This is a genomic window from Nitrospirota bacterium, assembly GCA_013388455.1.
Taxonomy (GTDB): domain Bacteria; phylum Nitrospirota; class Thermodesulfovibrionia; order Thermodesulfovibrionales; family SM23-35; genus JACAFF01.
Map to the genome: position 1 here is coordinate 115,343 of JACAFF010000040.1, position 57,671 is coordinate 173,013.

54 protein-coding genes and 3 tRNA genes (2 of these 57 running past the window's edge) are annotated in these 57,671 nt (G+C 36.5%); 21 read left to right on the forward strand and 36 right to left on the reverse strand.

Annotation, left to right across the window (positions count from 1 at the left end):
* The 10 genes in view from HXY53_09615 to ndhC are tightly spaced (at most 49 nt apart) and all read right to left on the reverse strand, a layout consistent with a single transcriptional unit that may run on beyond the window.
* Positions 1-1,482 carry the 5' portion of an NADH-quinone oxidoreductase subunit M gene (locus HXY53_09615; GenBank protein NWF76803.1) on the reverse strand. It extends 60 nt beyond the left edge of the window, so 1,482 of the gene's 1,542 nt are visible here — the first part of the coding sequence; the start codon lies at positions 1,480-1,482; its stop codon lies beyond the left edge, outside the window.
* A 34-nt stretch (positions 1,483-1,516) separates the two neighbouring features.
* Entirely contained in the window at positions 1,517-3,436 is a 1,920-nt protein-coding gene (gene nuoL / locus HXY53_09620) for an NADH-quinone oxidoreductase subunit L (GenBank protein NWF76804.1), read from the reverse strand.
* Positions 3,437-3,485: 49 nt separating this feature from the next.
* Entirely contained in the window at positions 3,486-3,788 is a 303-nt protein-coding gene (nuoK, locus tag HXY53_09625) for an NADH-quinone oxidoreductase subunit NuoK (GenBank protein NWF76805.1), read from the reverse strand.
* 3 nt (positions 3,789-3,791) lie between these two features.
* Positions 3,792-4,304 (reverse strand): NADH-quinone oxidoreductase subunit J, encoded by a 513-nt coding sequence (locus HXY53_09630; protein ID NWF76806.1) that lies wholly within the window; start codon positions 4,302-4,304, stop codon positions 3,792-3,794.
* Entirely contained in the window at positions 4,301-4,816 is a 516-nt protein-coding gene (gene nuoI, locus HXY53_09635) for an NADH-quinone oxidoreductase subunit NuoI (GenBank protein ID NWF76807.1), read from the reverse strand. Before nuoI ends, HXY53_09630 begins: the two co-directional genes overlap by 4 nt.
* A gap of 30 nt (positions 4,817-4,846) precedes the next feature.
* Positions 4,847-5,869: an NADH-quinone oxidoreductase subunit NuoH gene (gene nuoH / locus HXY53_09640; GenBank protein NWF76808.1), complete on the reverse strand. Its 1,023-nt coding sequence runs from the start codon at positions 5,867-5,869 to the stop codon at positions 4,847-4,849.
* Positions 5,869-7,329, reverse strand: a complete 1,461-nt coding sequence (locus tag HXY53_09645) for an NADH-quinone oxidoreductase subunit D (GenBank protein NWF76809.1) — start codon at positions 7,327-7,329, stop codon at positions 5,869-5,871. Before HXY53_09645 ends, nuoH begins: the two co-directional genes overlap by 1 nt.
* Before the next feature lies 1 nt (position 7,330).
* On the reverse strand, positions 7,331-7,912 hold the full coding sequence (locus tag HXY53_09650; GenBank protein ID NWF76810.1) for an NADH-quinone oxidoreductase subunit C: 582 nt from the start codon (positions 7,910-7,912) through the stop codon (positions 7,331-7,333).
* Positions 7,903-8,424, reverse strand: a complete 522-nt coding sequence (locus tag HXY53_09655; GenBank protein NWF76811.1) for an NADH-quinone oxidoreductase subunit B — start codon at positions 8,422-8,424, stop codon at positions 7,903-7,905. Before HXY53_09655 ends, HXY53_09650 begins: the two co-directional genes overlap by 10 nt.
* Positions 8,425-8,443: 19 nt before the next feature.
* Complete coding sequence (gene ndhC, locus HXY53_09660; GenBank protein ID NWF76812.1) at positions 8,444-8,800, reverse strand: NADH-quinone oxidoreductase subunit A; 357 nt, start codon at positions 8,798-8,800, stop codon at positions 8,444-8,446.
* Between the two features lie 123 nt (positions 8,801-8,923).
* Here ndhC and HXY53_09665 point away from each other — a divergent pair, with 123 nt between their 5' ends.
* A complete protein-coding gene (locus HXY53_09665) occupies positions 8,924-9,772 on the forward strand; it encodes a sulfide/dihydroorotate dehydrogenase-like FAD/NAD-binding protein (protein NWF76813.1) in 849 nt (282 codons plus the stop codon).
* Complete coding sequence (gltA, locus tag HXY53_09670) at positions 9,762-11,198, forward strand: NADPH-dependent glutamate synthase (protein ID NWF76814.1); 1,437 nt, start codon at positions 9,762-9,764, stop codon at positions 11,196-11,198. Before HXY53_09665 ends, gltA begins: the two co-directional genes overlap by 11 nt.
* On the opposite strand, the gene HXY53_09675 is transcribed toward gltA, so the two are convergent.
* Complete coding sequence (locus HXY53_09675) at positions 11,195-11,980, reverse strand: HD domain-containing protein (GenBank protein NWF76815.1); 786 nt, start codon at positions 11,978-11,980, stop codon at positions 11,195-11,197. The two genes, gltA and HXY53_09675, sit on opposite strands and share 4 nt — an antisense overlap.
* Before the next feature lie 161 nt (positions 11,981-12,141).
* On the opposite strand from HXY53_09675, the gene HXY53_09680 reads away from it, so the two are divergent.
* From HXY53_09680 to HXY53_09690, 3 genes are all read left to right on the forward strand, one after another.
* The gene (locus HXY53_09680) at positions 12,142-12,339 is read left to right on the forward strand and encodes a hypothetical protein (protein NWF76816.1); all 198 of its coding nucleotides are present in this window, start codon (positions 12,142-12,144) and stop codon (positions 12,337-12,339) included.
* 60 nt (positions 12,340-12,399) lie between these two features.
* The gene (gene tadA / locus HXY53_09685; GenBank protein NWF76817.1) at positions 12,400-12,855 is read left to right on the forward strand and encodes a tRNA adenosine(34) deaminase TadA; all 456 of its coding nucleotides are present in this window, start codon (positions 12,400-12,402) and stop codon (positions 12,853-12,855) included.
* Positions 12,856-12,937: 82 nt separating this feature from the next.
* Positions 12,938-13,030 (forward strand) — tRNA-Ser (locus tag HXY53_09690).
* Positions 13,031-13,043: 13 nt separating this feature from the next.
* On the opposite strand, the gene HXY53_09695 is transcribed toward HXY53_09690, so the two are convergent.
* On the reverse strand, positions 13,044-13,466 hold the full coding sequence (locus tag HXY53_09695; GenBank protein NWF76818.1) for a DUF488 domain-containing protein: 423 nt from the start codon (positions 13,464-13,466) through the stop codon (positions 13,044-13,046).
* Positions 13,467-13,720: 254 nt separating this feature from the next.
* Between HXY53_09695 and HXY53_09700 the strand changes: the two genes are divergently transcribed.
* The 6 genes from HXY53_09700 (at position 13,721) to HXY53_09725 (ending at position 17,690) form a co-directional block, all read left to right on the forward strand.
* Positions 13,721-14,647, forward strand: coding sequence for a diguanylate cyclase (locus tag HXY53_09700; GenBank protein ID NWF76819.1), 927 nt, complete (start codon positions 13,721-13,723; stop codon positions 14,645-14,647).
* Between the two features lie 73 nt (positions 14,648-14,720).
* A tRNA-Val gene (locus HXY53_09705) sits at positions 14,721-14,795 on the forward strand.
* Positions 14,796-15,021: 226 nt separating this feature from the next.
* Positions 15,022-15,588, forward strand: a complete 567-nt coding sequence (locus HXY53_09710) for a tetratricopeptide repeat protein (protein NWF76820.1) — start codon at positions 15,022-15,024, stop codon at positions 15,586-15,588.
* A 41-nt stretch (positions 15,589-15,629) separates the two neighbouring features.
* Complete coding sequence (locus HXY53_09715; GenBank protein ID NWF76821.1) at positions 15,630-15,959, forward strand: hypothetical protein; 330 nt, start codon at positions 15,630-15,632, stop codon at positions 15,957-15,959.
* Positions 15,960-16,052: 93 nt separating this feature from the next.
* Positions 16,053-16,817: an imidazole glycerol phosphate synthase subunit HisF gene (hisF, locus tag HXY53_09720; protein NWF76822.1), complete on the forward strand. Its 765-nt coding sequence runs from the start codon at positions 16,053-16,055 to the stop codon at positions 16,815-16,817.
* Positions 16,818-16,847: 30 nt separating this feature from the next.
* Positions 16,848-17,690 carry a hypothetical protein gene (locus HXY53_09725; GenBank protein NWF76823.1) on the forward strand — a complete coding sequence of 281 codons (843 nt, stop codon included), beginning with the start codon at positions 16,848-16,850 and terminating at the stop codon, positions 17,688-17,690.
* 128 nt (positions 17,691-17,818) lie between these two features.
* Here HXY53_09725 and HXY53_09730 read toward each other — a convergent pair whose 3' ends face one another.
* From HXY53_09730 to polA, 4 genes are all read right to left on the reverse strand, one after another.
* On the reverse strand, positions 17,819-18,694 hold the full coding sequence (locus HXY53_09730) for a UTP--glucose-1-phosphate uridylyltransferase (protein ID NWF76824.1): 876 nt from the start codon (positions 18,692-18,694) through the stop codon (positions 17,819-17,821).
* A 51-nt stretch (positions 18,695-18,745) separates the two neighbouring features.
* Positions 18,746-18,820: transfer RNA gene (locus HXY53_09735), tRNA-Thr, on the reverse strand.
* 321 nt (positions 18,821-19,141) lie between these two features.
* Positions 19,142-20,098: a DUF4912 domain-containing protein gene (locus tag HXY53_09740; protein ID NWF76825.1), complete on the reverse strand. Its 957-nt coding sequence runs from the start codon at positions 20,096-20,098 to the stop codon at positions 19,142-19,144.
* Between the two features lie 70 nt (positions 20,099-20,168).
* Positions 20,169-22,808: a DNA polymerase I gene (gene polA / locus HXY53_09745; GenBank protein NWF76826.1), complete on the reverse strand. Its 2,640-nt coding sequence runs from the start codon at positions 22,806-22,808 to the stop codon at positions 20,169-20,171.
* 66 nt (positions 22,809-22,874) lie between these two features.
* Between polA and tig the strand changes: the two genes are divergently transcribed.
* From tig to clpX, 3 genes are read left to right on the forward strand one after another with little or no spacing between them, the layout of a single operon-like run.
* Positions 22,875-24,215 (forward strand): trigger factor, encoded by a 1,341-nt coding sequence (gene tig, locus HXY53_09750; GenBank protein ID NWF76827.1) that lies wholly within the window; start codon positions 22,875-22,877, stop codon positions 24,213-24,215.
* The gene (gene clpP, locus HXY53_09755) at positions 24,212-24,808 is read left to right on the forward strand and encodes an ATP-dependent Clp endopeptidase proteolytic subunit ClpP (protein ID NWF76828.1); all 597 of its coding nucleotides are present in this window, start codon (positions 24,212-24,214) and stop codon (positions 24,806-24,808) included. The genes tig and clpP overlap by 4 nt, the downstream gene beginning before the upstream one ends.
* Complete coding sequence (clpX, locus tag HXY53_09760; GenBank protein ID NWF76829.1) at positions 24,808-26,049, forward strand: ATP-dependent Clp protease ATP-binding subunit ClpX; 1,242 nt, start codon at positions 24,808-24,810, stop codon at positions 26,047-26,049. The genes clpP and clpX overlap by 1 nt, the downstream gene beginning before the upstream one ends.
* Positions 26,050-26,177: 128 nt before the next feature.
* On the opposite strand, the gene HXY53_09765 is transcribed toward clpX, so the two are convergent.
* The 5 genes from HXY53_09765 to HXY53_09785 form a co-directional block, all read right to left on the reverse strand.
* A complete protein-coding gene (locus HXY53_09765) occupies positions 26,178-26,414 on the reverse strand; it encodes a hypothetical protein (GenBank protein NWF76830.1) in 237 nt (78 codons plus the stop codon).
* Between the two features lie 53 nt (positions 26,415-26,467).
* Positions 26,468-27,268 carry an HD domain-containing protein gene (locus HXY53_09770; GenBank protein NWF76831.1) on the reverse strand — a complete coding sequence of 267 codons (801 nt, stop codon included), beginning with the start codon at positions 27,266-27,268 and terminating at the stop codon, positions 26,468-26,470.
* Positions 27,265-29,649 (reverse strand): HEAT repeat domain-containing protein, encoded by a 2,385-nt coding sequence (locus HXY53_09775; protein NWF76832.1) that lies wholly within the window; start codon positions 29,647-29,649, stop codon positions 27,265-27,267. Before HXY53_09775 ends, HXY53_09770 begins: the two co-directional genes overlap by 4 nt.
* 661 nt (positions 29,650-30,310) lie before the next feature.
* Positions 30,311-30,766 carry a DUF721 domain-containing protein gene (locus HXY53_09780; protein ID NWF76833.1) on the reverse strand — a complete coding sequence of 152 codons (456 nt, stop codon included), beginning with the start codon at positions 30,764-30,766 and terminating at the stop codon, positions 30,311-30,313.
* A complete protein-coding gene (locus tag HXY53_09785) occupies positions 30,766-30,954 on the reverse strand; it encodes a 50S ribosomal protein L28 (GenBank protein NWF76834.1) in 189 nt (62 codons plus the stop codon). The genes HXY53_09780 and HXY53_09785 overlap by 1 nt, the downstream gene beginning before the upstream one ends.
* A 131-nt stretch (positions 30,955-31,085) precedes the next feature.
* Here HXY53_09785 and infB point away from each other — a divergent pair, with 131 nt between their 5' ends.
* The 3 genes from infB to HXY53_09800 all read left to right on the forward strand — a co-directional run bounded on the left by infB (position 31,086) and on the right by HXY53_09800 (position 34,981).
* The gene (gene infB / locus HXY53_09790) at positions 31,086-33,422 is read left to right on the forward strand and encodes a translation initiation factor IF-2 (GenBank protein NWF76835.1); all 2,337 of its coding nucleotides are present in this window, start codon (positions 31,086-31,088) and stop codon (positions 33,420-33,422) included.
* Positions 33,423-33,681: 259 nt separating this feature from the next.
* Positions 33,682-34,041 carry a 30S ribosome-binding factor RbfA gene (gene rbfA / locus HXY53_09795; protein NWF76836.1) on the forward strand — a complete coding sequence of 120 codons (360 nt, stop codon included), beginning with the start codon at positions 33,682-33,684 and terminating at the stop codon, positions 34,039-34,041.
* Positions 34,025-34,981 (forward strand): bifunctional oligoribonuclease/PAP phosphatase NrnA, encoded by a 957-nt coding sequence (locus HXY53_09800; protein ID NWF76837.1) that lies wholly within the window; start codon positions 34,025-34,027, stop codon positions 34,979-34,981. The genes rbfA and HXY53_09800 overlap by 17 nt, the downstream gene beginning before the upstream one ends.
* An 8-nt stretch (positions 34,982-34,989) precedes the next feature.
* Here the strand turns inward: HXY53_09800 and HXY53_09805 are convergent, their stop codons facing one another.
* The 4 genes from HXY53_09805 to dnaJ form a co-directional block, all read right to left on the reverse strand.
* Complete coding sequence (locus tag HXY53_09805) at positions 34,990-36,414, reverse strand: sigma-70 family RNA polymerase sigma factor (protein NWF76838.1); 1,425 nt, start codon at positions 36,412-36,414, stop codon at positions 34,990-34,992.
* 310 nt (positions 36,415-36,724) lie between these two features.
* Positions 36,725-39,364: an ATP-dependent chaperone ClpB gene (gene clpB / locus HXY53_09810; protein NWF76839.1), complete on the reverse strand. Its 2,640-nt coding sequence runs from the start codon at positions 39,362-39,364 to the stop codon at positions 36,725-36,727.
* 12 nt (positions 39,365-39,376) lie between these two features.
* The gene (locus tag HXY53_09815) at positions 39,377-39,727 is read right to left on the reverse strand and encodes a MerR family transcriptional regulator (protein ID NWF76840.1); all 351 of its coding nucleotides are present in this window, start codon (positions 39,725-39,727) and stop codon (positions 39,377-39,379) included.
* On the reverse strand, positions 39,724-40,815 hold the full coding sequence (gene dnaJ / locus HXY53_09820; protein NWF76841.1) for a molecular chaperone DnaJ: 1,092 nt from the start codon (positions 40,813-40,815) through the stop codon (positions 39,724-39,726). The genes HXY53_09815 and dnaJ overlap by 4 nt, the downstream gene beginning before the upstream one ends.
* Positions 40,816-41,175: 360 nt before the next feature.
* Between dnaJ and HXY53_09825 the strand changes: the two genes are divergently transcribed.
* Positions 41,176-44,034 (forward strand): PAS domain-containing protein, encoded by a 2,859-nt coding sequence (locus HXY53_09825; GenBank protein ID NWF76842.1) that lies wholly within the window; start codon positions 41,176-41,178, stop codon positions 44,032-44,034.
* A gap of 39 nt (positions 44,035-44,073) precedes the next feature.
* On the forward strand, positions 44,074-44,619 hold the full coding sequence (locus HXY53_09830; protein NWF76843.1) for an HD domain-containing protein: 546 nt from the start codon (positions 44,074-44,076) through the stop codon (positions 44,617-44,619).
* Here HXY53_09830 and truA read toward each other — a convergent pair.
* Positions 44,616-45,395, reverse strand: coding sequence for a tRNA pseudouridine(38-40) synthase TruA (gene truA, locus HXY53_09835; protein ID NWF76844.1), 780 nt, complete (start codon positions 45,393-45,395; stop codon positions 44,616-44,618). The two genes, HXY53_09830 and truA, sit on opposite strands and share 4 nt — an antisense overlap.
* Before the next feature lie 39 nt (positions 45,396-45,434).
* On the opposite strand from truA, the gene HXY53_09840 reads away from it, so the two are divergent.
* Both HXY53_09840 and hisD read left to right on the forward strand, forming a co-directional pair.
* Positions 45,435-46,514 (forward strand): hypothetical protein, encoded by a 1,080-nt coding sequence (locus HXY53_09840; GenBank protein NWF76845.1) that lies wholly within the window; start codon positions 45,435-45,437, stop codon positions 46,512-46,514.
* 59 nt (positions 46,515-46,573) lie between these two features.
* Positions 46,574-47,851 carry a histidinol dehydrogenase gene (gene hisD / locus HXY53_09845; protein ID NWF76846.1) on the forward strand — a complete coding sequence of 426 codons (1,278 nt, stop codon included), beginning with the start codon at positions 46,574-46,576 and terminating at the stop codon, positions 47,849-47,851.
* Positions 47,852-49,296: 1,445 nt separating this feature from the next.
* Here the strand turns inward: hisD and rfaE2 are convergent.
* The 10 genes from rfaE2 to HXY53_09895 all read right to left on the reverse strand — a co-directional run.
* Positions 49,297-49,752 carry a D-glycero-beta-D-manno-heptose 1-phosphate adenylyltransferase gene (gene rfaE2, locus HXY53_09850; GenBank protein ID NWF76847.1) on the reverse strand — a complete coding sequence of 152 codons (456 nt, stop codon included), beginning with the start codon at positions 49,750-49,752 and terminating at the stop codon, positions 49,297-49,299.
* Entirely contained in the window at positions 49,740-50,168 is a 429-nt protein-coding gene (locus HXY53_09855) for an NUDIX hydrolase (protein NWF76848.1), read from the reverse strand. Before HXY53_09855 ends, rfaE2 begins: the two co-directional genes overlap by 13 nt.
* An 11-nt stretch (positions 50,169-50,179) precedes the next feature.
* Entirely contained in the window at positions 50,180-51,250 is a 1,071-nt protein-coding gene (rseP, locus tag HXY53_09860; protein NWF76849.1) for an RIP metalloprotease RseP, read from the reverse strand.
* Between the two features lie 11 nt (positions 51,251-51,261).
* Complete coding sequence (locus HXY53_09865) at positions 51,262-52,425, reverse strand: 1-deoxy-D-xylulose-5-phosphate reductoisomerase (protein NWF76850.1); 1,164 nt, start codon at positions 52,423-52,425, stop codon at positions 51,262-51,264.
* The gene (locus HXY53_09870; protein ID NWF76851.1) at positions 52,422-53,222 is read right to left on the reverse strand and encodes a phosphatidate cytidylyltransferase; all 801 of its coding nucleotides are present in this window, start codon (positions 53,220-53,222) and stop codon (positions 52,422-52,424) included. The genes HXY53_09865 and HXY53_09870 overlap by 4 nt, the downstream gene beginning before the upstream one ends.
* Positions 53,212-53,931, reverse strand: coding sequence for an isoprenyl transferase (locus HXY53_09875; GenBank protein NWF76852.1), 720 nt, complete (start codon positions 53,929-53,931; stop codon positions 53,212-53,214). Before HXY53_09875 ends, HXY53_09870 begins: the two co-directional genes overlap by 11 nt.
* 4 nt (positions 53,932-53,935) lie before the next feature.
* Positions 53,936-55,744 (reverse strand): hypothetical protein, encoded by a 1,809-nt coding sequence (locus tag HXY53_09880; GenBank protein NWF76853.1) that lies wholly within the window; start codon positions 55,742-55,744, stop codon positions 53,936-53,938.
* 112 nt (positions 55,745-55,856) lie between these two features.
* A complete protein-coding gene (gene nusB / locus HXY53_09885; GenBank protein NWF76854.1) occupies positions 55,857-56,267 on the reverse strand; it encodes a transcription antitermination factor NusB in 411 nt (136 codons plus the stop codon).
* Positions 56,268-56,351: 84 nt separating this feature from the next.
* Positions 56,352-56,813: a 6,7-dimethyl-8-ribityllumazine synthase gene (locus tag HXY53_09890; protein ID NWF76855.1), complete on the reverse strand. Its 462-nt coding sequence runs from the start codon at positions 56,811-56,813 to the stop codon at positions 56,352-56,354.
* A 41-nt stretch (positions 56,814-56,854) separates the two neighbouring features.
* Positions 56,855-57,671 carry the 3' portion of a bifunctional 3,4-dihydroxy-2-butanone-4-phosphate synthase/GTP cyclohydrolase II gene (locus HXY53_09895; protein ID NWF76856.1) on the reverse strand. It continues 398 nt past the right edge of the window, so the window shows 817 of its 1,215 coding nt (coding positions 399-1,215); its start codon lies off the right edge, out of view; it ends in the stop codon at positions 56,855-56,857.

The window sequence follows — 57,671 nt, forward strand, 5'->3', positions numbered from 1 at the left end:
ACTGAGCCTTTCTAAAAGATGTTCAACTGAAACATGCATAAAACTAAGAAAAGAGTTCGGATATAAACCAATCCAGAATACGAGAAATATCAATGGCACAAGTGTTAATGTTTCTCTTACATCCATATCAGGTAATCCAATTACTTTTGGATTCGTTGCCATAAAGAAAACCTTTTGATAAAGCCAGAGCATGTACCCAGCACCAATAATAACCCCTGTAGCAGCAAGAACACCGACTAACTTATTTGCAGTAAATCCACCGAGTAGGATAAGAAATTCGCCAATAAATCCATTGGTCAGTGGAAATCCGATTGATGCAAGTGTAAATACCATAAAAAATGCTGCATATATAGGCATATGCGTCGATAGTCCACCATAGTCTGCAATCTGCCTTGAATGCGTCCTATCGTAAACCACACCAACACTCAAAAAGAGTGCACCTGTTACAACACCATGATTAAGCATCTGTAAAATACCACCTTCAAGTCCCTGGCTATTTAAGGCAAAAATACCAAGTGTTACAAATCCCATATGACTTACAGAACTATATGCAATCAGTCTCTTAAGATCTGTCTGACCGAGGCAGATGACACCTCCGTAAATTATTGCAATGATAGAAAGTGTTAACATAATAGGTGTCATTGCTACCGATGCATCAGGGAAAAGATGAAGCGAGAACCTAAGAAAACCATATGCTCCCATCTTGATTAGAATAGCTGCAAGAATGACACTTCCTGCTGTAGGCGCTTCAGTATGAGCATCAGGCAACCATGTATGCACTGGCCACATTGGAACCTTTACCGCAAAAGCTGCAAAGAACGCCCAGAAAAGCCAAACCTGCATTGTGTATGGATATGATTTTGTAGCCAGTTCAAGAATGTCAAACGTCCTCCCTGCATAAAGATAGAGAACGATAATTCCGACAAGCATCAGAACACTTCCGACTAATGTATAAAGGAAAAACTTTATAGCAGCATATATCCTGTTCGGACCTCCCCAGACTCCGATGATAAGGAACATCGGGATGAGCATTGCTTCCCAGAAAATATAAAACAGGAAAAAATCCAGTGAACAAAAAACACCTATCATCGCTGCTGTCGTTAAGAGGATTGATATGTAAAATTCTTTAACTTTTGTCTTTATTGAATACCAGGATATCATCACACAAAGGATAGCTGAAAGAGCAGAAAGAAGAACAAATAAAACACTAATACCATCTACTCCGAGATAATAATTGATATTCCAGTTAGGTATCCAACTATGTTTCTCCACAAACTGCATCTTATAGGTTGACTTGTCAAAATCTGTAAAAAGTGGAATCGCAAAAAGAAATGTTGCTAAAGCTGTAATCAAAGCAATCCATTTTGTAAAGGTCTCCCATGATCTTTTAAGAATAAGCAAAAAAAGAGCACCCAAAACAGGTACAAATATCACGGTACTTAGAACCGGATAACTCAATTTATTCATAATTACCTGTTCCATCTCACTCCCTTATAAATTTTATAATGTGTCATGTCTATAACCATATGAGTGCAATCAAAATAATCACAACCGCACCAGCAGCCATCATAATTCCATAATGATGGGTCAGTCCTGTCTGGATTCTCCTTAATTTTCCGCTGAAAATGCCTATCAATTTTGGAACACCATTGACAACTCCCTCAATGATCTTTGCATCAGTGAAGCCTACAAGCACCCTTCTTGCTATAAAAATTGTGGGACGCACAATTATTAGATTATAAAGTTCATCAACGTAATATTTGTTAAACAGAATGTTGTAAATTATATTGAAATTCTTAGCAAGAATGAGAGGTATCTGTGTCTTTTTAAGATAAAAGATAAAAGCAATTACAATACCAGTAACAGCTATAGTTGTTGAAGTACCCATAATCCTGAATTCTTCAGCATGTGTGCCGTGAAACTCTGGATGACCCACTACAGGCTCAAGAAAATGGGCAAAATGTGCACCGCCTCCGAGGACAGGAGGAATTCCAATCCATCCACCTGCGACAGCACCAACAGCCAGTAATATCAGGGGAACTGTCATAACTGCAGGTGACTCGTGTAAATGATGTTCTTCATGGTGAGTCCCGCGGAACTTACTATGGAAAGTAAGGAATATCATCCTGAAAGAGTAAAAAGGAGTAAAGAAAGCAACACATGTCATCAGGACCCATACAAATTTACTAACATCTGTATGAGCAGCATATGCTGACCATACTATTTCATCCTTGCTGAAGAAACCTGCCAGTCCAGGTATTCCACCAGCGCTTAGCGCAGCAACGAACATCACAGCGTATGTAATTGGCATGTATTTTTTGAGACCACCCATCCTTTGAACATCATTGTGATGAACAGCATGTATAACACTCCCTGCACCCAGAAAGAGAAGCGCTTTGAAAAATGCATGAGTATAAAGATGGAATACACCTGCTGCGTATGCACCGACGCCGCAAGCAACAAACATCATACCAAGATGGCTTAATGTTGAATATGCAATAATTCTCTTAATATCATTCTGGACACAGGCTATTGTAGCTGCAAATACTGATGTAATTCCACCTACAATAGCAACTACATTCATAGCTGTTATGGAAAGACTGAAAATAGAATTACACCTTGCCACCATGAAAACTCCAGCAGTAACCATGGTTGCTGCATGGATAAGAGCGCTGACAGGGGTAGGACCCTCCATGGCATCAGGCAACCACACATGGAGTGGAATCTGTGCGGATTTACCAACAGCACCACAGAAAAGCAGCAATGCAATTAATGTTATTAAATCTACCTCAAGTCCGAGGAAGTTCACTGTATGACCTATATAATTTTTTACACTTGAGAACACAGGCTCATAGTGGATTGTACCAAACGTTAAGAATACCATGAATATACCAAGAGCAAATCCAAAATCACCGAACCTATTGACAATAAATGCCTTTTTCCCTGCATCTGCTGCTGCTTTCTTTTCATACCAGAAACCAATCAAAAAATATGAGCAGAGACCAACACCCTCCCATCCGACATAAAGCTGAAGGAAGTTATTCGAAGTTACAAGCATCAGCATAAAGAAAACAAAAAGACTCAAATAAGCAAAGAACCTGTAATATCCCTTGTCCCCGTGCATATATCCAATTGAATATATATGTATAAGAGAACCTACACATGTCACTACAATAAGCATCACAGCAGTAAGGGGATCAATAAGGAAACCGATTGATACCTTGAAATTGCCTGAAACTATCCATGTATATAAATCTTCATTAAATACTTTTCCGTTGATGACATCGAAAAGAGCGAATACAGACAGGACAAAAGAGCCTATGATGGCAAGACAGGAAGGCCAATGCGCCTTATCCCTCATAACTTCTTTGCCGAGCAAGATATTAATTATAAAAGCTAATAATGGTAGAAAAGGTATTAAAACATAAGCTCCCATATACTCAATCCTTATACTTCATAATAATATTGAAAGTCCTTAATTTTTATCATCCCTGCATCTCTTTTACTTCATCAACATGTGCAGTCGCCTTATTCCTGAACAAAGCTATTACTATAGCTAAACCTATGGCTGCCTCAGCAGCTGCCACTGCAATAATAAAGAAAGCAAGTATTTGTCCCCTCAAATCCTGCAAATAATGGCTGATTGCGATAAGGTTAATATTGACAGCATTTAGCATCAATTCTATAGACATAAACATCAAAATTATATTCTTTCTCGTAAGGAACCCAAATACACCAATCGTAAAGACCGCTGTACTAAGGAACATATACCAGCTTAATGGAACCATTTATTAACTTTTAAGCCTCCTTTTTGCAAGCACTATAGCGCCTATAATAGCAATTAAAAGTATTACTGATACTACTTCAAAAGGATAAAGATACTTGGTATATAATAATTTCCCCAAAACCTTAACATGTGATTCCTGTTGTATCATTTCGATCGTATATTTACCAGGTGGAGCAGCTACAAATGACCTCAACGATAAAATAATCATAACAAATAGTGCTAAAGCAAATGTAAAACCTGCTGTCCATGCACCAATGAATCTTCCAATTTTAAGCTCTTCAGTTATATTTAATAAGAGAACAACAAAAAGGAAAAGAACAAGTATCCCACCAGCATAAACTATTACCTGTATAGCTGCCATAAATTCAGCATTTAAAAATAAATAGATACTGGCTATATGGAAAAACAGCAGGAGCATCCATAGAACACTATGCACAGGGTTTTTCCGAGTTATAACAAGAATTGATAATATAACGATTGCAGAAGCAAAGTATGCAAAAAATAATACTGGAATCATGAGCTTTTTCCTTTGAAAGTTGCCTGTCCTGGAGGCATTTCAAAATCCTCAGATAGAGGCCTCCAGAACTTTCTGAAATATTCCTCGCCTTTTTTGCCCGGCATGTATTTATCCCAGTTAGCCAGAAGTTTCTCCTTTGTCATATATAAATCTTCTTTTTTATATACAGAATATTCATAATTTTCTGTGAGGGATATTGCACCATAAGGACATGCTTCAACACAGAATCCACAAAAAATACATCTCAAAATATCTATCTCATACCTTGTTACTTTTCCCTTCTCTCTATAAATTTGAATACATTGAGAAGGGCACATGGTAGCGCAGAGACCACAACCCACGCATTTTGCCTGACCAGTCTGAGGATGTTTAACAAGAGCATGCTGTCCTCTGAATCCTGGAGCGATTTGTCTCCGTTCCTTTGGATACTGGATAGTGACTGCATGAGAGAACAACCTGCTTAGTGTTAAAGCCATTCCCTTAAGTATTTCGTAAAATGTGATCTTCTTCACGAACTGTTTAACAGTCACACTTTTCTCCTTTTATAAAATAAGCTTTACTAACCCTGTAACAACTATATTAGCCAATGCCACGGGAATCAATATTTTCCATCCTATAGCCATTAGCTGATCATACCTGTATCTTGGCACAGTCGCTCTTATCCAATAATAGAAGAATATAAATGCATAAACTTTAATCAAAAACCAGACTATTCCTGGCACATGCGATAGAAATGGTAAAATTTTAATAATATACCATGGTAACGTCCATCCCCCGAGGAAACATACTGCACATAGAGAAGACATAATAAACATTGCAATATACTCGCCAAGGAAGAAAAGGGCAAAACGGAAACCACTATATTCAACAAAATAACCTGCAACAAGTTCACTTTCTGCTTCTGGCAAGTCAAAAGGAGTTCTATTTGTTTCGGCAACTGCTGCAATCACAAAGATTATAAAAGCAACAAATTGAGGGATCACATACATGCCAAATATTGAATTTTGCTGTGCCTTTACTATCTCATTCAAATTAAGAGAACCTGCCATAATCATCACTCCGACAAGGCTCAATCCCATTGCTATTTCGTAACTCAGAACTTGTGCAGATGAACGCAAACCACCTATAAAAGCATATTTAGAGTTTGATGCCCATCCTGATATAAATATCCCATATACACCAATTCCTGCTATAGCGAAAATGAAGAGTAATCCTACGTTGATATCAGCAATAAAGAAATTCTGAGAAAAGGGTATAACAGAGAGATTTACCATAGCAGAAGCCATAAATATAACCGGGGCAAGATAAAATACAGCCTTGTCCGAATTTGCAGGAAGTATGTCTTCCTTAAAGAATAATTTTACTCCGTCAGCAATAGGCTGAAGAAGTCCATGAGGACCAACACGCATAGGGCCGAGCCTTACCTGCATGTGCCCAATTACTTTTCGTTCAAAATATGTTGCATATGCTACATGGAGAAGGGTTACTCCAAGAACAACTGCAATTTTGACAATAATAATAAGAACTTCAATACCGAATTTGATCAATGTATCAGTTGTTATCATTATCTATCACACTCTCCAAGAACTATATCAATTGTTCCTATATTTGCTATAACATCTGCAACCAGATGTCCTACACAGAGTCTCGGTAAAACACCTGCATGGACAAACGATGGTGCTCTTACTCTCATTCTGTAAGGTTTTCCTGATCCATCACTAACAAAATAAAAACCCAATTCGCCCTTCGGCACTTCGGTTGCTACATATACGTCTCCCTCTGGCACCCTTGGACCTTTCTTAATATAATTAAAATGCTCTGCAAGTAATTCAGTAGCCTTTTTAATCTCTTCTGGAACTGGTTGACTTGATAGCTCGGCAAGTTTTTCATCGCTAAGGCCCTTTCCACCTGGAATAATCTTTAATGCCTTGAACTTACATGTCACATAACAGTTCATGCAGCTCAAACATAACTCCTGATTTATCTTATGCGGTTTTTTCTTTTCACCAGTAATTGCCTTAGCAGGGCAAGCTCTGAGGCACATCCCACATCCCTTGCATACCTTTTCTTCAATAAAAAATGCATGCTGCTTGTTTGGATTAGTAACTGGCATCATTGCGTCTTTTGGCTGAAGGACAAACTTTGGAGCATCTGCCATTATAGGACCTGGAGGTAATTTATCGAGGCATTGTCTGATGATCATATTCGATTGTCTCATTTCAAGCATCCTGCAACGGTATCTATCATATGTATCACCAGCAGTACCAATAGGGACTTCAAATTCAATCTTATCGTATGCGTCATACGGAGCAAATTTTCTCACATCATAAGCTACTCCCGATCCTCTCAATGTTGGACCAGTCAGTCCCCAGTTTACTGCTTCCTCTGCCGATATAACTCCTATCCCAACTGTTCTCTTAAGCCATATCCTATTCTGGTCAATCAGGGTTTCATATTCCAGAATCCTTGACGGAAACTCTTCTGTAAATTTATACAGGCTATCTATAAATTCCTTTGAAATATCATTCCTAACTCCGCCGATTCTCGGATAAGTAACTGTAAGTCTTGCGCCGCAAATCTTCTCAAAGAGCTCAAGTATCCATTCCCTTTCTCTGAAGCAATACAAAAATACAGTCATTGCCCCGATATCGAGAGCATGAGTAGCAAGCCAGAGGAGATGGTTCGATATCCTGGACATCTCTCCAACGATGGTCCTGATGAATTTAGCCCTTTCAGGTGCCTCAATTCCAAACAGCTTTTCTACTGCTACACAATATCCGATATTGTTTGACATTGCCGAAACATAATCCATCCTGTCTGTCAATGGAAGCGCCTGAAAATAACTCAGACTTTCTCCAAGTTTCTCGATACCACGATGTAGATAACCAACATAGGGGGTTACTTTTACAATTGTCTCGCCATCTATTTCAAGAACAAGCCTCAAAACTCCATGAGTAGCAGGGTGCTGAGGCCCCATATTTACATTCAGTTCACGAGTCTCAAATATCTTTTCAGCCTGTTCCACTTTATCCTTCCCACTCAAACTCTTTTAATTCTTTTGCTTTATTTAGAACCTCAACAAAACCAGGCCACTCTTTCTCAGGGGCAGGTCCCTTCAGCGGATAATCTTTTCTCAAAGGATGCCCTTCCCAATCTTCAGGCAATAAAATTCTACGCAAATCTGGATGCCCTGAAAAAACGATACCGAACATATCATAACATTCTCTTTCATGCCAGTTAGCACCTGCCCAGATTGGAACAACAGATCTAATCTTAGGGTCATTATCAGGAACCTGTGCTTTCACACGAATCCGATGACGATATCTTGTTGAAAGAAGGTTATAGACAACTTCGAATCTGTTCTCTTTTTTCCCCTGGTAATCAACTGCGGTAAGGTCTTGAAGATGGTCAAAAGACAGATGAGGCTCATCATGAAGATATCTACAAATATCAAATGCCTTACCCCGCTTTATAATTATTGAGACCTGATCTCTAAAATTAGTTACTTCAATAACTTCATCAGGAAACTTCTGTTTTATTTCTTCAGCGATCTCTGCAGGATCTAATCCCTTATCTGTTAATGATATTTTCCGTAATACTACCGCCATGGGCTCCACCTTGCCTTTTCATTTCTTATTTTTTCCTGAAGCATCATCATTGCCTCAAGCAATGTCTCAGGTCTTGGAGGACAACCAGGCACATATACATCAACTGGGAGAAAAGAATCACAACCCTGGACAGTACTATAAGTTCTAAAAATACCGCCTGTGCAAGCACAACTGCCCATTGCTACAACATATCTTGGTTCTGGGATCTGGTCGTATACTCTTCTTACAACAGGTGCCATTTTCTTTGTTACTGTCCCTGCTACGATAATACAATCAGCCTGTCGAGGAGAACCTCTGAATATAATGCCAAACCTATCGAAATCGTAATGTGATGCGCCCACGGCCATCATCTCGATGGCACAACAAGCAAGTCCAAATGTCGTAGGCCAGATAGAAGATAACCTCCCCCAATTTATGAGCTTATCAAATGTTGTAATAATAAGATTAGGAGGTAATACTTTTACATCTTTCTCAACTTCAACCAGGCCAATTGTAGATGTGTCTAATATCATACGTTACCTCTCAGTTTAATTAATCCCATTGAAATGCTTCTTTTCTCCAGGCATAAATATAACCGATTAAAAGGATAACGATAAATATGACCATTTCGATAAAAGCAAATATCCCTATCATATCAAAAACAATAGCCCAAGGATAGATAAATATTGCCTCAACATCGAAGATAACGAAAAGCATAGCTATTATGTAAAATCTAATTGAAAACCTATACCTCGGTTCTCCAACAGGCGTAATACCTGATTCATATGGCATAAGCTTTTCAAAATAAGGTTTTTTCAATCTGAAGATATAACCAATGATGAGGGCGCCCAAGCCAAAAGCAGACGCTATAATAATGAAAATAAGTATCGGCAAATATTCTGATGGTATATACGTTCCAGGCATAAGCGGTTATGTTATACTTAAAAGCATAGTCTCTTGTCAAGTTAAAAATTTAATTATTTTTTATCAGATAATAAAACAAAAAAACTATCACATTAATAAGGAGAGGACATGCACAAAATTCTGAAGAAAGAAGAGCTTTCGGATCTTGTAACACTGTTCGAAATTGAAGCAAAAAACATTGCAAAAAAAGCAAAGGCAGGAAATTTTTTCGTCTTGAGAATAAATGAAGAAGGAGAGAGAATACCACTCACCATAGCTGATTTTAATGAAGAAAAAGGAACAATAACAACAGTTTTCCAAAAGGTTGGAAAGACAACATTTCATCTCGGATCATTGAACGAAGGAGATTTTATAGCTGATGTCATCGGTCCATTAGGAAAAAATACACATATAGAAAATTTTGGAAAGGTTATATGTGTCGGGGGTGGTGTTGGGATTGCCCCGATTTACCCGATAGCAAGGGCATTGAAAAAAGCTGGGAATAAAGTTATCTCAATTATAGGTGCGAGGACTAAAAATCTTATATTCTGGGAAGAAAAAATGCAGAGTGTATCCGATAATTTAATAGTTACTACTGACGATGGTTCATACGGAAGAAAGGCTGTTGTAACAATACCTCTCGATGAATTATTGAGAGAACAAAACGATATAAAGCAGGTCATAGCTATAGGTCCTGCCATCATGATGAAATTCGTCTGTATAACAACAGAGAAATATAAAGTTAAAACAATAGTTAGTCTCAATTCAATCATGGTTGATGCAACAGGTATGTGCGGTGCCTGCAGGATCGAGGTAGGAGGGGAGACAAAGTTTGCGTGTGTTGATGGACCTGAATTTGACGGACACAAGGTAGATTTCGATTTACTAATGTCAAGACAGAGGATGTATATTGATGAGGAAAAAATCGCGATGGATGATTACAGAAAAGTTACGGAGGCTAAATCGCATGGAAGATAAAAGAAAAGAAGAAATTAAAAAGAGAGTTGATATGAGAGAGCAGAATGCTCTCGAACGCATACGAAATTTTATGGAAGTCCCTTATGGATATACACCTGATGAAGCTGTTCAGGAGGCATCAAGATGTTTGAATTGCCTGCGACCTGCTTGCAGAAAAGGCTGTCCTGTATCTGTTGATATACCTTCTTTTATAAAATTAATAAAAGAGGGGAAATTCATAGAGGCTGCATGGAAAATAAAAGAAGAAAACGCACTTCCTGCTGTTTGTGGAAGGGTATGTCCACAGGAATCACAATGTGAATCACTTTGCATCCTCGGCAAGAAAGGGCAGGCTGTAGCAATCGGAAATCTTGAAAGATTTGTTGCTGACTATGAGGCAGAACACGGACAAATTCAAATTCCTGAGAGAGCAAAGTCTACAGGCAGAAAAGTAGCTATAATCGGTACCGGGCCCGGTGGATTGACATGTGCTGCTGATTTGATAAAGTCAGGTCATCAGGTGACTCTATTTGAGGCATTACACAAACCAGGTGGAGTTCTGGTTTATGGAATCCCCGAATTCAGACTACCAAAAATAATTGTTGATAGAGAAGTAGATTATATTAAGAAACTTGGAGTTGAATTGATATTAAATGCAGTAATCGGAAAACTCTACACCATTGATGAACTCCTTACAATTCATGGATATGATGCATGCTTTATTGCGACCGGTGCAGGTACGCCTATCTTTTTAGGGATACCCGGTGAAAATCTCAATGGCATTTATTCAGCAAATGAATTTCTTACAAGGGCAAACTTAATGAAAGCATATCTTTTCCCTGAATATGATACCCCAATTAAAAGGGGAAGAAATGTAGCTGTATTTGGTGGAGGCAATGTTGCCATGGATTCTGCAAGAGTTGCATTAAGACTTGGTGCAGAAAAAGTTTATCTAATTTACAGACGCTCAGAAGCCGAGATGCCAGCGAGGAAGGCAGAAATACATCATGCCCGTGAAGAAGGAATTGAGTTCATGTTTTTAACTAACCCTGTAAGATTTATTGATGATGGTAAAGGTAATTTAAGAGCTGTGGAATGTATAAAAATGCAATTGGGTGAACCTGATGAATCTGGAAGATGCAAACCGATTCCTGTTAAGGGAAGCAATTTTCAGATTGAAATAGATGTAGCGATTCCAGCGATTGGCACAAGAAGTAACAAACTCCTTTTAAACACAATACCTGACATTCAATTAAACAATAAAGGTTATATTGTCGCTGATATAGAAACAGGTATGACTTCAAAGCCAGGAGTTTTTGCTGGAGGAGATATTATCACCGGCTCTGCAACAGTAATACTTGCAATGGGTGCCGGGAGAAAAGCTGCAAAAGCGATAAACGAATATCTCAAGTGGAAATACTGGGATACAAGCAAGATAGTTTCCTAATACTGCAATCTCTTTTTTATAAACTCATTCAAAAATAAGGAGACATTGCTAATCTCTTCAGTTTGTGGGAGGTGGGAAATAATCCTGTTTATATAATTTCTTTTCAAAAGCAATTGAAAAGAAGGTTTGAAATTTAAATCAAATATCCAGGAAAGCTGTAAAAGTTTAAAATCATTAAGTGTCTTAATGGTGCTAAGAGAAACAATCCTCTTTTGATATATTACATCAATAACCTCTTGTGTATAATCTGATGTATCCGGCAGATCGAGACTTACGGCAGAGGCTTTATCTTCGTCAGGAGCCTCATAATATTCAAGAAAAACCCTCCAGATATCGAGCTTATCAGCATCACGTATCAACTGAATAAAGAAAACAATCTCTTTTTTTTCTTTTTTGGGTACCGAAAATGCGTTGTGAAATTTTACAGACTTAATAATTAACTCTTGTTCATCCAGTGAAAGATTCTTTAGTATTTTATTTTCAATTAGTGTATCAGCTCCGAGGAGTCCGTGATTAACTGAGTTACTGTCCCTGAAAGTTTTATACTTAGAATACTGCGGGAATCTTCCTATATCATGAAAAAGTGCAATCGTTTCAGCTAAAAGAATGCTATTATGATCGAGAGATAACTCCTTTGCAATCTGAACTATATTTTCACAGACGTGTGATGTATGTTTTTCTTTAAGTACGATGTTCTTCTGGTCTTCTGCATTATCTGAATAAAATGTTCTGCAATAATCAGAAAACCAATCTTTGAAAAATTCCAAATCTGCCTTTTTCATAATCTTAAAAAATTTTATTTTACTATGAATGACAAATCTTTGTGGTATTTTCCCATATCTAAAAAAATTTATCTTTCGATGCACTTAAAAACAAACTCAGAATATTTCAGAGCAATGAGCTATACTTAAAATATCTTACATACAATAACATGGAGGTATACATGAATCAGTTTATAAAAAGTATCATCCTTATTTTAATAATTTTATGTTTTGGGTGTACTACTGTTGTTATTAAAGAAAAACCTCCTGAATCCAAAGGTAAGGTGGCTGTATGTCATAAAGGTAAAACAATCTATGTTGATGAAGCAGCAGTTAAAGCTCATCTCGGGCATGGGGATTATCTGGGAGAATGCAGGTAAAATAACGTTCCGAATGACATCTCCTTATCGCTGGATTTGCGTAATTGATAAATAAATACGATGTTTGATGAAAAGGATATTTATTTTATGAGAATTGCGCTCGATGAAGCAGAATCTGCTTTTCGTGCAGGCGAAGTACCTGTTGGCGCTGTTCTTGTTAAAAAGGGAAGTATTATTTCTAAAGCTCATAATCGTCGGGAAAGCATTAATGATCCTACAGGTCATGCAGAGATGCTGGCGATAAGGTTGGGAGCCCACAAACTTGATACCTGGAGATTGACAGAAACAACTCTATATGTGACAAAAGAACCCTGTATTATGTGTGCAGGAGCAATGGTGAATGCACGGCTTGGCAGACTTGTCTTCGGATGTAAGGATGAGAAAAGTGGAGCAGTCATAAGCCTTTATAACCTCCTTTCGGATAAACGTCTCAATCATCAGGTTAAAGTATTATCAGGAATTTTAGAAGATAGTTGTGCTGAAATCCTAAAAAGATTTTTCCAGCAACGAAGATAGTCTTTACCTTGTTATGGATACAGGCCTTTTTGGATTGATACCTTCCTTTCATTTAAACTATTTAATATTTACTGTTGTTAACGGAGGGGTGCCAGAGTGGTTGAATGGGACGGTCTCGAAAATCGTTTCTCCCGTAGCCCGGGGGACGAGGGTTCGAATCCCTCCCCCTCCGCCATAAAGGATATTCTCTATTTCGGCACCCATACTTTCCCCTTATCAATAATATGCTCCACTATCCATCCTCTTTTTTGTAGTTCTCGAGCAATCCATCTTCTATGACACTTCCAGGGGAACTTCTCTGCACAGATAATGACAGAGTTTTTCTGTTCTGCAATAGATTCAAGAAGTTCAATACCTTTAATAAATTCATCAGTGATGATGTAAGAAACATAGCCTCCCTTTCTGAATCCCCCCAGTTCTTTGCCGAGATAGTGATAATCTATGCCTTGCTGTATTAAAAGATTTTCAAGATTTTCCTTGATATATATTGTTATTCTACTTCTCGGAAAACTGCGGACGTCTATTAATGACTGAATACTGTAAGCAAGGAGAATCTCTATGAAATCTTCTTCAGTCCTCCTGTCAGTTCCGAGAGTGTAAATTTTTTTCATAATTAAACTGAAAGATGCAATTATAATAATACACCCAAATAATGTAGATTTTGCTCGAAAATTTCTTTAACTCGATATACCCCCTTAGTTCCCCATTGCCAAGGAGAGAATTAAAGGGGGGTGTATGTTCAATGAATAAAAATTTAGACTTGATTATATATACTATCTGAGAGAAAATTTTATAAAGAAAAATATTACAATAAAAATGGCATAACAATTGCTAATAAAATATAATTATAAAGAAAGGAAAGGTTATGTCAAAGGCCACCATATTATTAGTGGAAGACAACAAAATGCAGGCAGACATTACAAAGGATTATCTAAGTTCTAACGGATATGAGGTAATATGGGTTCAAGACGGAAAATCGGCTATCAAAATCGCAAAAGTCCAAAAAATCGATGTTATACTTCTTGATTTAATTTTACCAGATCTTGACGGCAATGAAGTAGCACGGTGGTTGAAAGTGAATAATGATACAAAAGGCATTCCAATAATTGCCTTGACTGTCAAGAAATCCATACAGGAGAAGGTATTAGGGCTGGAATCAGGAGCTGATGATTACCTTTCAAAACCATACAGTGAACTGGAGCTGAATGCAAGGATATACTCCTGCATGAGAACAAAGGCTTTGCAAGATAAACTTAAAGAGAAAAACCGACAATTGGAACAAGTATTGGCAAAAGTTGAAATGCTTGCAATTACTGATTCATTAACAGAAATTTATAATAGAAGATATTTTGAAACCACGATTGAGAGAGAATTTATAATGTCAAAAAGATATAATACTCCTCTCTCTTGCTTGATGATTGATATTGACTATTTCAAAAAAATAAACGACGAATTCGGACATAGAATCGGGGATATAGTGCTTAAACAGGTAGCAATGTTAATAAAAAATTGCATAAGACAAGCAGACACTGTTGCGAGATGGGGGGGAGAAGAATTTATTATTCTACTTCCTAATACAAAAAAAGAAAATACCCATGAAATTACCTCAAGAATACTTAAATCTGTATCAGTTCATAAATTCCCTGAAATTGGCAGGCCGATAACTGTAAGCATAGGAGTTGCTGGGATTCCTGATCCAGAAATAGATAACCCTGAAAAATTAATAAACATTTCAGATTCAGCTCTATATCAGGCAAAAGCTAAAGGTCGTAATAGGGTTGCAGTTTTATAAAATTAAGCCTCTCTTTTATTAGTTGTTTCGTTCTCCTTTAAATAATATATAATAATTTATTCATTTCTCAGGTGGGCGATTAGCTCAGTGGGAGAGCGCTTCCTTCACACGGAAGAGGTCGCTGGTTCGAAACCAGCATCGCCTACCATAATATTTCTTATTCTTATTTTGTCGTCCAGCCTCTTTTTTAGTAGTTGGAATATAATTCTGATTTTTGAATATTTTTTCACACACCTTCATGGAAGTCGTTGGACGGGATCAGTGAATTAAGAACCAGAAGTCTCAAAAGAAGATTTTGATAGTAGTTGCAGAATAAGTTGTTTTGAGTGAGAATATAAGAAGAAAACATCAGAGATATCAATTAAGGAGAATATATGGACCATGTAGAACTTTTCAAAAAAGCTCAAATCCTTTTCCTTGATGAAAAATATGAAGAAAGCATTGAGATATTTACAAAAGCTATTGAAGCAGGGGCTAATCCTTATTTAGCCCATTTAAGCCGTGGCGTTGTTTATCTAAAGTTGAAAGAAGTTGATAAAGCTCTCCATGACTTTGATGAGGCTATTAATGAAAATAGTCAAAGTGCAAGAGCATATTTCTTTAGAGGTACTGTTTACATGATGAAAGATGAATTTGAAAAGGCTGTTTCAGATTTCTCAAAGGCAATAGAACTTAAGAGTGGGTATTTTATGGCAAGATTCTCACGTGGGGTAGCATATGCAAGAATGAATAAGTTAGATGAAGCGTCAGCAGATATAAAGGCAGTTATGCCGGAAATGGAACTAAATATGCAAGGATTTCTTGATACTCATGGGATTGTAAGAACAGAATTGTTTAAGGTAATGGAACAACTTTCAAGCGGCAGACCATTACTATCATTAAAATTAAGTGATAAAGAAATTAATACACTCGAAAAATGGCTTAAAGAGGAAGAGGCCTGAAAAAATATTATTGTGGACTACTTATAAAGTTTTTGGATTAAATGATACTTGAATTAAACCCTATTCCCTGGGCTTTATTTCTTGAGAAATATCCTTCTGGAGAAATTTATCCTGTCAAAGATGTAATAGAAATTGACGGGCCTTTTTTCAATATTGCCACACCGGATATCCGTCATTACTGTGAATCTGAATCATGTAATGGAGAACAGACCTTTAGATATAGTGGGCTGAAACAATCTGTCAATATTGGGAAAAAAGGCGATTACATTCTCAAATATACCTGTCAAAATTGTGAGGTATCAGAGACAATTTTAAAAGTTCATCTGCAAATAAGCAGCCTCTTTGGAACAAATAAGGCAATGAAGTATTGATGGTAATTTCAAAAGAAATAGTTAAATTGAATTTCATTTGTATTTCATATAAATTATTGAGTAAATATCAATTGTTCTCTGGAGGAAAAACTGATGAATGTCATAAAGATAATGCCTTGTCTCGATATGAAAGACGGCAGGGTAGTTAAAGGAATTCATTTCGTAGATTTAAAAGATGCTGGTGATCCTGTAGAAAATGCTGTATTCTATGAAAAGGAAGGGGCAGATGAACTTGCAATGCTCGATATAGCAGCAACCGTAGAAAACCGTAAAACCAGGCTGGAATGGGTCAGGAATGTCTCATCAGTCATAAATATCCCGCTGACTGTAGGAGGTGGAATCTCAAGCCTTGAAGACATTGAACTCGTCCTTGATGCAGGTGCTGATAAAATCTCGATGAATAGTGCTGCTGTCAGAAATCCTGAGCTTGTCAGACAGGCATCAAAAGCATTCCGCTCAGAAAAAATCACTGTTGCTATAGATGCGAGAAGGAATAAGAAGATGCCCTCCGGATTTGAATTAGTTATATCAGGAGGAACAAAACCGGTTGGAAAAGACGCAATTGAATGGGCAAGGCAATGTCAGGATCTGGGCGCTGGAGTGATACTTCCAACGAGCATGGATGGAGACGGCACTCAAACAGGATATGATATCGAGTTTACAAAGGCAATCTCTGATGCCGTTGAACTTCCAGTAGTTGCATCAGGCGGAGCAGGGAAATTGGAACATTTTCTTGATGCTGTCAGGCTTGGAGGTGCAGATATATTGCTTGCTGCCTCAGTCTTCCACTATAGGATATTCAGTATCAGACAAGTGAAGGAATATTTGCAAAAGAATGGGATACAGGTCAACCTTTAAAAAAAAATATGCAGCAGGAAGGAGATACAAATGAGTGCATTACTTATAAGCTGTTTGATATTTTTTCTGACAGCAATAGCGCAGGCTGGTGAAATACAGGTAGCGGTTTCCGAGGTTAATGATAACAGGACAACCGGTCAATACTTTGGGGGGCTTGAACTAAAATTAAAGGTTATCAGCGATATGATTTCAGATGCAAAAGGTCTAAAATTGCATATCAACAAAGCAGTTGATAATACAGGACGGAACTTAATAAAGGATGACAAAATGGATAAAGATTTTACTAAACCTGAAGAGAATATGCCAGGTCAGGCAGAACTCACAATCAAGCTGAAAAATCCTGCCAGAAAAGCAACCTCAATCAAGGAAATCAGTGGTGAAATTATAGTTTATATACCTAACAAAGATCCGAATTCCACTGCATACATTAAGGATTTCACGAATCAGGCAGGGAATCCTCTTCAGCATCAGACACTGAAAGCCGCTCAGGTCGAAATCACTGTACTGACTAAGAAGCAGTACGACGAAATGAAGGCTGCAAAAGAAAAATCGGCAAAAGAGGAAGCATCTAAAATGGGTATTGCAGGTGAAATGGCACAGGCTCTTCTTTCGATGTTCGGCGATATATTCGAAGCGAGTGAAAACAGCATCATCCTTGATATAAAAGATGAAAAAAAGAAGGTGATAGCAATAGAGTTTGATGACGAAGCAGGACAGAAAATAAGCAGTTATGGCACAATGACGATGGGAGATATAAAGGCATACGATTTTGATAAACCGATTCCAGCAAATGCACGGATAGTGGTTTTCCTGTCAACACCTAAATCATTCATTAGAGAGCCGATGAAGCTGACGAATATCGCTTTGCCATAAAAATTTTAAATATTTATATCGGGACTCACAAAATCTGCATTATTTTATTGCATTTCTTGTTCACTAATGTCCATGAATATTATGTTTACTTTGTATAGCTGTTTGTTTCTTTAATGGACAGATTCTATCTAATTATCAATCAGATTATGCTTAACAAAATGTCTTAAGTCTCTACCGATATCTTTTCTTTCGAGTGCATATTTAATCACAGCTTTTAGGTAATTCAAAGGATCGCCGGTGGTAAGCCATTCACCGTCCTGCACTTTTTTCGCCAGAAAAATGCCGCCTTTTTTGACGTAATAACGGATGGCATCAACGATCCAGAGCTCATTGTCCTTGCCGAGGGGTATCTTTCTTAAAATATCAATAATCTCCTGATTTAGAATCATCCGCCCGAAATCAGCTAACTGTGAAGGGGCTTCATCTATGGATGGTTTTTCAATAATATCCTCGATCTCAATCGTGCCTTCGCGCAATTTCACAATCCCGTACCGGGTTACCAGTTCTTTCGGAACTTCCTGCACTCCAATCATTAAATGACCACAGCTCATATAGTCTTCAACCATCTGTTTAGTAAATGATACTTTTGATTTAACGAGATCATCACCCCAAACATAAATAAAAGGTTCATTTTCTACAAGACTGGCAGCAGATAATACAGGCGTACCATTCCCATATGGCCCCTTCTGTCTTACATAGATGAAATTTGCCATATCAGAAATTCTCTTGATTTCTTCAAGTTGTTTTACTTTGCCAGCTTTTTTAAGCTCATTAGCTAATGCCCAGTTATGATCAAAATGGTCTTCTAATGGTTTCTTATCCCACTTCGTCACTAAAATAATATCTTCTATTCCTGCTTCTACTAATTCTTCCACAACCAATTGGATAATCGGCTTATCAACAATAGGCAACATCTCTTTTGGCATTGTCTTTGTGGCAGGCAGAAATCTTGTGCCGGAACCGGCAACAGCTACTACCGCTTTTTTAATCTTTTTTTCGAACATAATTCAAATTATATATTAAAAAATGCAGATGTTGTGAGAAAATTTATTTTTTGGAGCCGGTGGGGGGACTCGAACCCCCGACCAGCTGATTACGAATCAGCTGCTCTGCCGCTGAGCTACACCGGCAAGTAAAATACTCAAGTATAAAATGCGTTATACCCCTGATTATTCATAAACCATGTTTATCAAGAGAGGACATAGTATTTTCATTCATTCTCGTCCCCCGACATGTGTCGGGCGACTCCGAGGTATTTTGCCTCTTGATTTTAATATACACACTGTTTGAATATCGGCAAAATAAATCCGCTCTAATACTATGTCCTGTCTTTATCTTAAAATTTTTTATGAGTAAAATGGGACCAGTGATTTAACATGCCAGAAAGCAATGGAGATGGCTCAATTTTTCAAAATATTCTGGACATAGCAATCAATCAGAAATCGCACACATTAATATCCGATATTAAAAGCAGATTCGTACATTTCCCCAGCTAATAGACCTTCTGTTAAAATTCCAAAACGTGGAGTAGAAACTCTTTTAGATCGTGCAAATGTTAAAAAAATACCTTCGTAGAAAACGCCGATGTCAGCTATAAAATCTTTTGAAGGACTGACATTTATATATGTACTACCTATTCTTTCACTAACCTGTATATCAAAATAACTATTAGCCTCTGTTGTTTCAAAATCAATGTCTGTAACATCATAAACCCTGATGCCAAGATTACCTTTAAATATTTTGAGAGAATCCTCTCTTACTTCCCAGAAAACAAAGATTTGATATGGATCAACTATTATGGCTGTTATATAATTTTCACCATATTCTGTTGGCAGTTTCTCCCATAGAGAAGGAAGTGATATCGCTTTAATCTCTGCTTCTGTAATAGGTTTTTCAGATTTCTCAATTACAGGCTCAACTGTTATCGGCGGCTTTACTAAAATAGGCTCTTTTTTAACTTTCTCAGGCTTTACCTTAACCTCCATCTTAATCTTTTCTGGTTTAACTTTAACAGGAATTCCAACTTTTTTTACCTCTTTTTTTGCTGAAATTTTCTCTTTTATTTTAGGCACAATTTTTTTCGGCTTTTTTTCTCTCTTCACTTTCTGAATGGCCTTAATCTCTTTTGCAGGTTTTGGAGGAGCTTTTTCAGAGGTTTTTCTTTTCAGAGGAATAACCTTCTTTTCAGTCTTTAAGACTTTATCCTTTATTTTTCTTTTTGCTGGTTTTTTCTCTGACTTAATGCGTATTTTCTTAGTTACAGACTTCTTTTTGGCTGTCTTCAGTTTCTTTTTTATATCTTTCTTTTTAACTACGCGTTTCTTCACTGCCTTGAGGGTTTTTGGAGGCTTTTTCTTATCCTGTTTTTTCTTAGATTTCGTAGCCGTTTTATTTGCGCGCTTCTTCATAAACCCTCCTTTTACCATAATATATTTTACTGCAAATAATCTATAAAGTTAAGTGAAGAATACCTTTAACTCAATGCGCTTCTGCCCAATTTTTCCCGTAGTTAATATCTACTTTTATAGGCACCAAAAGTGTTGTAACTCCCTCCATTTCCATCCTAACAATATCTATAACAACTTCCAACTCTTCGGGCAATATTTCAAACAAAAGCTCATCATGAACCTGTAAAATCATTTTCGATTTCAAACCTTTTTCTCTAAATTTTTTCCATATCTTAATCATAGCAATCTTTATAATATCAGCAGCGGTACCCTGTATCGGAGAATTCATCGCGAGTCTCTCACCCTGCTGCCTGATAGTTGTATTCTTATTTCTGATTTCAGGTATTGCCCGCTTTCTTCCAAAAAGAGTTGTAACGAATCCCTTTTCTCTTGCTTCTGCAAAGGTTTTTTCAATATATGCCTTAACTCCAGGATGTTTGTTGAAATATTGTTCGATATAATTTTTTGCTTCATCTTTCGATATACTGAGAGTTTCTGATAGCCCAAAAGGGGAAATACCATAAATAACTCCAAAATTGACTGTCTTTGCTATTCGTCTGATATCAGATGTAACTTTGTCCACTGGTATATGAAAAATTTCTGAAGCTGTTTGAGAATGGATATCAAGGTTATTTCTGAATGCATTGATAAGACCCTCATCTTTACTTAAATGCGCAAGTATTCTTAACTCAACCTGTGAATAATCTGCTGAAAGAAGAAGATTATCTTTTTCTGGTATGAATGCTTCCCTTATCCGCCTTCCCCATTCACCTTTAACAGGGATGTTCTGGAGATTAGGATCACTGCTGCTCAGCCTTCCTGTTGCTGTTGCTGACTGATTGAATGATGTATGTATACGTCCTGTATCCGGATCTGTAAGCAAGGGCAGAACATCAATATATGTTGTCTTTAATTTATTTAAGCTCCGGTAATTCAAAATCTCTCTTGGAAGTTCGTGTGTAGTTGCAAGCTCCTCAAGTACCGCCATTTCAGTAGAGAAACCTGTTTTAGTCTTTTTCCCGGGCTGAAAACCGAGGTTTTGGAATAAAACCTGACTTAGCTGTTTTGGTGAATTGATATTGAATTCTTCACCTGCAAGAAAATAAATCCTCCTCTGTATTCCATCAATTTCTCGCTCAAGCTCTTTTGAGAGTTCTAAGAGTCTATCCGTATTAATTTTCACTCCTGCTGCTTCAATTTCCACAAGCACAGGGATAAGTGGCATCTCGATGTTGAAGTAAACATCCTCAAGTCCCTCATCATGCAGTTTCTTAAAAAGAATTTCTTTTAATTCAAAAGAAAGATAAACATCATCACATGCATAGGAAGCAGCCTCTTTAACCGGAACTTCTGCAAAATTACCTTTTTTATTAAGAACCTCGCTAAATGTCTTTTTTCTGTATGAAAGATATGTCAGGGCAACTTCTTCAAGACTATGGTTCTGCTTATTCGGATTTAGAAGATATGATGCAATCATGGTATCAAAGATTTGTCCATTCACCTGAATTCCATTTTTTTTGAGAATCATCAAATCATATTTGATATCGTGCCCTATTTTCGCTATACCATCATTTTCAAACACTCCAGCAATCGCCTCAATCAGATCTTTTTTTTGTATCTGCTGAATTTCAGAATTAAGGTGTAAGACAGGAATATAGAAAGCTTTTCCTTTTTCCAGACATAGTGCTAAACCTATAAGGTTTGCTCTCATAGGATTCATATCTGTCGTTTCAATGTCAAATGAAAGGGCATTTTGTATCGACGAAAGGGTATCCTTCATCCGCTCCTTTGAATATAATATTTCACAGGTCTCTTCATGCTCAGCAATAGAAGGAATAAACCTCAGAAGGCTGCTGAATTCAAGCTCTCTGAATATCTGAAGAAGTTTATGCCAATCAGGCTCTTTTCGTATTAATTCATGGATTTCTATGTTGATAGGCACATAGGTATCAAGGGTTGCAAGTTTTTTGCTAAGGAGAGCTACGTCTGCATTCTGAGAAATAAGACTTCTTAACTTTTCCTTTTTGATTCTGTCTATTTGACTAATAAGTTCATCTATAGTTTCAAAGTCCATAAGGAGAGACTTTGCAGTCTTTTCTCCAATCCCCTTGATTCCTGGAATATTATCTATCGCATCACCTGTAAGGGCCATAAAATCTGGGATCCTTTCAGGGACTACTCCGAACCTTTCATAAATATATTTCTTATCAAGAACTCTATCCTTCATCGGGTCATATACCCTGATTCTATCATCTACGAGCTGGAGCATATCCTTATCCCCCGTTACTATAAAAACTTCGTTCCCCTGAGATGCTGCTCTTTTTGAGATTGTCCCGAGAACATCATCTGCTTCATAGCCTGGTATTTCGATCATTGTTATATTGAAAGCAGAAATAATTTTCTTTATATAAGGAATTTGTTCTATCAGGTCATCAGGAGTTTCCGGCCTTTGTGCCTTATATTCTTCATATATCCTGTGCCGTTCTGTCGGAATGGGCGAATCAAAAGCAACGAGAATCGCATCTGGACTCTTCTCCCTTATAATCTTTAATAGCATATTAGTGAAGCCAAAGATTGCATTAGTAGGAAGCCCTTTAGAGCTTGAAAGTTGTTTTATAGCATAATATGCTCGGTAGACGTAAGAGTTGCCATCAATCAGGTAAAGGTTCACGGAAAATTATACCTTAAATTGACAAAGCTTTTATACGTATTTTACAGTAAATATTGAGGAGGTTACATGCTGAAATCAGTTGAAGATATTAATACAACAAAAAAACGTCTAAAGATAGAAATTCCATCTGAAGTTATTGAAAGGGAGATAGCAAGCTCTGTAGAAAAACTCAGACAGAGAGTTAAAATTCCGGGTTTCAGGCCAGGGAAAGCACCGGTCAATCTTTTAGAAAAACGTTTCGGTAAGGAAATTGAATCAGAAGTTCTCGAAAAAATAATTCCTGAATATTACACCATGGCTTTAAGAGAAGCTGATTTAAGACCTATTGATTTTCCAGTTCTTGATGAAGAAGTTGATTTTCAGAGAAAAAGTCCTTTAAACCTTTCGTTCACTATAGAAGTACTTCCGAAAATAGAGAACCTCAACTATGAGAACATAGCGGTAAAGGACATCCCTGTGACAGTTGAAGAGTCAGATATAGAGGAAACAATTAAAAAATTGCAAGATAAGAAAGCTGTATTTGAAGTCGCTGAAAAAGAAATAGAGATAGATGACCTTGTTATATTCGATTATATTGATAGCGAACTGATCAGCGGTGAAAAAATACCATCAATCAAGGAAATTGTCACAAGTATGGGGAACGAAATTTTTCCACCTGATCTAATGGAAAAGGTAATAGGAAAGAAAAAAGGAGATATAATTGAGTTCCAGCATTCATTTGATAAAATGCATAACGTGAAGGAAATTGCTGGAAAAACTTTGAATATTAAAGTTGCGATCAAGGAGGTTAAAAAGAAGACGTTACCTGAAATCAATGATGATTTTGCAAAGGATATTGGCTACGAAAATTTAGAAGAGCTTAGAGAAAAATTAAAAGAAAATATTTATAGAATCAAGAAAAATTATGCAGAAAAAATACAGAAAGCTCAGATTGTTAATAAACTTATTGAACAGCATAAATTTGACATACCAGAATCTATGTTAAAAAAAGAGATAGATACACTTTTGTTTGAGGCTAATAATATCAAGAAAGACACAATAGAAGAAAATAAAGGAACAGATTCAGAAATCGTTGATTCCATAAAAGATACCGAGAGCGAGGAGGACAAGAAAAAGGATGCAGAAGAACTTCAATCAAAGATTCACGAGAAAGCTTCAAAGAATGTTCAGGCTGCGATCATACTTCAAATAATCGGGCAGAAAGAAGGGATTACGGTCAATGATGAAGAATTAGAGGAACGGATCTCTGCTATTGCCACTAAACTTTCTGCTACGCCTGAAACAATAAAAAAATTATACATGTATCGTGAAGGTTCTCTGGAAAGTCTGAGAAATTCTATTCTTGAAGAGAAAGTTCTGGATCTGATTTTATCAAAAGCAAAGATTGAGAAAGAGGAGAATGCATGAGTATTATTCCGATTGTTATAGAACAAACAGGACGAACTGAGAGGGCATATGATATCTACTCAAGACTTTTGAAGGACAGGATCGTTTTCATAGGCACTCCAATAGACGATTATGTTGCAAATATTGTTATAGCACAATTGTTATTCCTCCAGACAGAAGATCCCGAAAAAGATATACATTTATATATTAATTCACCTGGGGGCATAGTATCTTCAGGCTTAGCAATATACGACACCATGCAATATGTCAAACCAGATATTGCAACTTATTGCATCGGACAGGCAGCCAGTATGGGAGCTCTTCTGCTATCTGCTGGAACAAAGGGAAAACGTTTTGCATTACCCCACTCACGAATCATGCTTCATCAACCAATGGGAGGTTTTCATGGTCAGGCAACTGATGTAGAGATTCATGCCCGTGAGATATTAAAGATGAAAGAATTATTGAATAAAATTCTCTCCAGACATACAAACCAATCGCTCGAGAAAATACAGATGGATACAGATAGGGATTTCTTTATGTCAGGAGATGAGGCAAAAGAATACGGTATTGTCGATGAAGTTATAAGCAGTATTAAGGAGAAAAAAGACTGATGGCAAAAAAAGATGAAAACAATCTTAAATGTTCTTTTTGTGGCAAAGGACACGATGAGGTAAAAAAACTAATAGCAGGCCCATCGGTTTATATTTGCAATGAATGTGTAGAACTCTGTAATGAGATTATAGCAGATTCTTTGTATGAAGAAACAATAACTTCTTCTTTGCCAAAACTTCCCACACCTAAAGAGATTCATCAACTCCTGAATGATTACGTAATAGGACAGGAAACTGCAAAAAAGATACTTTCTGTAGCAGTTCATAATCATTATAAACGCATTTACATTCCTGTTGAATCAGACGTCGAATTACAGAAGAGCAATATTCTCCTGATTGGTCCTACCGGTACAGGCAAGACTTTGCTTGCTCAAACTCTGGCTAAGATACTTGAGGTGCCTTTTGCAATTGCTGATGCTACAACCCTTACAGAAGCAGGCTATGTTGGTGAGGATGTTGAAAACATCATACTCAAACTTCTTCAAGCATCTGAATATGACGTCGAAAAAGCACAGCGTGGCATAATCTACATCGATGAAATTGATAAGATTAGCAGAAAATCAGAAAATCCTTCTATCACCCGTGATGTATCAGGTGAGGGTGTCCAACAGGCTCTGCTGAAATTAATCGAAGGGACTATTGCAAATATACCTCCACAGGGAGGTAGAAAACATCCTCAACAGGAATTCACCCAGGTAGACACTACAAATATTCTGTTCATCTGCGGAGGTGCATTCATTGGACTCGATTCTCTGATTGAACAAAGAATAGGACAAAAAGTAGTAGGCTTTGTCCCTGATTTGGGAAGAAATAAGAAGAAAAGTATTGGGGATGTGCTCAGGCTTGTTGAACCTGAAGATTTAATAAAATTCGGCCTTATTCCTGAATTCGTTGGAAGAATGCCTGTTATAGCAACATTAGACGAACTTGATGAGTCAGCACTTATTAAAATACTAACCGAACCGAAAAACGCACTGATAAAACAGTATCAAAAGCTTCTTGCACTTGATAATGTCAGACTTAAATTCACAGATGGTGCACTATCTGCTATTGCAAAAAAGGCTACTCAAAGAAAGACAGGTGCACGAGGTTTAAGGGCTCTTCTTGAAGAGATTATGCTTGATGTTATGTATGAAATCCCTTCACAGAAAGGAATCAGGGATTGTCTGGTCACAGAAGAAACTGTATTGAATAATGAAAAACCGATCCTTACTTTTGAGCGTCAGGCTGAATCAGCATAGAAATTCTAAAACCAGCATTTCAAACTCTAAACTCTATATTTAGGTTTAACCCAAATAATGCAGACATTGCTCAAAAATTTCTTTAACTCGATGAATACATCTGCATTATTCTAATTGCATTTTTCGAGTTAAGAAAAAGCTACCCCTATAGTACGGAGAAAATTTGTAACAAGGAGTGGGTTGAATTCTTTTCCAGCTGTTTCAAGTAATATACCCTCAATAGAAACTTTGTTTAAAGGTTTTCTGTGTGGAAGTTCTGCACTTAATGTGCAATAAAAATCTGAAATTGCAACTATCTGGCTAAATATATGCTGCTTTCTTTCCATCTTCCTCATTTCAGGATATCCAGACCCGTCATATTTCATATGATGCTCATAAGCAACAACAATTGCAATCTCAGGAACTCTCTTAAGCGATGCTAAAGAGCAGCACCATATTCAGGATGTTTCTTCATTAATCTCCATTCGGCCTCGTTGAGAGCATATTGCCTGATAAGGAGATCTGCAGGTAAAAGCGTCTTCCCGATATCGTGAAGGAGTGCGGCAAATCCTATATCATAGAGAAGTGCATTACCAAAACCAAGATATTCACCTTGAGCAATAGATAGCAGTGACACATTAAATGAGTGAATATAAAGGTCTTCAGCATCTCCATTGAGAGGGATAAGCGAATCAAGAATTTGCCCTATCAGGCGAACATTTGCTATGATGCTTCCTATAACAGCATCTATAGTTGTCATGTTAATATTACTGTAAGTAGATATATCACGATATATACGTTTAACTTGAAGAATATCGTCCTTAAGGATCTTTTCTGAATATGGCACTTCACTAACAGAAGGCTTCTCGCTTTTTTTAACAGCTATATGTTCATAGGAATGAAAAAAATTGCCCGAAGACGCAAGATCACCGAAAAACCTCTCAAGTTCATCAACACGTAAACCTTTACTTATAATTATTGTATCAACCCCCTTGCTTTTCAATTTTATATAAAATTTCTTTAGCTCCGGATAGCCCAGTGAGACCAGGACACCATTAATAAGCATGCTGTTGTCGTTATTCACAGTAATTTTTAAAAAATGCTCGATATGAAGTGATTTAATAATATCGACTGCTTCAGCCGCATAACTGGAAACAGCCTCCTGCTTATCTGGATGCAATCTGTAACTGGTCATTCCAGAAACAAAACAGGAAATTATTCTCGATATCTCCTCTATCATATTACAATCTCTTGTTTCCCTACTGGCAGACTATATCTATCTATTAGTTTTTTACATATTTCAATAACCTCCTTATTGTTAGAATGGATACCATATTCAACAAGCGGTACAATAGTTTTTGCGGGATAACTGTGGAGCGTTCTGAAGATTTCGATTTTCAGGCTATCAAACTCATTCTTATGAAGCAAACTTTTTGATCTGCATATTTTAAGAAAATGGCTAATTGCATTGACATCGCCAATTCTGGCAAGTGCTCGGATAATATTCCTCTTTAATAAAAATTTCTTAGCGCGGATGTCCTTCTCCTCTAACAATCTTATAAGATGTGGCACAGCAGTTTTGATTCGGTATGTTTCTGAAAGCTTGACTGCAATCTTTTGCAAATGAAACACACCGCTTTTTAGAAATTTTATAACATAGACATCTGCTATAGGGTTCTGAAAGCTAAGAAGTGTCCTCAAAGCTTCAAGCCGAACAATTGGCACATCGTGTTCTAAAAAATTTTTCACCTCAGGAGTATAACTATGACCGTGACACTCCCTTAAAAGATAGAGCATATTTCTTAAAACATACCATCGGCTGTCACGCAGATATTTAGCTATATGCTCGAGAACATCACTTTTAACAGAAGTCAGAATTGTAATCAGGAATCTTCTTGTGCTTGGGTTGGATTCCTCAGTAAGACCATCGAGCAAATATGGTATTAGAAAAGACCGCAGACTGCTGATAAGTCTTAATACGATATCTTTTTGTTTTCTGCCATATAAACGAAGTGCTTCTACCAATTTAGTGTTAATTTTATTTAAAGAAAAAATATTAATTATCATAGCTGATGCTTGAGCACTCCATTTGCCCTGCAACGAATATGCCTTCAGGGAATTGTATATTTCTAATATCTTTTCGAAATCTCCTTTTTCCAGATATAACTCTATAAAGAACACGAACCTTTGCTCGAGTTTCCGATAGGCATAATCATCAAGTGAATTTGATTCAATAAGATTAATCATAACGTTGAATAAAGCATCTGTAATCGCTTCTTCATTGCATTCTGCAATAATAGAACTATAAGGTTCAGCTTCATTAACCTCTTTCATTATTTTTGAGTAAAGGTTATTAAATATATCTCCATCCTGATATTGTGATAGGTGCGATTTATTGAAAAGATTTGCAATTTCCTGGGTTATCTCTATATCATGGATTACTGCTTTACCATTCGTTACAAAGTCATATATGAAATCACAAACTTCAAGTGTTCTGTGCGGAACAAAAGCAGGCTGTTCAGAAGAAATATCTTTCTCACTATTTGTTACTGGATGTGCATATGTTCCATGTGTCTCCTCTGGTGAGATGTCTGTCTTCTGATCCAAAGCAAGGGGTTCAGAGTTAAAAAAAGAAGCATAACGTTCCTCAAACGCTTGCCTAAGACTAGGCTTAAGCCTCGTGAAAAATAACCTGCACCGTTCAATCTCATCTTCTTTACGAACATCAGAGGCTTTACTAAAGTAAGCATGGATAATCCTGTCCGTCACATCCAAATCCGGTGTTTTGAAAAGCATAGCATTAAGTAAATTCGCCATATCAAGCGGTGGGATACCCTTTATTATATGCTGGTTTTCAGGGGAAATGTTATTTTCGATGAGAGATTCAACATACTCGGCATAATTTATATCTTCCGTTTTATATGCATCATACTGCGTAATTGAATTTGTGTTAGAAAGAGAAGAATCTTCAGATATTTCAGACCAAGACTTTGTGCTTAGATAATCCTTAATTAATCCAATATTTGCTGCATCATCTAAAGGAGATGCTCCATTGGGACGTGGTGAAAAAGAAGCATCCTCATGGCCTTTCTCCATATAAAACATCGTGCTAACATAATCTTTGATAAATCCTTCATCATCAATACTATGTAGTGTTGCCAATCCAGCATCACCCATATGGGACTCTTCTGAATGAATACTTATTCCTGTTATATTTTTCTCAGAGATAGCATTAGATAGTTCCTCAAAATTTAGCTTCGTTGTTGAAATAATTTTATGAAAGCTGATTAATTCTCTTCTGGTAAGCTCCTTATTAAATGATAATGCCTTAATATTCTTGCTTTTGAGCCAGGATGCAAAATTTTCAAAAACTAAGATATCGCCTTCCAGCATCATCCCGTCAGTCATTAGCCTCTTCTCGAGTATTTCTATACGTATGTTAGGTTTTCCTCTAAAAACTTTTTGTAAACAAATAAATGCATTCTTCAGAGAATCAGATATGAGAGGATGATTATAAGGATATAATAGTGAATTTACATATGCTGCATAAAGATTGATTACCGCATCCGAAATAAACCTGATTTCCTGGGGATCTCTTGCCTTGTCTAATGATTCCTGCACTGCTGACCTCTCTGGGCAGTTGAAAATTTAAAAATTATCAAAACAAGGTTCTTCACGAACACTTCCTGATGCCCTGGGAAAAATCTCAAGCCAGTACCGGGACCCATAGTCATTGCCCACCAATAATAGTTAAACATAACTAATAGTTAAATATAATTTCAAGTCTTTTGACAAAGGGCATTTTGTCCTGCGCTAAGAACCTTTCCGTTCTCGCTTCTTTCAAACATCGGCAAAGAATGTCCCTGCTATTTCCCTCTCAAAAAGGGTTTTCATTCGCTGGCTTTGTGATTACGTTCTTCCTCTTTATCTCTTTAAAAAGTTACAATTAAATAAAGCATTATTAACAGCAAATCGTAGAAATATATTATAGATATTATAGAATGTACCAATGGACGCATGATTTTTTGCCACCGAAAAGGAAAGATACGACAGTGTAGGTTTTCTGGTTTTACCTGGTCTTGTAATGCATTCGTCCCACCCAGGCATTTCGCGAATAGTTAGTATTGATGGTTGAAACAAATCGTGGAAGATCGTATTAACCTTGAAGAAAAAATTCTCTCTGATTATAAACGAAAATTAAAGACAGTAAGCAAATAATTCCTTAATAATTAACAATAATGTTTCGGCAGAATAACAAGATTCGTTAATAATGTGATTTTACTTATAAACCTCTTATCTTGGTTCTACCCCTTTTAATAGCCTTCTCTATTGAAGTTTTAACTATTGCTTTTAAAGGTTCGTCATCAAGGGAGGTAATTGTCTGTTCTATGAAAGATAATTCCTCAGCGTTCAGAGATAAATCTTTTTGTCTCTTTTTTACTGCTACAGTATTTTCTTTAGGTGAAACTTTACCAAGCCTGAACCTTACAGTTCTTACACCATAAGAGTATAGTTTTTTGAGAATATCCTCTTTATAAAATTTTAGTTCCTGAAGCCAGACAGGGGAATCTACATTCAGCAGTAGTTCACCATTAGAAAATGTATAAGGTGACATATGATGGGAAAGTGGTTCATTGAAAATAGTTTTCCACTTCTTTTTTATTTCAGCAAATTTTACACGCTCTTCAATGCCGATATTTTTTATAATAGGCCCAAGTAACGAATCAGCCCTCTCCACTAAACCGCCTTTTTAACTGCTCCTGAGCGAAGGCATCTCGTGCAGATAGTTAGACACTTAACCCCTTTTTTAGTAATTATACGCATTCTCTGTAGATTTGGCATAATTATTTTTTTTGTCTTGTTGTTAGCATGGCTTACATTATTACCAATCGTTTTCTGTTTTCCACATATAGCACAAATTGCCACTTTTATTACCCTCCTTAGACTTTTATGAACAAATTTAGTATTTTCTGATTGTTGTAAAAATTGCAATAAAAAGGTTTATTATGATAACATGTAAAAATTAATGTTACAAGTATTCTACAAACAGGAGATGTATGTCAAAGATAAGAATTTATGAACTTGCAAAAAAACTGGAAGTAACAAATAAACTTATTATCGTTGAGCTTGCTAATCTTGGCATTGAAGGGAAAACGCATTCTTCAAGCATTGATTCTGAATTAGCCAAGAAAATAGAAGAGGTTCTTATTAAAAAATCTAAAACAAAAAGAGAGCTACCACCTGAACCTGAACCCGAAGAGGCTAAAAAAATAATTGAGAAACCTGTTATTCAAGAAAAACCGGTCGAACCTGAGATAACTGTTGAAGTAAAAAAAACTGAAATAGAGGCGGAAAAAATTTCCCTGCCGGTTGAAGAAAAAAAACCTGAAACCAGAAAAACTGAAGCAAAAGTTCCTGTAGAAGAAGATGATTTAAAAATTCCTGACAGGTTTAAAAAAGAGATTGAGACAGAAAAGATTGAAAAATTTAAAACTAAACCAGGTATGCAAAGGGCTTTCCAGAGCATAAGAAAGATCGAACCTAAAAGATGGCACGAACAAAAACCTGTCAAAAGGATTAGTAGACATAAACCATATCAGACCGAAGAGCGAAAACCACAGATGCAATTGGTAGTTCAAAGGAAAAAAACCTTAAAACTGCGAGAAGGCACGACTGTAAAAGAATTTGCAGAACTTATCAGCGTAAAACTGTCCGACATTATAAAGAAATTCATGGAATTAGGATATATGCCTACAATTAATCAGCCTGTTGACACTGATGCTGCTCTTTTAGTTGCAGAGAGTTTCGGAGTAAAACTTGAGCTCGCACCTATAGAAGAAGACACAATCGATGAAGTTATTCCAGAAGATCAGAGCAAATTAGTTCCAAGACCTCCAGTTATAACAATTATGGGACATGTTGACCATGGAAAAACATCATTATTAGACGCAATACGAGAAACAAAGGTAACAGAAACAGAAGCAGGAGGTATAACTCAGCATATTGGGGCATATAAAGTAAAACTAAAGGATAAGGAGATAGTATTTCTTGATACCCCAGGTCATGAGGCTTTCACTGCTATGAGGGCAAGAGGGGCAAAAGTTACTGATATAGTTATTCTCGTAGTTGCTGCTGATGATGGTGTCATGCCACAGACTATCGAGGCTATCAATCATGCAAAAGCTGCAAATGTCCCGATCATTGTTGCCATTAACAAAATTGATAAACCAGAAGCAAACCCTTCAAAAGTTAAAAATGAACTTGCTGAACATGGCATCATTCCTGAAGAATGGGGAGGACAGAACATCTTCGTTGAAGTCTCTGCAAAAAAGAAAATTGGTATTGAACATCTTCTTGAGATGATCCTGCTTCAGGCTGAGGTGATGGAACTCAAAGCAAATCCGGATAAATTTGCGAGAGGTACAATTATAGAAGCAAAGCTTGATAAAGGAAGAGGTCCTGTTGCAACTGTGCTTGTTCAATCAGGAACTCTAAAGGTATCAGACATTTTCATTGCAGGTATCCATGCTGGTAGGGTAAGAGCATTAATAGATGACAGTGGTAAACGTGTTTTAAAGGTCGGGCCTTCAACCCCGGTTGAAGTAATCGGATTTCCAGATGTGCCGGATTCAGGGGATACTTTTACGGTTGTTGATGACGAAAAGAGGGCAAGACAGATAGCCCTTTCAAGACAGCAGAGACAAAAACTTGCAGAAATAGCAAAAACAAGAAAACTGACACTTGACGACCTCTATGCTAGGATAAAAGATGGTGAAATTAAGGACCTTAATATTATTATAAAAGGTGATGTGCAGGGTTCTGTAGAAGCAATCAAGGAAGCTGTTGAACACATTGCACACCCTCAGGTAAAGGTAAAGGTTATTCATTCATCTGTTGGAGGTATTACCGAATCAGATGTCATACTTGCTGCAGCATCAAACGCAATTGTTATAGGTTTCAATGTCAGGCCTGAACTGAAAGCTTATCATACAGCGGAAAAAGAGGGAGTTGATATAAGGCTTTACAATGTAATTTATGAGGCAATCGATGATGTGAAAAAAGCCCTCGAAGGTTTACTTGAACCTACGCTAAAGGAAAAAATACTTGGGAGGGCAGAAGTTCGCCAGATATTTAATATATCGAGACTTGGGACCGTTGCTGGTTGCTATGTTCTTGAAGGCATAATAAGCCGCGCAAGCGAAGGAATAAGGGTGATAAGGGATAATATAGTTATTTATGAAGGGAAAATAAGTTCACTCAAGAGATTCAAGGAAGATGTAAAAGAAGTGCAGTCAGGATATGAATGCGGCATTATGATAGAGAATTTTAATGATATAAAGGGTGGGGATATTTTAGAAAATTATATTATCGAAAAGATAGCAGCAAAACTTTAAAACACAGTCGATAGTCAATGGTCAGTAGCTAATAATCGAATATACAAAATTAACCCAAATAATGCAGATATTGCTCAAAAATTTCTTTAACTCGATGAAATTATTAAATTATTTTTATTTGTTATATGGATAAAAATATTCATAAAACTATTAGTTATAGGTAAACTAAGGTATCGAAAAATAAATTTTTTCATAACATCTGCATTATTCTAAATGCATTTTTTAGGTTAATGACTGATGACTATTGACGAAGGCAAATATGCTTCCTTATAAACGCTCACAAAGAGTCAGCGATCTCTTAAGAGAAGAAATCGCAGATATAATCACTTTTAAGTTGAAAGACCCAAGGCTTGGGTTTGTCACTGTCACTGGGGTTGATGTCACAGATGATATCAAGATAGCAATAGTTTATATAAGTGTTCTAAAGGATGATGAAAAAAAGATGACAGTGGATATCCTTAATGCTGCAAAGAATTTCATAAGAACAGAGCTCGGGAAAAGGCTCAGAATGAAATCTATTCCGACTATTTCCTTCAAGCTCGATGTCTCCATAGAATATGGTAACAGGATTGAAAAGATACTCGATGAAATAAGGCATAAGAATGAAAGTTCCTCATAACTTAATATCCTTTCTCAAAAAAGAAGATAATTTTCTAATAACAACGCATATTAATCCTGAACCGGATGCAATAGGTTCTTCTTTAGCCCTCTCAAAGGCACTTGAATCTATAGGAAAAAAGACAGTCCTGTATCACAAGGATGGAGTTCCCGAAATATATACCTTTCTCCCTGGACAAGAGACTTTTATCAAAAAAAACAAGGAAATCGATAATAATAATCTGTCTTTAATCCTGCTTGACTGCAATACTCTGGATAGGGCTGGCATAGAGAATACCGTATTCAAATATTCTGTTGTAATAGATCATCATGAAACAGATAAGAACTTCGGCGATATAAAATGGATAGAGCCATATGCAGCAGCTACAGGCATAATGATATTTTATTTATTGAAAGAGATGGGAATTGCCTTAACAAAAGATATTGCTACAAATCTTTATGCTGCTATTGCTATTGATACCGGCACTTTTCGTTACAGTAATACGAATGCAGAAGTCTTAAGAGTTGCTGCTGAATTAGTCGAGGCAGGAGCAAGCCCATTTATCATTGCAAATAACCTTTATGAAACATGGTCAAAGCAAAGATTTGATCTTCTTATTATGTCTTTAAATACACTCGAAATAATTGATAAGATTGCTTTTATCTCAGTCACAAAAGAGATGTTTCAAAAAACAGGCACTTGCCCGGATGATACAGAAAACTTTACCAATTTCCCGAGAATGTTAAAGGATATTCATATTGCTGTATTATTCAGACAGGAAGGTGATGACTTATGGAAGATCAGTCTCCGTTCAAAAGGAGATATCAATGTCGCAAAGATTGCATTGCATTTTCATGGCGGCGGGCATAAAAATGCTGCAGGATATAAGATAAGAGGTAATCTGAAAAGTATCAAAGAAAGCTTATTGCAACAAATTTATTCTCTTAAAAATAAAGAATAGTTTTTTTACTATTTCTGATGTAACATTTTAAGTTCCCTAATTCTTTTGGGATGTTTAAGTTTTCTCAAAGCATTCGCTTCTATCTGGCGAACCCTTTCACGGGTAATCGACAGATGTTTACCTACTTCTTCAAGAGTATGGTCTCTTTCAAATCCAATACCGAATCTCATTCTTAACACCTGCTCTTCTCTGGGCCTGAGCGTATGAAGAATTTCCAGCATCTTTTCAGATAGCATTGTTTTCTCAACATCTGAATAGGGAGATTCGCAATTATTGTCAGTTACAAAATCTCCAAGTGTCAAATCCTCCTCCCCGACCGGGGTCTGAAGAGTTATTGGTTCCTGTATAGCCTTGAATAAATTTTCAACCTTTTTGTCAGGAATTCCCAGGCGTTCAGCGATTTCTGATATATTCGGCTCTCTTCCTAATTGGACAACAAGCTCTTTAGAAGCCTTTATAATCTTATTATAAAGCTCAACCATATGGACAGGAAGCCTTATTGTTTTAGTTTGATCAATAAGCGCCCTTGTGATTGCCTGCCTAATCCACCATGTAGCATAAGTGCTGAACTTAAACCCTTTTTCATATTTAAACTTGTCTACAGCTCTTATGAGACCTATATTCCCTTCCTGTATAAGATCAAGCAGAGAAAGCCCTCTACCAATATAATGTTTAGCTATATTTACAACAAGTCTTAGGTTATGGGTTATTAATGTGTCCTTGGCTCTTTTAATAATCTCTTTTGCTCTTGTGATTCTTTCATATCGTGCTCTCAGTTCATTAAGTTTAATCCCGGATTCGGATATAACCTGATGATAAATCTGTTTAACCTCTTGTGCAATCCCTTCAAGTTTTAATAGATTTCCATTCTTTTTTTTTCTTTCGCATATAATTCTTTTTAAATTTTTAAAAGTTCCATACTTAGAAATCTTTTTGTCTGCAGTAATAACCTTTTCCATCATGGATTCAATCCTCCTTAATGTCTCCATGATAGATTCTTCCATAATATCTTCATGATCATGAAAATCTTCATTCTGTTTTAAATCTTTTTTAATTTTTTCATAAAAAGGCATTGAAGTAACGAGTTGTTTTATAATAACTTTTCCTTCTTCTATTCTTTTAGCAAGCTCGGTTTCCTCATCTCTTGTAAGGACAGAAATATCGCCCATAGAATGAAAATAAGCCTGAACAAGGTCTTCTCCTTTCTCATATTGAACATATTGATCTTTATCTACTTCTTCCTTTTCTTCAATCTGTGACTCCTGTTCGTCAGTAATATTAACCCCCATATCCTGTAAAACATCTATCAGATCTTCAACATCACTGTGGGATGTAAACGCATCGGGGAATACGCTGTTAATTTCACTATAAGATACCTTCCCTCGTCTTTTCCCAAGATCAATTATTTCTCCAAAAATATCCCATTCCTTCATAGGGTTAGTTTCCTTTTTTATAAGTCGAATTTATTATCATTTTATATCACTTATTTAAAATAATTTATTATTTATTTAATAAAATATTAATGCACATTTTATGCCACCTATCTCCAATTTATAACCTGTTGATTTTAAAGATATAAAAATGCTCAAAGAAAGGTAATCAAGAAAAATGGACGCTTTTTGTCAGTTTTATTTATGTAAAATGGTATCTAAATTATGTAATCTATTTCACTGGGGAGGAAATTACCCTGATTAATTGTTCACTGCGAACTATGTGCCATAGGTTTAAAAATAATCTCGATTACTATATTGTTGACACCTCCGCAGAAATCGCTTTTTTGAATACCAACCTCTCACCTTCAAAATCAACGAGCACTATATCACCATCCTGAAAAGTTCTGTTTAGAATCTTCATCGCAAGTGGATTTAGTATTTCTCTTTGCAGAGCCCTTTTCAGAGGTCTTGCACCATAAACAGGATCAAAGCCGATCTCTGCAAAATACTCTCTTGCACTATCGCTCAATGTTATATCAATATTTTTCTCTTTGACATATTTCTTCATTCTATTAATCTGAATATCTACTATCTGCTTGAGGAGTTCTTTTGTCAATGGATTGAATATAATGATTTCGTCAACTCTGTTCAGGAACTCAGGCCTAAAAAATGCCTTAAGGTCTTCATTTATACGTTCTTTCAATTCAACATTAGTAATAACCCAGTATGCATCAGGACGTTTCTCCCTTTCCTCGAGCATCTCCTGTATATGTGCACTTCCAATATTAGATGTCATTATCACTACTGTGTTTCTGAAATCAACTGTTCTTCCATGACTATCGGTAAGTCTACCATCATCAAGTAGTTGCAATAGCAGATTAAATACCTCTGGATGTGCCTTTTCAACCTCATCAAATAATATTACAGAATAGGGTTTTCTTCTCACAGCTTCCGTAAGTTGTCCTCCTTCCTCATAGCCTACATATCCAGGAGGAGCACCTATAAGCCTCGATACTGTATGCCGTTCTTGATATTCAGACATATCTATCCTTATTAATGCGTTTTCGTCATCAAAGAGAAATTCAGCAAGAGACTTTGCAAGTTCTGTTTTGCCAACACCTGTAGGACCAAGAAAAATAAAGGATCCAATGGGTCTATTTGGGTCCTGTATACCTGCTCGGGCTCTCCTTATTGCATTGGATACTGCCTCAATTGCCTCATCCTGACCAACAACCCTTTGTCTCAGACGTTCATCCATATGAAGTAACTTCTGAACTTCACCTTCGAGCATTCTACTTACAGGGATTCCTGTCCATTTTGAAACAACTTCTGCGACATCTTCCTCATCTACTTCTTCTTTTAGCATCTTCCTCTTCTTCTGTGCTTCCAGAAGTTTCCTGTTTTCCTCTTCAAGAGCCTTATTGAGACTAAGTAATTTGCCATATCTTAATTCAGACGCCTTTGTCAGGTCTCCTTCACGTTCTGCTCTCTCTGATTCTATCTTTGTCTTCTCAATCTGTTCTTTATAATCACGAATTTTAGCGATAATTTCTTTCTCACTCATCCATTGTGCTCTGAGTTCATCTCGCCTAGTCTGAAGATCAGCCATTTCCTTGTTTATCTTCTCAAGTTTATCCTTTGAGTCTTTTGAATCTTCACGCATTACAGCCTGTTTTTCTATTTCAAACTGTCTTAGTTTCCTTTCTATCTCGTCAAGTTCTACCGGCATACTGTCTATTTCCATTCTTAATTTAGAAGCAGCTTCATCAATAAGATCTATTGCTTTATCAGGCAAAAATCTGTCAGTTATATACCTGTTAGAAAGAATTGCTGCTGAAACAAGAGCTGAATCTTTTATTTTTACACCATGATGAACCTCGTATCTCTCTTTTAATCCACGTAAAATCGAGATGGTATCTTCAACGCCCGGTTCTCTAATAAGAATTGGCTGGAATCTTCTTTCGAGAGCAGGGTCTTTTTCAATGTGTTTTCTATATTCATCAACAGTTGTTGCCCCAACACACCGAAGATCACCACGGGCAAGGGCTGGTTTTAGCATATTTGATGCGTCAATTGCGCCTTCTGCAGCACCTGCTCCAACCAGTGTATGAAGCTCATCAATAAAAACTATAACTTTTCCCTCAGACTGTTCAATATCCTTTAGTACTGCTTTCAAGCGTTCCTCAAACTCACCTCTAAATTTTGTTCCTGCAACAATGGCCCCCATGTCGAGCGCAACAACTTTTTTATCCTTTAGCGTTTCTGGCACATCACCTGCAACAATCCTCTGAGCCAGTCCTTCAGCGATAGCTGTCTTCCCAACACCTGGTTCACCTATTAATACAGGATTGTTTTTTGTCCTCCTTGAAAGAACCTGTATAATTCGTCGTATTTCGTCATCCCGTCCTATGACTGGATCTAATTTACCTTTTCTTGCAAGTTCTGTAAGGTCTCGGCTATACCGTTTGAGTGCCTGATATTTCTCTTCCGGATTAGGATCAGTAACACGTTGTGCACCCCTTATTTCTCTTAGAACAGAAAGCACTTTATCAGAACTAACCCCATATTTTTTCAATATATCAGAACATGGGCCATCTATATCTATTAAAGAAATTAGAAGGTGTTCTACACTTATATATTCATCTTGCAAGTGCTTTGCACTCTGCTCAGCCTTCTCGAATACCAACTTCAATCTTGGAGATATATAAATCTGCCCTAAAGGTGTTGCACCTATAACCTTCGGAAATCTGTCAATTATCTCCTCAACATCTTTCTGAATAGCAGTATTGTTTTTTCCGAGTTTTGTGAGTATCTGCGTGGCTACACCTTCATCATCATTCATAAGTGCCCAGAGCAAGTGTTCTGCATCAATTTGTTGATTTCCTTTACGCTCTGCTAGTTTTTGAGCTTCTTGTATAGCTTCCTGACTTTTTATAGTAAATTTATCCATTAGAAATCCTCCTTAATCCTCAAAAAAAATCCTTTTCCATCTTTCAATAAAATCCCTTTTGATATCTTCCTCGAGGAAATTCATCATCTCTTCCATCTCTTTTTGAAAAGCTTCCAGCCTGCTTTTCATTCTCAGTATTATCTCAACGCCTGACCTGTTAACTCCGAGTTCTCGTGTGAGACGAAGTATCATTGCTATCTTTTCCACATCTTCCTGAGAATATAGTCTTGTTCTCTTTGTCCTGTGTGGAGTAATAAGTCCCTCTCGCTCATATAATCTGAGAGTTTGAGGATGTACACCGAGCATCCTCGATACAACACTTATCATATATAAAGGTTGCTTTTTATCCGTTGAATCAATCATTTATGGAACAACGCCTTTCTTGGATCTTCTTTATATAATGTCTCAATAATCTTTATGGAATCACGTTCTTTATTACTGATATTTTTAGGAACAGCTATCTTAATATCAACATATTGATTTCCTCTCATGCCAGTCTTTGGTGAAGGGAATCCTTTCCCAGAAAGTTTGAATCGCTGGCCACCCTGGGTCCCAGGCGGGAGGGTCATCGCTGATGTCCCATCAAGCGTTGGTATCTCAATCTTTGCTCCAAGAGCAGCCTCTCCAAAAGTTACAGGTAATTCAAGGTATATGTCATCTCCTTTTCTCTTAAATATTGGATGGGGACGCACTGTTATTTCAATCAACAAGTCCCCTGGAGGTCCACCAGCGGTCCCTGCACCTCCCATACCCCTTACCTTAACCCGTGATCCTGTATCAGCACCTCGTGGAATCTTCACCTTAACTGTCTCCGCTTGCAGAACTTTCCCGCTACCTCTACATGAAGAACAGACTTTTGTAATTTTTCTACCTGTGCCACCACAAACTGTGCATGGCTGGGACATCCTGAAAAATCCTTTTGAGGTCTTAGTGCTCCCTGTTCCTTTGCAAGCATCGCAAACCTGAGAAGATTCTGCACCAGAACCCTTACATGTTTGACACGGGACTTCTCTGTTATAAGAAATAGTCTTTGTAACTCCAGAAAATGCCTCTTCAAGTGTTAGCTCAAGGCCGATAATCATATCGGGGCCTTTCATGTATTGATTTTCAGGTCTACCCTTAGCACCAAAAAGATCCGTAAATATATCACCAAAACCACTAAAATCGAATGTGTCTCTGAAATCATATGTTCTGAATCCTTCAAACCCCGGCCCTCCTGCTGAAAAAGCCGAACTCCCAAACTGGTCATATTCAGCCTTTTTCTTTGGGTCACTCAGAACCCCATAAGCTTCATTTATTTCTTTGAACTTCTGTTCAGCCACTTTATCACCTGGATTAAGGTCAGGGTGATATTTACGCGCAAGTTTCCTGAATGCCTTTTTAATCTCATCCTGTGAGGCATTTTTACTTACACCAAGTATTTCGTAGAAATCCTTTGTTCCCGAAGCCATAATAATATTAATATAATATCTTTTGAGTAAGTCTTTGTCAAGAATTTTATTATGAAATTATAAACATATAGAATTCAATTAACCCAAATAATGCAGATGTTGCTCAAAAATTTCTTTAACTCGATATGATTATTAAATTATCAATATTCGTCTAATGAATAAAAATATTCGTAAAACCATCAATTATAGGTGCAATAAGGTATCGAAAAATAAATTTTCTAACAACATCTGCATTGTTCAATTGCATTATCGGGTTAAAAATTATTTAATTTATATATCATATGCTTAAATGGCACTATGATTGCTAATATCTTGTATATTAATTTAAAAAAAAGATATTATTAAAATAATAGAAAATTAATGAAAGATTATTTAACACGGAAATTTGCTTATTCACCGCTTCAGTTGTTGATAACTGCTATATTTTTATTATTTGTTGTCGAAGCTTTTATCATGTTTTTCTTTAATCTTATACCACCATTGCCATTAGCACTTGAAGTAATAATTGATGCCTCTATCCTGACCTTAATAAGTTCGTTAATCCTTTATTTTTCTCTCTATCGGCCTATGAATCTACATATTAAGGAACGTTATATAGCTGAGGAAAAAACAAATTTAGCTTATCAGGAACTGAATCAGGTATTCCAGGTAGCAGCAGATGGCATTCGTATTATTGACAGAAACTTTAATGTGCTCAGGATGAATGACACATTTGCTACCCTCGCCGGAATTGATAAAAATGAAGCGATAAGTAAAAAATGTTATGAAATGTTTCCTGGTTCCATCTGTAATACAGAAATGTGTTCTTTGAAACGTATCCTCAATGGTGAAGATCGGATTGAATTTGAATCAATCAGAGAACGTAATGACGGCACATTAATTCCATGTATTATTACAGCAACTTCTTTTAGAAACCCTGATGGAAAGCTTATTGGTATTGTCGAGGATTTTAAAGATATTACAGATAGAATACAGTCAGAAAAATTCCTAAGAGAAAAAGAAGAAAAACTCGATGCCATGTTGAGGTCTATTGGTGATCACATGAGCATGCTCGATAGAGATTTAAATATTATATGGGCTAATGATATTGCAAAAAAAATCTTCGGGGATGACATAATTGGGAAAAAGTGTTATACAGCATATCATAAAAGGGATAAACCCTGTGAACCCTATCCATGCCTCACTCTGAAAGCTTTTGCTGATGGAAAAGTGCATGAACATGAAACCACAGTAATAGATCAAAACGGAAATATTCGTAACTACCATTGCACTGCAAATGTAGCTTTACGTGATAAAGATGGCAATCCAACAACAGTGATTGAAGTTTCAAAAGATATTACAGAAAGAAAAAAAGCTGAGGAGGCACTGAGAATATCAGAAGAAGAAAAGAAAATTATCTTAGACTCTATGTCAGAACGATTAAGCTATCGTGACCTTGATATGAAGATTATTTGGGCAAATAGGTCTTTTATCAAATCTTCTGGATTATCCACTGACGAAGTAATAGGGCGCCATTGTTATGAGATTCTGCATAAACGAAGTGAACCCTGCTCTGAGTGTCCTATTCATACCAAAATAATCCAAACCGGAGAATCTCAGGAAGCAGAACAAAAAACAGCTGACGGTAAAATCTGGTCTGTAAGAGGACATCCTGTAAAGGATATCTCGGGAAATATTATAGGCACATTAGAAATAAGTTCTGATATTACAGAACGAAAAAAGGCAGAGAGGAAAATTGACCAGCTTAAAAAACAAATAGAATTTATCCTTGGAGCTACTAAAACAGGACTCGATATCATTGATTCTGAGTTCAATATTATTTATATAGATCCTGAGTGGCAAAAGATATATGGTGATTATAAGGGCAGGAAATGTTACGAGTATTTTATGGATCGCAAAGACGTTTGCCCTAACTGTGGAATTCCCAAGGCTTTTAAAACAAAGGCTATAACCATTACCGAGGAAATTTTAGTAAAAGAGGGTAATAGACCAATACAGGTGATTACAATGCCTTTTCAGGATGAGGAGGGTAGATGGATGGTTGCTGAGGTCAATGTTGATATCTCTGAACGCAAAAAATTGGAAGAAGAACGTCTCCGTAGTCAGAAACTCGAGTCACTGGGTATATTAGCAGGTGGGATCGCACATGATTTTAATAATATCTTAACAGCTATAGTCGGCAATATAACATTTGCAAAAATACTTCTAAATGAAGATAATGAAGTGTCCAAAGCCCTTGCAATGGCTGAAAAAGCATCAAAGCGGGCAAAGGATTTAACACAACAATTACTCACTTTTTCGCGAGGGGGGGAACCGATCAAAAAGCCCATTTCCATCTCCGAGCTTTTGAAGGATACTGCCCTTTTTGTATTAAGTGGTTCTTCTGTAAAATGTGAATTTTTCATTGATGATAATCTTCTCCCTGTTGAGGCTGACGAGGGACAGATAAGTCAGGTAATAAATAATCTATTAATTAATGCAATGCAATCAATGCCACAGGGAGGAACAATTAGAGTTTATGCTCAAAATGTCACAATAAAAGAGGAAGAAATATCATCCCTGAAAGAGGGAAAATATGTAAAAATAATAATACAGGATGAAGGCCATGGCATATCAGAAGATTATATTACAAAAATTTTTGATCCTTATTTCACAACTAAACAGAAGGGAAGCGGATTAGGACTTACTACAGCTTTTTATATAATTAAAAAGCATGATGGAGACATAGATGTAAGCTCAAAACTTGGAGTCGGTTCAACCTTCACAATATATCTACCGACTTCAGAAAAATCTAATCTTATAACAAAAGAAAAGATGGAAACGCCCACTACTGGTAAAGGAAAAATTCTTGTTATGGATGATGAAGAAATACTCAGAGAATTCACCTCTCGCATACTGACCCGTATAGGTTATGAGGTTGAAACAGTAAGTGATGGCACCGAAGCAATTGAACTCTATAAAAAGGCAAAGGATTCAGGAAAACCCTTTGATGTTGTTTTACTTGATCTAACTATACCTGGAGGCATGGGAGGTAAAGAAACAATAAGGAAACTTCTTGAAATTGATCCTCATATTAAAGCTATTGTCTCCAGTGGTTATTCAAACGACCCTATTATGTCCAGATATAAAGAATTCGGGTTTAAAAACATCGTCTCAAAACCCTATACAATGAGTGAACTCAGTAAAGCTCTGCAAGATGTTCTCAAAAAAAACTTCTGAAAATCTACTTATAAATTATCTTTCTTGCATGCATCCATTATGGAGCCAGTAAAAATAATCGAAAAATACTATGACAAACTTTCGAAAGCATACAATATTTTGATTTGTCACAGTAAAATGGTTACAACAAAAGCCTTAAGAGTTGCTGAAAGGGTTCGCCATCTGAATCCTGATTTTTCTTTTATTTATGAGGCAGCGATGATCCACGATATCGGAATTTTTTTGACAAATGCCCCGCAGTTAGGATGTCATGGCAATAAACCATATATATGTCACGGATATTTAGGCAGAGAACTTATTGAAAAAGAGGGATTTCCTATTCATGCCCTTGTTTGTGAAAGACATGTTGGCGTGGGGATTTCTATTGAAGATATTGAAAAAAAATATTTACCCCTTCCTAAAAGAGACATGATTCCTGTATCCCTTGAAGAACAGATTATCTGCTTTGCTGACAAATTTTTCTCCAAAAACGCTGATATTTTATATAAAGAAAAAACAGTCGTAATGATAAAAAAATCCATTGCAAAGTTTGGTGATGAGAAACTGAAACAGTTTAACAACTGGCTGGAGATATTCGGCGGTTAATAGATAATCTTTTCTAAAAAAAGTCCATTTGGAGGGGCTGTTGGCCCTGCAAATTTCCTGTTACCCATTGCAAGAATTTCCTTCATACTTTTTTCTGAAATCCTACCTTTACCTATCTCAACAATTGTTCCTACAATATTCCTGACCATGTGTCTAAGGAAACCATCTGCCTCAATTCTTATCTTCATAAAATTACCTCTAAAAGACATGGTCAGGAAATCAATTTTCTCAAGTTTATATATGCCTAAAGAGAATATTTCTCTTATAGGATTTTTTATGCTGCTACCAGTCCCCATAAAAGATGAAAAATCGTGTTTTCCAACAATTTCTTGAGCAGCTATCTCCATCTTTTTTAAATCAAGAGATTGCTGAACCATCCATACATATTTATAAAGGAAAGCCGAAGATTCTCTCTGGTTTGAAATAATAAAAAAATAACTTTTCTTAACTGCATTTTTTCGTGGATGAAACGAATCTTCAACAATTGATGCATCGAGAATCCTTATATCATGAGGGAGAACTGCATTCAAGGCTTTCTTTATTATCTCTGGTTTAAGCTCAGACCTTGTCCTGAACACTGCGATCTGCCCGAGTGCATGCACCCCAGCATCTGTTCTACTCGCTCCGATAACTCTTGATGATTCACCTGTAATCATTAATACTCTGTTCTCAATAATGCCCTGTATCGTCTCCCCCTTTTTTTGAATCTGCCATCCCTGATATGATGTGCCATCATATTCGATAAGAAGCTTTATTTTTCTCATGACTAAGAATATATCATACTTATTCTGATAAAATAACTATTAGGGATAAACATGATTGATATTAACAGGCTCAAAGAACAGATAAAAAGAAATTGCAATATTTCAGATGCTAAACACTGGGGTTTTTATTCAATATGCGGACTACTGCTCAGGCTAAGAGAATTATATCGCTCTGAGCATGAGGTAGGTCTCTGGGAAAAACTTCCTCAAAAAGAGGTTGGGGAATGGATCTTTAACAGAGAAATTCTCTGGAAACAGCTTGAGAATGAAGAATATGGAGATATAACTATAAAAAATAATACCTATAAGCCTTTTGACATCGAAAATATTAATACAGAATTAAAGAACGAAGGGTTACTTTACGGAGCAGGGTTAGGTATAAATCTAAAGCCATCCTTTTTTCTTGCAGAAATTATGTCTCAAGAAAAGATTGGGGGATATGAATGTTATATAACAGGACATGAATATGCAAGAGATCTTTCTAATTACCCGGCTATGTTACAGGATAAAACTATTTTTGTACGGATAGATCCATTAAAACAACTTCTCTGGCAACGTTTTGAAGAATTAAGGTGCAAAAATACAAAAAGTGCTCTAACTTACGCTTTCTCAAGATATGGAATTTCATCTGAGGATTTACCTTCAGCGGATACAGAAAGACAGATTTCTCAAATAGCTACTTCTGAAGCAGAAACTTTTATTCATCATGAAATCGGAGAAGCATTTGAAGAAGAAATAATCGGAAGTGAATGGAAAGAATTTCTCACCTATTTCCCACATACAAAAGCAGAAATATTCGTTCGTTCACTTAAAGACATGTTATCTGATACTTCTGACAATGGTATGCTTAAATACATTATTGCGAACCAGAAAGAGGGCTCACTTGGTTTCTACATCGTTTTTCTAACTGGCATGCGTAAAGTTCTTTTCCCCGAAATTATCGATGCTTTCAACATCTTTACTGAAAAATGTGATTGGTCATATATTGATAAAGCCAGAAAACTTGGATATAAAAAGGCTATGAGTTATGTTGAAAGACTATTATCTAAAAATCAAATATATAAGAATGAAAAAGATTTAATTGCGAAGTATATAGAAGATTCTATACTAAAAAAAGATTTCTCTTTATGATAGTAAAAACCTAAATCCAGTAATAATTATACTTTTTGGCTGTGATATAATTCTTATCTATGAGAAAAATAAAAAAAGCAAAAGAGCTTAAAGCTTTCCTTAGGATTCTCAGCGAACGTGCATCTGGTGTGAATAAGGAAATCGAGCAAAAAGTAAAAACTATACTCGATGATGTAAAGATAAATGGGGATAACGCTGTTTTAAAATACACAAAAGCTTTCGATTCACCGCATATCAAAACAATAAAACTTTCTTTTAATGAAATATCGAAATCTGCCTTTGAAGCAGATACACGTGTAGTAAATGCTCTTAAACTATCTGCAAAAAGGATACGTGCATTTCATGAAAAACAGATGGAAAAATCGTGGTCGTTTTCTGAAGGGAAAACCATACTCGGGCAAATAATCAGACCAATAGAGAGAGTGGGGATATATATACCAGGTGGCAGAGCATCTTATCCATCTTCTGTTCTGATGAATGTTATACCTGCTCAGGTTGCAGGAGTGAAGGAAATAGCCATCTGTGTTCCAGCTCCTGGAGGAGAGATAAATCCTCATGTTATGGCTGCTATAAAATTACTCGGTATAAAAGAAGTTTACAGAATAGGCGGGGCACAGGCAATAGGCGCTATGGCTTACGGGACAAAAACGATCAGAAAAGTTGACAAGATTGTAGGTCCGGGAAATATTTATGTTGCAACAGCAAAGAAATTGGTCTTCGGCGAAGTTGATATCGATATGATTGCAGGACCAAGTGAAATTCTTATAATCGCTGATAAATCTGCAAACCCGGCATTTATTGCAGCTGACCTTCTCAGTCAGGCAGAACATGATGAACATGCATCATCCATTCTAATAACTTATTCTGAAAAACTTGCAGACGCTGTTAATGCAGAAATTATATCACAATTGAATGCCTTAAAAAGAAAAGATATTGCAAAAAAGTCTCTTGAGATGTATGGAGCTATTATAATTACAAAAAACATAAATGAAGCTTTAAATCTATCTAATTCTATCGCTCCCGAACATCTTGAAATAATGACAGCAAAACCTGAGAGAGTTCTTCCCATGGTAAGAAATGCTGGAGCGATATTCCTCGGCAATTGGACTCCTGAGGCATTAGGGGATTATTCTGCAGGCCCTAATCACACCCTTCCTACTGGTGGTTCATCACGATTTTTCTCACCACTTGGAGTATACGATTTTATAAAACGAACAAGTCTACTCAGGTTTTCAAAAAAGGCATTTAAAAATCTATCAGAAACAGTCAAGACAATAGCTGAAGCAGAAGGCTTGGAGGCACACTGGAAAAGCATATGGATAAGAGAGTTTTTTTAAAAATGATCGCAGCTTACAAACAGCAAAAAAAGAAAATGGCTTCTATCTATTGCGTGAAGTCAGCAGTCATTCAATATATACAAACAACGACAAGACAATCCCGATAAAAAGACATACCACAATTGACAGAATAACAGCTAACGAGTTATGTAAGTAGGCTGGACTCAAGCCGAAGTTTTAGTGACTTATTTCTCACGGCAATACCAGAATGTGAATTAATACGGTGAATACGGTGATCCCCAGAAAAATCATAGACAATAGTGATGTAAAGCTTTCTACCTTAATAAAAACGCAAAAGCATTCTTACAGGAGCAGTTTAAGCTCTGGAGTTATCAGTATTTCTGGGAAGGAACACCCCGCCTTTCAGGCACCCCTCTACAAGAGGGGAATTATCAAGGCAGTGGTTTTTCAAGTATTACGAACTTGAGCAATACGAAGAAACGCTGGCGAATTGTAAATATGAAGACGGAGATTTATTTTATTCCCCTTTAATAAAGGGGTGGACTGCCGAAGGCAGGACGGCGTATTTACCCTTTGATTTTCAGAAGAACGCACTTAAAATGCTCTATGTAGTAGATAATAAAATCTCTTTTGCCCATTTTATCAATAGGATAAGTTTCTGGATGGCGACTGGCTCGGGCAAGACGCTGATTATTTGGACCAATTCAAAAATCATATTTCTGAAAGGATTTTTGCCGAAGAAAAAGACCCCCAAAAATATCCTATTAGCCGCGATGATTTTGATATAACTTCAAAATTTTATGAATTTTTGGGCGATAAAGTCGCTTTGGTTAAATATGATTGCGAAGTGAAGGTTTTGACTAAAGCGAAAGAAACTCACTCTTTGAGCCGGAGTTAATTCTTAACCGGATTTTTGATTACCTTGGGGTTAAAAGCAAGGAGTTTGAGAAGTTTAAGAAGTTAGAAAATGAAATCGTGCATTTCAAAAAGGTTAGCTTTAGCGATGGTGAAAAATACGAAGGATTCTGGAAGCAATTGAGAAGGTAAAAACTATCCACAAAAATTTACTAAAGAGAAAGAAATTGATGAAAAGTTTGAAAAAACAAATAACGGATTTACTATATACACAAAACTATTGCTTAAGCCAAAACGAGGTATAGTTGAAGTTTTGGATGATTACAAAAAAGATACTGGTTTGACAATTTTGATGATTTCAGAAGTAAGATATAACTGTGGAAGATAACTGGTATCTATATGATCTTTTAACAGGCGAAATGATCAGGAACAAGACAAAGATACTCGATTAAATTGCATGCCCTTCTGAAGAGATAAGAGTTATACCTGATTTTTTTGAAAAGGTCTATGAAATAAATGCTGAAATAGTCCGTGATATAGAAGAAACGTATAAAGAGGCTTCAGAAGCTGAGGGAAGTTTGGAGGAATTATAAGAATAATCATTATTTCATAGCTATGTTTTCAGTAAGCTAAAGTTTCTTTATCCTTTTTATAAGTTCTGTCGTTGAGAATCCTTTAGTGTAAGGAAGGCTGTAAGTTTCTTTTGCAATGTCAGATCCTATGATTTCTTCTTCCTTCCAGTCCCCACCTTTTACAAGGACATCAGGCTTGATTAATTTAATTAATTCATATGGAGTAGATTCATCAAAAACAGTCACGTAATCTATCATATCAAGAGAGGCCAAAACTTCTGCCCTATCGTTTTGGCGATTAACAGGTCTGCCTGGTTTAATATAAGAAATAGAACTGTCTGAATTCAGACCTACTATAAGTATATCGCCGAGTCTCTTTGCTTCTTTTAGGTATCGGATATGTCCAACATGGATGATATCAAAACACCCGTTAGTGAAAACAATTTTTTTCCCTTGCGTTTTTAATCTCTCAACAGATTCACTCAGTTCATCCCATGTGACTATTTTCCCCATAGCAATTTCTTTTTTGCTTTCTCCAATATTTCTCTCTCGCTCTTATAACCAGCCTTTTTTATAGCTTCATCAACAGAAAACCATGACACGCTATCCACCTCAAAGTCATGTTTTGATATATCCCCTCCTTGATATTCCATCAGGAAAAAATATACTGTTTTTTTACATTTAACATTTTCTTCTTTTATAAAAAACCAGTAACTGATCTTACCTAATTCCCCCACAATTTTCCCCTTCAATCCTGTCTCTTCTTCAACTTCTCTGACTGCTGTTATTTCAGGGGTCTCATCGCTGTTTATGATTCCTTTTGGAAGACACCAAATCTTTCCTCCTTTAACTGAAACCATAGCAACCTCTAAATTTTTGTTATGTCTCCTGAAAAGGACCCCACCTGATGATACCTGTGTTTTGAACATAGGAAATTATATCAAGGAAAAGGTTTCCCAGTAATTAACCTCATAATATCATTATAAATTACAAAAGCCATAAGGGTTAGTAAAAATGCAAGGCCGATTTTCTGGCTGATTGAAATAATCTTCTCATTAATGGGTTTACCTCTTATTGCCTCAATCCCGAGAAAAAGTATATGACCTCCATCTAATATAGGAATCGGCAGAAGATTCAATATGCCAAGATTAATATTTATAATTGCCATAAAAAGGAAAAAATTCATGAACCCTTTTGAAGCCTGCTCTCCTGCCATCTGGACAATAAGAATTGGGCCCCCAATAGTATCCATAGGAATTACTCTTTGAATCAGTTTGATTATTGATACAACTGTTAACACTGATATCTCCACTGTCCTTACAATGCTTTCATGTATTGCACTGATAAATGTGTCCTTTTTGATAAATGTATTACCTGATGGTTTGATACCAACTAACCCAATCTCTTTTTCTTCTCCGAAAATGTCTTTTACTTTCTTTTTTTCCGGGGTTATTTCTATATAAAAAACTCTTGTATCCCTGTTGACCGCAAATTTAAGCTTTTTCCCAGGACTTTTATGGATAACATCTGTCATTTCATCCCATCTCTGTATAACAATTCCTTCAATTTCCGTTATTCTGTCACCCTTTATAAGTCCTGCCTTTTCAGCTGGTGTATCTGATAAAACTTCCCCTACCTCTGGAATTAATGTCGGAACTCCTTTTAAAAAAATAAAGAAAAAGATCAAAACAGCAAATAGAATATTAAATAAAGGCCCTGAAAAAACGATAACAAAACGCTTCCAAACAGGCTGATTATTGTAAGCAAAAGGTTTTTCATCTTCTGCAAGTTCTTCACCCGGTGTTTCTCCTGACATTTTGACATATCCACCAAGTGGTATTGCAGAAATCAGATAATCTGTATCGCCAATTTTTTTTCCTATAACCTTTGGGCCAAATCCAAGAGAGAACTTCAGAACTTTTACTCGCATTAATTTTGCAAACAGGAAATGTCCTAATTCATGAATAAAAATGATTATACCAAGAAGAATTATTGCTGATAAAAAGGTCATATTCTTATTTCCTAAGTTTTTATTCTATTTACAACTTCCTTTGCTTTATCTCTTGCCCATCTGTCAGCTTCTAATACCCGAGAAAGTTCATTCGCAGCCGTGACAACATGCTTGCTCATAGTCTTTTTTATTACAAAGGGTATATCTTTAAATCTTATTTCACGATTGAGGAATGAATTAACAGCAACCTCATTAGCAGCATTAAGAACAGCAGGCATTGTGCCTCCAGCCTTCAAAGCCAAATATGCATATGAAAGACACGGAAAGCATTTTGTGTCTGGTTTTGTAAATTCAAGTTTTCCTATCTTAGAGAGCTCAAGCCCTGGCAGGATACCGGAAATTCTGTCTGGATAGGTTAGTGCATATGAAATAGGGCCCCTCATATCAGGATATGAAAGCTGAGCTATTGAACTTCCATCATAAAATTCGACGAGCGAATGCACTATGCTCTGCGGATGCACAACTACATCGATAGAAGATGGGGGCAGGCCAAAGAGATAATGAGCTTCAATAACCTCAAAACCTTTGTTCATGAGTGTTGCAGAATCTATAGTTATTTTTTTACCCATTTTCCATCTCGGGTGTTTGAGTGCTTCCTCAGGTGTAATCTTATTCATTTCACTTGAAACCATACCGGCAAAAGGGCCTCCAGATGCTGTCAGAATAATTCTTTTTATCTCTGTTTTTTTATGACCTTCCATACACTGAAAAATTGCACTATGCTCACTATCAACAGGAAGTATTTTTGCTTTATACTTTTTTGATTCTTCAGTCACAATTTCACCGGCTACTACAAGTGTCTCTTTATTAGCAAGGCCGATCGTTTTTCCTGAACGTATAGCTGCCAGTGTGGGCATAAGCCCAGCTGCACCTACAATTGCGGACAGAACAAAATCAGAATTCTCATGGGCAGCAGCCTTTTCTATGCCATTTGCTCCTGATAGTATATCGAATGATAACTTCCTGCCAAATCTCTTCTGCAATTTTCTGGCAGACTCTTCATTTGAAACAGCCACTAATTCAGGAGCAAAAGACTTTATCTGCTTTTCAAGAAGATCTATATTATTCCAGGCTGTTAAAACCACAACCCTGAATCTGTCTCTATTACGTGAAACAATTTCAAGTGCATTTCTGCCGATTGAACCTGTTGATCCAAGAATGGTTAAACGTTTCATATTTGATGCCTTGTAATACCCATTATAGTCAACATCCAGTAAAGAACAGGGCCACTAAATAGTGCACCGTCAATTTTATCAAGTACTCCACCATGTCCGGGTATGAGAACACCGGAGTCTTTTACACCTGCATTACGTTTGAACATTGATTCTACAAGATCACCTATAACAGAAATTATTCCAATAACTATCCCAACAACTATTGCAGTCGAAAGAGTTAAGGTTTTCACTAAAGTAGTCTTAAGGAGAATAGCTCCTGCTATCCCGCCAATTACTGAGCCTACAGAGCCTGCAACAGTCTTATTCGGACTGACTTCAATATAAAGTTTTTTCTTTCCAATTCCCCTACCAATATAATATGCCATTGAATCTGATGCCCAAACAGTTGCATATAGAAAGATAATCCACTCTGGACCAATCTTACGTATGTATGTCTGGAAAATAAATAATCCAGGGATATACAGTAAACCAATAAGAGGAGGAGAAATATCTGATACAGAGGAAAATGGGTCTCTCTTAACAAAAAGCCGTATCGTGATAAGCACAATTACAGATAATATTATTATGTCGGGGATAAAATCTTCTGAAAAATACGAAACTACAAGTATTGATATGCCGGATACGAGACATGCTTTTTTTAAAATTCCTTTTACACGAAACATAGAATAAAATTCTGACAATGCTAGAAAAGATACAATCAGCAAAAGAAGCACATAATATTCAATTGGAAGATACATGATATAAAGATAAATAAAAGGAAGTAAAATGAGGGCAACAACTAATCTCTTATAATGCATCTGCCCTCACTATGATACTACCGAATCTTCTTTCTCTTCTCTGATAATCCTGCATTGCAATCAGGAATTCATCTTTTGTGAAATCAGGCCATAGCGTATCAGTAAAATAAAGTTCTGAATATGCAGCCTGCCAGATTAAAAAATTACTGAGACGCATTTCACCGCTTGTCCTTATAATAAAGTCTGGAGCAGAAAGACCAGCGGTGTCGAGATGAGAATTTAAAATCTCTTCTGTAAGGTTTTCAGGTTTTATTCCGTCAGAGAATATTTTCTTTACTGCCCTGACAATCTCATCCCTGCCACTATAACTGAGAGCAGTAACAAGTATCATACCTTTATTTGAAGCAGTTTGTTGTTCAGCATGCTCTATTATTTTCTGTATATGTCCTGGTAATCTCTTTGTATCACCAATAGTTTTAAAAACAATACCCTTACTTATTAATAAATCAAGTTCTCTTTTTAAATAAGATTCAAGCAACCTCATTAATGTTGCTACTTCAGTCGAAGGCCTTTGCCAGTTCTCTATAGAAAAAGCATAAAGCGTCAATATTTTGATTCCGATTTCTTCAGCAATCTCTATTACCTCTTTCGTTCTTTCTACCCCACGCCTATGGCCCTCAATTCTTGGAAGCCCACGCTGCTCTGCCCATCTTCCATTGCCATCCATTATAATTCCAACATGTTTTGGTATCCGACCATGTAATAGCATCTATTTAAATCCCCTTCATCGAATAAATAGTTAAAACCTTCCCGAATGGATTTTCCCCCTTTAGTATCTTTGTCGGTCTAAGCCCCAACATCGGGCTATTCAGGACAATAACTTTGTTACCATCAATTATAAAGTCGTGAATATTTCCATTTATATTTTTTATTAAAACACCTTCTTCCATTAAAAGTCCATTCCAACTCAAAGTTCTTATCTGCGAACCCCTGTAACCTATCCCTTTGACCATTTCTAATAACGGAATTCTTTTGATAAAAAGAATTTTATTATTTTTTAAAAAAAGTCTGTCTTTTACTGACCATTCACCCCTATCAACCATAATTGTTGGGGATGATTTATTAAATGTCTTGAGGAAACCGCCTGTATTAGTTTTACTTCTCCATAGTTTCACATTATCTGTATTATAAAGATTCAGAAATCCCTTTTCATCGTATGAGAACAATAGTTTTCCAGCTCGCAGATCATTAATATATAAGAAATCATAAATATTAACACCCTCAGGTAGCTTTAAATTATCGCCCTTTTTATAATCATCCTCATAGATTATCCTGAAAACATTCCCTTCATACCCCTCAGCTAATGAATATTTCTGAGCAACAAGTTCATTTCCGACCTTTCTAAAGAATGTATTTTCATTCTTGTAAAGTAAAACAAATTCATTCTCTCGTAATTCGTATATAAAAGACACTATACTACCTTTTCCTCGAGCATCTTCAGACATGCTCGCATCTATACTTTTTGTGTCAAGGCTGTTACTCTGCATCTTTGTGATAATTATCTCGTCTTTACCATTTCTATTTAGATCAAGGGTGTCGAGCCATATAATATTATCAGAGGAACTACCTTTTATAGTCATTCCGTCTAAAGCAGGTTGAAGATCGACTCTCAGCGTAAATATTAGAATATCTCTATCGGTGCTAACGACAAGCTCTTTTTGTCCATTTCCGTCTATATCTCCTTCTGCTATCATAAATGCATCAATCGGCATATCAATATCAATCTTTGATTTTTCTTCACTAAGTTTAAAGTATTTATCACCAATACTGAGTTCACCTAAAAATTCACTGCCTATTGGTGAACTAATTTCAGAAAATTGAACACTATCAGATGTCCAGAAAAGCTTCTGCTGAAGAATCGCTTCATTATCAAATTCTTTCATGGATAAAAAAAGAACAACATCGGCACCGAGTTCCTTTGCCTTTTTAATAATCTTTTCAATCTCATATGTCTCAATATCCGTATCTATCAAACGAAATCTATTAGTGTCTTTTAATGTTTTATAATAGATATCAGCTATATACCAATCTATATCAGGGGACTGATAAAAAAGCATATCAACCTGCATCGCAGATATGCGAACCCTGTCTCCTACTTTTACATCACCATTAATAATCTCACATGATGATTTATCCTCATATACTTCTTTGACCTCCAACTTTCCGATAAAGGACTCCATAAAGCCCAATGGTTCTTTTGTAACAGGGTGTTTAAATGGAGCTTCTTCTCTAAAAATACTGAATCTCATTCCGGCCTTTACAGAATCCTTTCGACCAAGATCAATGATAGCCTCTTTGCCTTCGACAACCATTAATGTTCCTGTCAGGGGTTTAAAATAGGAAACCGCTTCATCCCTCATCTTTAAGAATGGATTATCAGTTGCATAAACAGTTAAAAATGAAAAGTGAATAGTAAAAAGTACTATTAAAAAAAAGAGCCCTGAAAGATTTCTGACCATTGCCCTTTTACTTTTACTTCTAAATTCTGCCATCTGCTGCCTGATTTCTGTATTCTTGCACATCTTTACCTTCCTATTGATAGTCACTCTATGAGTAATTTATTTTGCACGGCCTCAATATTATACTCAACACGAATTATTTCGATCTTCGAATCTTCAATAAAAGAATATATTTTCAAACTTTTCCAACATCTTTTGCAAGGCGATCAAGGATACCATTCAAAAAGGGTGCAGCTTCTGATGATGAAAATTTCTTTGCAATCTCCAGAGCTTCATTAATTGTAACAGCAGACGGGATATCTTTTCTGTAAAGTATTTCAAAGGCTGCAAATCTCAATATGGCTCTATCAACCACAGCCATTCTCTCTAAAATCCAGTTTTCAGTTGCACTTTCTATCTTTCTATTTATTTCATCAAGATGCATCAATGTCCCCTTCACAAGCTCTTCAGTGAATTGCCTGATATCCATGTCCTCTTTCTTATCTGACCAGAAATCTTCGAAGTCTTTGCCGTTTATCTTTTTTTCTGTAAAATCCAACTGAAACAGCATTTGAAGAGCGTATTCACGAGACTTACGTCTTTTCATAAAACATAAAATAGTGGATAGTGGGTAGTGAATAGTTTAATCTTTTTATATATTTAAATTTACTCGTAACTTGTATCTCATAACTCATAACTTTTTCAGCAGTTGTGCCATTTCAATGGCTGTTATTGCTGCGTCCCATCCTTTATTCCCGCTCTTTGTGCCTGCTCTTTCAACAGCCTGCTCAATGGTATCAGATGTTATAATTCCGAAAGCTATTGGCACTCCTGTCTCGATAGATGCTGATGCAATCCCTTTTGAAACTTCTGCGGCGATATATTCAAAATGGGGGGTAGCACCTCTGATAATTGTTCCAAGACATATTATAGCGTTGTATACGCCTTTCAAAGCCATTTTCTTAGCTATCATTGGAATTTCAAAAGAACCCGGAACCTTTATGACATCAATATCATCTTCTTTTGCTCCATGTCTTATAAGTGCATCCTTTGCACCATCAAAAAGCTTGCTCGTTATAAACTCATTGAATCTGCTGACCACTATCCCGAACTTCAATCCCTTTGCCTGAAGCTCTCCTTCAAGAATCTTCATAAATCCTCCTATTATATAGAACGATTTTTTCTTTATAAAAGCTAAACACTATCCAGCATATGCCCTAATTTCTTCTTTTTCGTTTTGAGATAAACTATGTTTCTTTCATTGGGTTTTGTCTCTATTGGCACTCTTTCAACTACCTTCAAACCATATCCTTCTAATCCTACAATCTTCTTCGGATTATTCGTCATCAATCTCATCTTCCTTACACCAATATCCACAAGTATCTGAGCACCTATTCCATAATCCCTGAGATCCGGTTTGAAGCCGAGTTTTATGTTAGCTTCCACTGTATCAAGTCCTTTATCCTGTAAATCATATGCCTTCAACTTATTAATAATACCGATGCCTCTACCTTCCTGCTTCATATAGAGAATAACCCCTTTACCTTCTTTCTTAATCATTTCCATAGCTTTTCTCAGTTGTTCTCCACAGTCACATCGCTCTGATGAAAAAACATCTCCGGTTAGACATTGTGAGTGTACCCTCACAAGAACTTCATCTTCTGGCTTTATTTCCCCTTTCACCAGTGCGAGATGTATAGCGTTATCAATATCATTTGTATAAGCTATAACATTGAATTCTCCACCGTATTTTGTTGGTAGTTTTACAGACACAAGCCTCTTAACAAATAATTCTGTTCTCATCCTGTATTTGATGATATCCTTAACAGTAACTATTTTTAGATTATGTTTCTTTGCAAATTCCATCAGTTCGGGAACTCGTGCCATTGTGCCATCGTCATTCATAATCTCACAGATAACCCCTGCAGGGGTTAATCGAGCCATTTTTGCTAAATCAACAGACCCCTCTGTTTGTCCTGCTCTCTGCAATACACCTCCTGGGCGCGCTTTT

Excerpts from the sequence above, each read along its gene's own strand:
- nuoL (NWF76804.1), bottom strand. The coding sequence starts at position 3,436 with ATGGGAGCTTATGTTTTAATACCTTTTCTACCATTATTAGCTTTTATA.
- nuoK (NWF76805.1), bottom strand. The coding sequence starts at position 3,788 with ATGGTTCCATTAAGCTGGTATATGTTCCTTAGTACAGCGGTCTTTACG.
- HXY53_09630 (NWF76806.1), bottom strand. The coding sequence starts at position 4,304 with ATGATTCCAGTATTATTTTTTGCATACTTTGCTTCTGCAATCGTTATA.
- nuoH (NWF76808.1), bottom strand. The coding sequence starts at position 5,869 with ATGATAACAACTGATACATTGATCAAATTCGGTATTGAAGTTCTTATT.
- HXY53_09650 (NWF76810.1), bottom strand. The coding sequence starts at position 7,912 with ATGGCGGTAGTATTACGGAAAATATCATTAACAGATAAGGGATTAGAT.
- HXY53_09655 (NWF76811.1), bottom strand. The coding sequence starts at position 8,424 with ATGATATTAGACACATCTACAATTGGCCTGGTTGAAGTTGAGAAAGAT.
- HXY53_09665 (NWF76813.1), top strand. The coding sequence starts at position 8,924 with ATGCACAAAATTCTGAAGAAAGAAGAGCTTTCGGATCTTGTAACACTG.
- gltA (NWF76814.1), top strand. The coding sequence starts at position 9,762 with ATGGAAGATAAAAGAAAAGAAGAAATTAAAAAGAGAGTTGATATGAGA.
- HXY53_09675 (NWF76815.1), bottom strand. The coding sequence starts at position 11,980 with ATGAAAAAGGCAGATTTGGAATTTTTCAAAGATTGGTTTTCTGATTAT.
- HXY53_09680 (NWF76816.1), top strand. The coding sequence starts at position 12,142 with ATGAATCAGTTTATAAAAAGTATCATCCTTATTTTAATAATTTTATGT.
- tadA (NWF76817.1), top strand. The coding sequence starts at position 12,400 with ATGTTTGATGAAAAGGATATTTATTTTATGAGAATTGCGCTCGATGAA.
- HXY53_09695 (NWF76818.1), bottom strand. The coding sequence starts at position 13,466 with ATGAAAAAAATTTACACTCTCGGAACTGACAGGAGGACTGAAGAAGAT.
- HXY53_09700 (NWF76819.1), top strand. The coding sequence starts at position 13,721 with ATGTCAAAGGCCACCATATTATTAGTGGAAGACAACAAAATGCAGGCA.
- HXY53_09710 (NWF76820.1), top strand. The coding sequence starts at position 15,022 with ATGGACCATGTAGAACTTTTCAAAAAAGCTCAAATCCTTTTCCTTGAT.
- HXY53_09715 (NWF76821.1), top strand. The coding sequence starts at position 15,630 with ATGATACTTGAATTAAACCCTATTCCCTGGGCTTTATTTCTTGAGAAA.
- hisF (NWF76822.1), top strand. The coding sequence starts at position 16,053 with ATGAATGTCATAAAGATAATGCCTTGTCTCGATATGAAAGACGGCAGG.
- HXY53_09725 (NWF76823.1), top strand. The coding sequence starts at position 16,848 with ATGAGTGCATTACTTATAAGCTGTTTGATATTTTTTCTGACAGCAATA.
- HXY53_09730 (NWF76824.1), bottom strand. The coding sequence starts at position 18,694 with ATGTTCGAAAAAAAGATTAAAAAAGCGGTAGTAGCTGTTGCCGGTTCC.
- HXY53_09740 (NWF76825.1), bottom strand. The coding sequence starts at position 20,098 with ATGAAGAAGCGCGCAAATAAAACGGCTACGAAATCTAAGAAAAAACAG.
- tig (NWF76827.1), top strand. The coding sequence starts at position 22,875 with ATGCTGAAATCAGTTGAAGATATTAATACAACAAAAAAACGTCTAAAG.
- clpP (NWF76828.1), top strand. The coding sequence starts at position 24,212 with ATGAGTATTATTCCGATTGTTATAGAACAAACAGGACGAACTGAGAGG.
- clpX (NWF76829.1), top strand. The coding sequence starts at position 24,808 with ATGGCAAAAAAAGATGAAAACAATCTTAAATGTTCTTTTTGTGGCAAA.
- HXY53_09765 (NWF76830.1), bottom strand. The coding sequence starts at position 26,414 with ATGAAATATGACGGGTCTGGATATCCTGAAATGAGGAAGATGGAAAGA.
- HXY53_09770 (NWF76831.1), bottom strand. The coding sequence starts at position 27,268 with ATGATAGAGGAGATATCGAGAATAATTTCCTGTTTTGTTTCTGGAATG.
- infB (NWF76835.1), top strand. The coding sequence starts at position 31,086 with ATGTCAAAGATAAGAATTTATGAACTTGCAAAAAAACTGGAAGTAACA.
- rbfA (NWF76836.1), top strand. The coding sequence starts at position 33,682 with ATGCTTCCTTATAAACGCTCACAAAGAGTCAGCGATCTCTTAAGAGAA.
- HXY53_09800 (NWF76837.1), top strand. The coding sequence starts at position 34,025 with ATGAAAGTTCCTCATAACTTAATATCCTTTCTCAAAAAAGAAGATAAT.
- HXY53_09805 (NWF76838.1), bottom strand. The coding sequence starts at position 36,414 with ATGAAGGAATGGGATATTTTTGGAGAAATAATTGATCTTGGGAAAAGA.
- clpB (NWF76839.1), bottom strand. The coding sequence starts at position 39,364 with ATGGATAAATTTACTATAAAAAGTCAGGAAGCTATACAAGAAGCTCAA.
- HXY53_09815 (NWF76840.1), bottom strand. The coding sequence starts at position 39,727 with ATGATTGATTCAACGGATAAAAAGCAACCTTTATATATGATAAGTGTT.
- dnaJ (NWF76841.1), bottom strand. The coding sequence starts at position 40,815 with ATGGCTTCGGGAACAAAGGATTTCTACGAAATACTTGGTGTAAGTAAA.
- HXY53_09825 (NWF76842.1), top strand. The coding sequence starts at position 41,176 with ATGAAAGATTATTTAACACGGAAATTTGCTTATTCACCGCTTCAGTTG.
- HXY53_09830 (NWF76843.1), top strand. The coding sequence starts at position 44,074 with ATGGAGCCAGTAAAAATAATCGAAAAATACTATGACAAACTTTCGAAA.
- HXY53_09840 (NWF76845.1), top strand. The coding sequence starts at position 45,435 with ATGATTGATATTAACAGGCTCAAAGAACAGATAAAAAGAAATTGCAAT.
- hisD (NWF76846.1), top strand. The coding sequence starts at position 46,574 with ATGAGAAAAATAAAAAAAGCAAAAGAGCTTAAAGCTTTCCTTAGGATT.
- rfaE2 (NWF76847.1), bottom strand. The coding sequence starts at position 49,752 with ATGGGGAAAATAGTCACATGGGATGAACTGAGTGAATCTGTTGAGAGA.
- HXY53_09855 (NWF76848.1), bottom strand. The coding sequence starts at position 50,168 with ATGTTCAAAACACAGGTATCATCAGGTGGGGTCCTTTTCAGGAGACAT.
- rseP (NWF76849.1), bottom strand. The coding sequence starts at position 51,250 with ATGACCTTTTTATCAGCAATAATTCTTCTTGGTATAATCATTTTTATT.
- HXY53_09865 (NWF76850.1), bottom strand. The coding sequence starts at position 52,425 with ATGAAACGTTTAACCATTCTTGGATCAACAGGTTCAATCGGCAGAAAT.
- HXY53_09870 (NWF76851.1), bottom strand. The coding sequence starts at position 53,222 with ATGCATTATAAGAGATTAGTTGTTGCCCTCATTTTACTTCCTTTTATT.
- HXY53_09875 (NWF76852.1), bottom strand. The coding sequence starts at position 53,931 with ATGCTATTACATGGTCGGATACCAAAACATGTTGGAATTATAATGGAT.
- HXY53_09880 (NWF76853.1), bottom strand. The coding sequence starts at position 55,744 with ATGTGCAAGAATACAGAAATCAGGCAGCAGATGGCAGAATTTAGAAGT.
- nusB (NWF76854.1), bottom strand. The coding sequence starts at position 56,267 with ATGAAAAGACGTAAGTCTCGTGAATACGCTCTTCAAATGCTGTTTCAG.
- HXY53_09890 (NWF76855.1), bottom strand. The coding sequence starts at position 56,813 with ATGAAGATTCTTGAAGGAGAGCTTCAGGCAAAGGGATTGAAGTTCGGG.